The organism is Mediterraneibacter sp. 210702-DFI.3.120, from assembly GCF_020561005.1.
In the GTDB taxonomy this organism is placed as follows: domain Bacteria; phylum Bacillota; class Clostridia; order Lachnospirales; family Lachnospiraceae; genus Mediterraneibacter; species Mediterraneibacter faecis.
Genome location: NZ_JAJCNG010000019.1, coordinates 1 through 57671, shown reverse-complemented (window position 1 = coordinate 57671; position 57671 = coordinate 1). Strand labels below are relative to the sequence as shown.

Sequence of the window (57671 nt, the reverse complement as noted above, 5' to 3'; positions counted from 1 at the left end):
GAGAAGGCAGAAGTGATGTTGTTGTCTGTGATACCATCAATGGTCACGTGGCTATTTTCGAGGCTAAACGTGCAAGGTCGGTAGATGAACTGGAATCCGAGTGTGAGAAAGCATTGCGGCAAATTGATGAAAGAATGTATGCAAGGGATTTTGAGGACGAGTATGACAGTGATCATATTCATTGCTATGGTATTGCATTCTATAAAAAGCGTTGCCTGGTAAAGAAAAAATAATAAGATAAACAAAAAACAGGAGTCGCTGCGTACAACACGGGTAACGCAAACCGACTCCTGTTTCATTTTTTCATTTAATCACCAATATCAGTATGTCCCTGCTCGAACTCCCATTGGAGACCGTATTTGTCAATAAAGTAGAAATACCGCACTTCACTGAGGATTTTAGCTGTCTGCTGTTTCCTTTCATCCATTTCTTTCATATCCTGATCGAAGAAATGAACCTCATCTGGATAGGTCTCGCTGATCTGGAATACCTGATAATCGTCAGTCTCATTGATCAGTCGTGTGTCCGGCATGGATTTAATATGTAAAAATGCTTCGTCGATGTTCGTGATTTTCAGTGCTACATGACGTGCGCCGCTGACATCGTTGGCAGCGAAGAAGACAGGTTCTTTTCGTCCTTCCGGTGAATGGTACTGCATGAGTTCCAGTGTCAGTTTTGTGCCCGGTACATTTACAAAAGCGATAGAGACATCGCCGTCGGCAGCTTCTTTGACAAATCCGCCGGCTTTAAAGAAACCTTCGTTTCTCCAGTGGGACAGGTAATGATCCGGTACAACGCCCAATAGTTTCTGGTAATAGTCAACCGCCTCCATCATATTATCCACGAAAATACATACATGGGATAATCCGGCGAATTTTGGCATAGCAGCCTGTACATTTGAGTTCATCATTTAAATCAGATCCTTTCTTCATAAATTTGGGTCACGATGAGTAACGATCCCAAGAATGTTTTATTATGTGTAAGTATAAAAGAAAAATGCAGAAAAAACGTGTTCCTTTCGTGAAACCATGTTTTTTCTGCGTGAAATAGTGATCTGATTTTCTGCAAAGATCAGCAGTTAAGGATGACGCATGCTGTCAGAATACCGTCTTCCATCTGATAACGGATATTTCCATCGTATTTATCAATAGCCATCAGGATACTTTCTATCCCGGTTCCTTTTGGCTTGATGATATCATTTTCGATCACAAGGTCCGTTTTACAAGGGTTACTGCACACAATCACAAGTTTCTCCTTTTTCATACGGAGATTTACTGTGATCTCATCCCGGGAACCGCATTCGATACATCCGTTTACTGCATTTTCCAGAAGATTTGAAAGGATCGCAACAAAATCCATATCTGCAATTGTTATATGCTCCGGTGTGTCGGCAGTTATAGAGATCGGAATTCCTTCTTTCTGTGCTTGATTATAAAAGTTGTTTAAAATGGCGTTGGCTGTAATATGTGGGCAAAAATCAATCGGACTTGCCGCATCCAGGCTTTGGATAAATTCTTCTATATAATGTATCGCTTCTTGTGGCTTCTGTTGTTTCAGAAGCAGGTCAATATTTTGCATGTGATGTCGAAAATCATGACGCATGGCTTTGGCGGTTGATGCATGTTCTTTGGCCATGGCAAGCTGTCCTTGCAGGTATTGTACATTTTGAGTGATCAGTTCCATCTTCACTTCGGCATTCATGTGTTGGATCGTGCCAAATACAATCCACAGTACTGCACAATAAATCATCATGGTTGTGATAAACAGGCTCATCTGTTCGACGGTATGACCATCACGCATGAGGAAGTTGATAAGCGTTGCAAACACGGTTAAAAACAGAAAGGACACGAGGGAAATAGAGTACCAGGTCCGTTTTCTGTCTCCGGGCACTGTACGCATATAAGGACGCGCAAACCACAGATACAGCAGGATTGCAGGAATATTCAACAGTATTCGTACCAAGCTTCGTATATACATCTGTTTTACAATGGATAAATTCGGAAATAATCCATCACAGATTAAAATAGAAAGGCAAATGATGATGCAGAACAAATTTGCATAAGTAACGATCAAAAATATTTTTTTGCTGAAACTATCAGATGAAGTATATAGGAAAAGTAGAATTGCTGGCAGGATGGTTCCGACAAATGAAAATGGAATCACATACGGAGAGTCTTTGCCAAGCAGGGAATATGCAAGTATGGCCCATATAGTGAAGAATATAGCGTAAAGTCCATAGAGCAGAACCGTTTTTTTGATCGGATATTTTCGTTCTGTCATAGAAGCAAACCAGATGATATGTGCTACAACAGTGAGTATTGAGGTAACAGCCAGATGATTCATTGTATCATTACATCTCCTTCAGAGTGATCGAACTGCTGCTGAGTTCGGAATTGATAATTTGAGTATACCGTATCGTCAAGGGGATGTCCACTTTATTATTTTTCTAAAAATGATTGGAAGAGTCAGATTTATAGTGTATGATAAGAATGCAGGGTTAAGCTGTCAGAATTTACAACAGGAGGTTTACATCATGGAAAAAGCAAGGGTGTATTATACTGATTTCCGGGCGAAGCTTGGCGAAGGTCTTCCAACGAAGCTGAAACGTCTGATGAAGAAAGCAGGAATCAGTGAGATTGACATGGAGAATAAATTTGTGGCGATTAAGATGCATTTTGGAGAGATGGGGAATATCAGTTATCTCCGTCCGAATTATGCCAAGGCGGTTGTTGATGTCGTGAAGGAGCTTGGAGGAAAGCCATTTCTCACAGATTGTAATACACTATATCCGGGCAGTAGAAAGAACGCACTGGAGCATCTTTACTGTGCATGGGAGAATGGATTTACACCGTTGAGTGTCGGATGTCCGGTGATTATCGGAGATGGCCTGAAGGGAACGGATGATATTGAAGTTCCGGTACAGGGAGGAGAGTACATAGAGAAAGCGAAGATCGGACGTGCCGTGATGGATGCGGATGTATTTATCAGTCTGACGCATTTTAAAGGGCATGAGACGACAGGTTTCGGTGGTACGATCAAGAATATCGGAATGGGATGTGGTTCCAGAGCCGGTAAGAAGGATCAGCATTCTGTTGGTAAGCCGACGATCGATCAGGAAGCCTGCAGAGGATGTAAGAGCTGTCTGAGAGAGTGTGCGAATGACGGCCTGATTTATGATGCTGATGCAAGAAAGATGTCGATTGATCTTGAACATTGTGTTGGATGTGGAAGATGTATCGGGGCATGTAACTTTGATGCAATTTCGTTTATGGACAGTGCGGCAACCAAGGTATTGAACTGCAAGATGGCAGAGTATACAAAGGCGGTTGTGGATGGAAGACCGAACTTCCATATTTCACTGATCGTTGATGTATCACCGAACTGTGACTGTCATTCGGAGAATGATGTACCGATCCTTCCGAATATCGGTATGTTTGCCTCTTTTGATCCGCTGGCACTGGATCAGGCATGTGCAGATGTCTGTCTTAGCGCGACACCGTTGCCGCACAGCCAGCTTGCAGATCGTATGGAAGAAGAGAATTTCTGCGATCATCATGATCATTTTGAGAATACAACACCGAATTCAGAGTACAAGACTTGTCTGGCACATGCAGAGAAGATTGGTCTTGGAACAAGAGAGTATGAATTGATCTATATGAAATAAATGTCAGATAAAAGAAGTATTGTAGTAAATGGTTACTGTTCACTCCCGTGTCAATCACTTCGCTGATTGACACGGAGGATGTGTGTTTTGACTTGAATGCATCTCGCCCCATCGCCAAAGGCGATTTAAAATGGCGAGATGCGTTGCTGGTCGCACATCGTGTGAACAGTAACAGCAAATAAGCTTTACAATAAAAATGTTTTAGGAGGAATTGAAGATGAGTGAATTAAGAGTTGAGAGAAAAGAAAACATGGCTGGTGGAAAGGGACACGTTATCATCAAGCACATTCTGGAAGATAAGGAACTGAACGGAAAGTGCAAGATGTATGCAGAAGTCACACTGGAACCGGGATGTTCTCTTGGATATCATGAGCATCACAACGAGAGTGAGACATATTATATTCTTCGTGGGGAAGGAAATTATGATGACAATGGACGTATCCGCCCGGTGAAAGCAGGAAATGTGACATTTACACCGGATGGAATGGGACACGGACTGACGAATACAGGGGATACAGATCTTGTGTTTATGGCACTGATCATTTTGGATTAATGCATCGTATTTTTTGAGACTGGCCCATAAATTTTAAAAGTGCATCCGGCAATGATTTCGTAATTGATTTCATTGCCGGGTGCACTTTTTGTAAAGGGAATATTGTATTCTAATTGGAACTTTTGTATTTTCTGATCAGGCAGGAGATGACTCCGGCTGCACACAGTCCAAACAATACATTGTGGAGGGAACCGTATACATCAAGAGCTCCTTTCACTCCGTAGATCACTTCCGGTGAATCAGGGAGCAGCGGGCTGAAGAGGAATGCGGCATAGGAAATCGCAAATACAAGGATAAAAGACCACAGGCCTCTTCCGGTATCTTCTCTCCAGCTGGAGACTCCGTCACGTACGCGGACGCGTGTCATCGACCAGAGAAGGGAGATGAATTCGAAGAACAGGAAGAGGGCAGCTACACATAAGTAAGCGGCCAGAGTTTGAGAAATCTTCTGTGTCTGGATTGCCTCCTGGATATCTCCGTACGGTGTGCTTGCACGGTAAAAGTTGTAGAGTACAAATGCTGTTGTGGCTAGAATTAACACAATAGAAAGCTGCTGAAGCAATGTGCTTGTGAGCCTTGACAATGCCTTTCCGCCTTTTTTGATCGGTGCGGCAAGTTTTACTCCGCCACCAGAACGTTTCCTGCCGGAGGAGCGTCTGTCGTAGTCACGATCATTATATGGATTATTATATGAATCATTATAAGGATTGTTGCGATTTGATCTTCTGTTGGAAGTGTTATAATCGTCTTCATAATAATCATCCTCATAATCTGCATCATCATCTTCATAATCATCGTCATATTCAGGAAGTACTTCTTCGAACTGGCTGTCATCGGAATCGTTAAAGTTATCTCGGTAATCGTCTGCGTTCATAACGATCGTCTCCGTGTTAGAATCAGGTCTGTTTATTTGTTTTGTATCTTCAGAAGTATGAAAATTGATTTCCGGATCTTCTTCATATGTAACTTCAAAATCATCATCGAAAATGTCTGAGAAATCATTCTTCGGGCTCATATCATTTACCTCACTTTCAATTTGAAACCATGTCATTGCATGTATCTCACTATGTTATAACGTTTTCCGTGTTTTCTCAACCCTTTCAAATATGAATTTAAAAATTTTTAAGATTTTCAGTGTCTGAAATATCTGTTATACTGGAAGGGCGATGTGATTGATAAAAATGCAGAAAAACAGAAAGCAGGGAAAAGAATGAACTTAATTAATATAGAACATATTTCTAAAATATATGGGGAGAAAGTGATTTTTGATGATGCATCGTTTGGTGTTCAGCAGGGGGATAAGATCGGGATTGTTGGGATTAACGGAACCGGAAAGTCAACTCTTTTGAAGGTGGTTGCGGGAGAGGAAATACCGGATGAGGGGCAGGTTGTTCGTCAGAATGGTCTGAAGATTGCTTTTGTTCCGCAGAATCCGACATTTCCGGAGGGGATGGATATCCGTTCCTACGCACTTCAGGATGCAGATGCGGAGAGCTGGCAGGTGGAAAGTAATCTGACGGAGCTTGGGATCACGCAGTGGGATCAGAAGATTGACACTTTATCCGGGGGACAGAGGAGACGCGTAGTTCTTGCGAAGATACTTGCAGGAGACTTTGACGTACTTCTTCTGGACGAGCCGACGAATCATCTGGATCAGGAGATGATTTCCTGGCTGGAAGATTATCTGAGATCTTACCGTGGAACTGTTCTTATGGTAACACATGACCGCTATTTCCTTGATCGTGTGACGAACCGTATCCTGGAGCTGAGTCATGGAAAGATGTATGGATATGATGCGGATTATTCCGGATTCCTTGAATTGAAGGCGCAGAGGGAAGAGATGGAGCTTGCAAGTCAGAGAAAGCGTCAGAGTATTCTTCGGATGGAACTGGAATGGGCGAAGCGTGGATGCCGTGCGAGAACGACAAAGCAGAAGGCAAGACTGGAACGTCTGGAAGCGTTGAAAGCAGGAAAAGCACCTGTGACGGATCAGACGGTGGAGCTTGATTCTGTAGAGACAAGAATGGGCAAGAAGACGATTGAACTTCATCATGTCAGCAAGCGTTTTGGGGAGAAGAAGATTCTGGATGATTTCAGTTATATTGTGCTTCGCAATCAGCGGCTTGGAATTATCGGACCGAACGGCTGTGGGAAATCAACAATTCTTAAGATGATCGCAGGTGTACTCAAGCCGGATGCAGGGGAGATTGAGATCGGCGAGACGATCAAGATCGGATATTTTGCACAGGAAGAACAGCATATGGATGATTCCCAGCGTGTGATCGATTACGTGAAGGATATTGCGGAGTATGTGACGACAAAGGACGGACAGATCAGTGCGAGCCAATTGTTGGAGAGGTTCTTATTTACACCGGATATGCAGTATGCACCGATCGGTAAGCTTTCCGGAGGGGAGAAGAGAAGGCTTTATCTTCTTGGTGTTCTTGCGGAGAATGCGAATGTCCTGTTGTTTGACGAGGCCGGAAATAATCTGGATATCCCGACACTTACGATCCTTGAGGACTATTTGAATTCATTTACAGGAATCGTGATCACCGTATCACATGACAGATATTTTTTGGACAATGTAGTTGATCGTATCTTTGAACTGGATGGAAACGGCGGGATCCGACAGTTTGAGGGAGGATACACGGATTACGTAGAGGCGAAGAAACGCAGATTCGGAGAGGAAAGCAAAGATATCACAGGAAAGTCTGAACTTAAGCCGGCAGAGAAGTCCACAGAAGAGGAGACGCAGAAGAAAGGAAAGAACTGGAAGGACGGACAGCGCCAGAAGGTGAAGTTTTCTTTCAAGGAGCAGCGTGAATATGAGACAATAGATGAGGAGATTGCAAAGCTGGAAGAAAAAATTGCGTCTCTTGATCGTCAGATTGCCGCAAATGCAACGAATTCAGTGAAACTGCGTGAGCTGATGGAAGAGCAGGAGAAAGTAAGAGAGCAGCTCGAAGAGAAGGAAGAGCGTTGGATGTATTTGAATGAACTGGCAGAGGAATTTGGTCTGTAATGAAAAATCTCAAAAAAGAGGGTTGACAAAGCCGGTTCTAGTTGTTAATATTAAGTAAGTAAAAAACAGAACGCACTCTGTTTTATACAAATCATGGAAGGAGCGAACCAGTCATCTTAGTCAGTCATAATATTTTCGCTTCCTGAAGTGAGAAAGAGAGGATACATATGAGAAGTCAGGTATTTTCACTGCTCGTAGATAACAATTCAGGTGTTTTGAGCAGAATTTCAGGACTCTTCAGCCGTCGTGGATACAGCATTGACAGTATTACGGCAGGTATGACAGCAGATCCTAGATTTACAAGGATTACAATTGTTTCATCCGGTGATGAGCAGATCCTATCACAGATTGAGAAGCAACTTCGTAAGTTGGAGGATGTTGTGGATATCAAGGCTTTGAAAGCAGAAGAATCCGTTTGCAGAGAGTTGATCATGGTGAAGCTTCGTGCGAATGCCGCACAGCGTGGGGAGATCATCTCAGTTGCAGATATTTTCAGAGCGAAGATCGTAGATGTGGAAGAAGATTGTCTGATCATTGAATTGACAGGTACACAGAATAAGTTGGAAGCTTTCTTGAATCTTCTGAAGGATTACGAGATACTCGAACTGGCAAGAACCGGAATTACCGGACTTTCCAGAGGCAGCAAGGATGTTGCATTTTTCTGATTCATTAAGAGTCAGAGAACCGCGGAAAAACCGGCGGAACAGATAAAGCTAGTAAAGGACAAGACCTTTCACTATATAGGATACCCCCGCAGAGATCGGGAGCATTCTACTCTATATTTTAAATTCATTTAGGAGGAATGCAAAATGGCAGCAAAAATTTATTATCAGGAAGATTGTAACCTTTCTCTTCTCGAAGGACAGAAGATCGCTATCATTGGATACGGAAGCCAGGGACATGCACATGCATTGAACTTAAGAGAGTCAGGATGTGATGTTATCATCGGTCTGTACGAGGGAAGCCGTTCTTGGAAGAAAGCAGAAGAGCAGGGATTCAAAGTATATACAGCAGCTGAAGCTGCAAAGCAGGCTGACATCATCATGATTTTGATCAACGATGAGAAACAGGCTAAACTTTACAAAGAAGACATCGAGCCAAACCTTGAAGAGGGTAACATGCTTATGTTCGCTCACGGATTCAACATCCATTTCGGAACAATCGTACCGCCGAAGAATGTTGATGTTACAATGATCGCACCTAAGGCACCAGGACATACAGTAAGAAGCGAGTATCAGGCTGGAAAAGGAACACCTTGTCTGGTAGCTGTAGAGCAGGATTACACAGGAAAGGCTCTTGACAGAGCACTTGCTTATGGTCTTGGAATCGGTGGAGCAAGAGCCGGAGTTCTTGAGACAACATTCAGAACAGAGACAGAGACAGACCTCTTCGGAGAGCAGGCTGTACTTTGTGGTGGTGTTTGCGCACTTATGCAGGCTGGATTCGAGACTCTTTGTGAGGCTGGATATGATCCGAGAAATGCATACTTTGAGTGTATCCATGAGATGAAGCTGATCGTTGACCTGATTTACCAGTCAGGATTCGCTGGAATGAGATATTCTATCTCTAACACAGCTGAGTACGGTGATTATATCACAGGACCTAAGATCGTTACAGCTGAGACAAAGAAAGCTATGAAGAAAATTCTTTCTGATATCCAGGATGGTACATTTGCAAAAGACTTCCTGCTTGATATGTCTGATGCAGGTGGACAGGTTCACTTCAAGGCTATGAGAAAACTTGCTGCTGAGCACCAGTCAGAGAAGGTTGGAGCTGAGATCAGAAAGCTTTACAGCTGGAGTGATGAGGACAAACTGATCAACAACTAATCAGTTGTCTGAGATTATAGAATAAGATAATAGAAGACCGGTACTTTCAGGTTAAGACTTGGAAGTGCCGGTCTTTTTGACTGAGGCGTCGTGCAGCAGCCAGGCATCTCTAAAATGCTACGCATTTTATCGATGTGGCGTATCCGCCACATAGTTCTAAGAATACAGAATCTCGCTCATGCGAGCATGGCTCGTATCTGTATCTTTAGAACTGCCTGGCTCTGAACGTATAACAAAAGTCGCATCTGCCATGACGGTAGCAGATGCGACTGAAAATTCTATTCTCTATTTATAATTAAGCGATAGAGTCAACAGCTTTGGAAAGACGAGCGATTTTTCTGGAAACTGTTTTCTTGTGATAAACACCCTTGCTTCCAGCTTTGGAAATCTCAACGATTGCTGTGTGAAGAGCAGCCTTAGCAGCCTCTACATTCTTCTCAGCTACAGCTGTCTCTACTTTCTTTACAGCTGTTTTAACCTTAGATTTGATTGCTTTGTTTCTAGCAGCTTTTGTCTCTGTTACTAAAATTCTTTTCTTTGCAGATTTAATATTAGCCAATGTGTGCACCTCCAAAATATTCTATCATATGATTTTCAAATGTGATTCATGTGTTCAATAGACTCGGACACGGACGTTCTATCGAAACATACTCATTTATTCTAGTCCAACAAACGTGTTCTGTCAATACATATTTTACAAAAAAATGCTAAAAATAGGCTGTAATAAAACGAATCGTGGTTACAGTATACAAGAATCTTTAACCTGACACGGAGAAAAGGGAGGCTATGATGAAAAATTACAGTGTGCGTACGGATCTTGCACTTGAGGAGAAGGAACGTTTTGCATCTGACAATGTAGAAGTGCAGGGAGTTGTTCTGGAGGAAGAGTATGACGAGGAGAATGAGATCCGGCTGACCCGTGTGGTGATCGAGACGGAGAATGGAGCGAAGATCATGGGAAAACCGACAGGCATTTATCTGACACTGGAATCTCCGGATCTGGCATTGGAGGTGGAAGAAAATAGCAGGGTATTACAGGAACGGATCTGTGATTGCATCCGGGAATTGATTTTTCATAAAATTTCCTGTAAAGATGGAAAAGAATTAAAGATTCTTTTTGTCGGGCTCGGTAACAGAGCGGTGACACCGGATGCGCTTGGCCCTTATGTTGCAGATCATCTGGAGGTAAACCGGCATATAGTAAAAGAATACGGAAAATATGCGATGCGCACGGAGCAATTGATTGTTCTTAGTGCAATTGTTCCCGGCGTGATGGGACAGACGGGGATGGAAACGGCGGAGATTGTCCGTGGAATTGTCCATGAGACGAAGCCGGATCTGATCCTTGCAGTGGATGCACTTGCTGCGCGAAACAGCAGACGATTGAACCGGACAATCCAGATTGCCGATACAGGAATTCATCCGGGTTCCGGTGTTGGAAATTACAGGAATGCAATGACGGAAGAATCTCTGGGGATTCCTGTGATTGGAATCGGAGTGCCTACGGTTGTTGATGCGGCAACGATCGTCAATGATACGATGGAAAATTTCATCACTGCACTGGAGCAGTCGCAGGCATTAAGGAGTACAGGAGAGATTTTGCGCTCTTATAGTGCGGCGGAAAAATATGAGTTTGTAAAAGAATTGATCTCCCCACATTTAAATGGAATGTTTGTGACACCAAAGGATGTGGATGAAATGGTCCATCAGATCAGTCATACGATAGCAGCGTCCTTGAATCTTCTTTTTTCTGATATAAATGCAGGAGAAAGTGAATAGAATGATAGAAATGAGCGGAAGGATTCTGCAATGCGTGTGTATAAGAAAAAAACAATCCGACGTATGAAATGGTATGGGGTGCTTCTGGTTCTGTCAGGTATTCCGTTAGGAATTGGTATGGGCCGGTCATTGGAAGAGGGGAGAACATTTTTATTAGAAGAAAGTCAGACTTATGCGCAGAAATTGTACCTTCCGCTTTTTTCTTATCAGAAAGAACAGGGAACAGAAAGGGAAGAGATCTTCTGGCTCCCACTTCATGTGTGGATGCCGTTGGCAGGATATCTGGAAGATCAGACAGAAAAAAGAGGAAAGGAAGAACCGGAGGAAGTATTGGAAGATGAGGAAACGATAGCATGGATTCTTCAGTGTCAGGCAAATGATGAACATGCGGTAGATGAAGAGGGAAAACTGGTCGGAGCAGAGCCGGCAACTCAAGAAAGTGCTGTAGAACAGCCGGTTCCGGGAATGGATCTTTCTATTGAGCGGCTGCGTGATTTTGAATATCTGACAAGCAATCTTTATACAATAGACAGTTCTACAATGATCGGACCGGAGCAGCTTAATGTGGATGATCTTTTAAACCGGAGTATGAAGATAGATCAAAGTACAGGAGGTCCGAAAATTTTGATCTTTCATACGCATTCACAGGAAGAATTTGCCGACTCCATACCGGGTGATCCATCTACAAGCATCGTTGGGATTGGGGAATATCTGACGCAGTTATTAAATGCGGATGGGATTGAGACGCTTCATGACAGCGGAGTGTATGATATTATTAATGGGAAACTTGACCGCAGCAGGGCATATGAGAATGCAGAAAGTGCAGTACGGCCGGTTCTGGAAGCGAATCCGACGATTGAAGTTGCAATCGATCTTCACAGAGACGGTGTAAATGAGGACACACATCTGGTAACGGAAGTGAATGGAAAACCGACTGCGAAGATCATGTATTTTAATGGATTGAGCAGAACACGGACAAATGGCGATATTGCCTATCTGTATAATCCATATATCCAGGATAATCTGGCGTTCTCCTTGCAGATGCAGATTGCATCGGAACAGTATTACCCGGGATTTGCAAGGCATATTTATCTGAAAGCTTACCGTTATAATCTTCATCTGCTGCCAAAGTCTCTGTTGATCGAAGCAGGGGCGCAGACAAATACGGTGGAAGAGATGAAGAATGCAATGGAGGTGCTGGAACGGACATTAAAGCGGGTAGTTACAGAATAAACGGTTGTCGGACAGTTACAGTCCTCTCCTGTCAGAAGAAGGTTGACAGAACATATGAGCGAAAAAGAAGTTGAAAATCAGATGGTTAAATGATATCATACTTGTTGATTGACTGTATAGAACAGTTTGAGTTCGAGAAAGAAGGAGAAAGAGTAATGGCGGGAAATAATACATACGATGCAGGGAGTATCGCGGTATTGGAAGGTCTTGAGGCAGTACGGAAACGCCCAGGAATGTACATAGGAAGTGTTTCTACAAAAGGACTGAATCATCTGATCTATGAGATCGTGGACAATGCAGTAGATGAGCACCTGGCAGGATTCTGCAGTGAGATCCAGGTGACATTGGAAAAAGACGGATCTGCAACCGTTTCAGATAACGGTCGTGGAGTTCCGGTTGATATGCATCAGAAGGGTGTATCTGCGGCTCGTCTGGTTTATACGACACTCCATGCAGGTGGTAAGTTTGATGATTCTGCATATAAGACAAGTGGTGGACTTCACGGAGTAGGTTCCTCTGTTGTAAATGCTCTTTCTACTTATATGGATGTGAAGATCAGCAGGGATGGATTTGTTCATCATGACCGGTACGAGAGAGGAATCCCGGTGATCGAACTGGAAGATGGACTTCTTCCTAAGATCGGAAAGACGAGAAAGACGGGAACAACGGTAAATTTTCTGCCGGATGATACGATCTTTGAGAAGACGAAGTTCAAAGCGGAAGAGGTTAAGAGCCGTCTGCATGAGACTGCGTATCTGAATCCGAATCTGACGATCGTGTTTGATGATAAGAGAGATGGAAGTGTTGAGCACATCGTTTATCATGAACCGGAAGGAATCATTGGATTTATCCAGGATCTGAACCGTAAGAAAGAAGTACTTCATGACCCGGTTTATTTTAAAGGGGAAGCAGACGGGATTGAAGTAGAGGTAACACTGCAGTATGTGAATGAGTTTCATGAGAATGTACTTGGATTCTGTAATAATATTTATAATGCAGAGGGCGGAACACATCTGACAGGATTTAAGACAACCTTTACAACTGTCATGAACCAGTATGCGAGAGAGATAGGAATCCTGAAAGAAAAGGATGCGAATTTTACCGGTGCAGATATCCGTAACGGAATGACTGCAATTGTATCCATTAAGCACCCGGATCCGAGATTTGAGGGGCAGACGAAGACAAAGTTGGATAACCCGGATGCGGCGAAAGCAGTCAGCAAGGTAACAGGAGAAGAGATCGTTCGTTTCTTTGATCGAAATCTGGATACACTTAAGACAGTTCTTTCCAGTGCGGAGAAAGCTGCGAAGATCCGCAAGACAGAAGAGAAGGCAAAGACCAATCTCCTGACAAAGCAGAAATATTCATTTGACAGTAACGGAAAGCTGGCAAACTGTGAGAGCAGAGATCCGAAGAAGTGTGAGATCTTTATCGTCGAGGGAGATTCCGCCGGCGGTTCTGCGAAGACAGCGAGAAACAGAAATTATCAGGCAATCCTTCCAATCCGTGGTAAGATCTTAAATGTTGAGAAAGCAAGTATTGATAAGGTGCTTGCCAATGCAGAGATCAAGACGATGATCAATGCATTTGGCTGCGGATTTTCTGAAGGATACGGAAATGACTTTGATATTACAAAGTTGAGATATGATAAGATCATCATCATGGCCGATGCCGATGTCGATGGTGCACATATTTCTACCTTATTGCTCACCTTATTCTATCGCTTTATGCCGGAGCTTATTTTTGAAGGACATGTGTATATTGCGATGCCGCCACTTTATAAGGCAATGCCAAAGAGTGGAGAAGAAGAGTATCTGTATGATGATAAGGCACTGGAACGTTATAGAAAGACACATACAGGTCCGTTCACACTTCAGCGTTACAAAGGTCTTGGAGAGATGGATGCGGAGCAGCTCTGGGAGACAACACTGGATCCGGAGAGACGTATGTTGAAACGAGTAGAGATTGAGGATGCCCGAATGGCTTCGAGTGTAACGGAGATGCTGATGGGAACTGAAGTACCGCCGCGTCGTAATTTTATCTATGAAAATGCGACAGAGGCAGAACTGGATATCTAAGGAGAAGAAGAATGAGTAATGAATCACAGATCATAAGGACAGAATATTCTGATCTTATGAAGAAATCTTATATTGATTATGCGATGAGTGTTATTATCGCCAGAGCACTTCCGGATGTCCGTGATGGTCTCAAGCCGGTTCAGCGTCGTACACTTTATGATATGTACGAGCTTGGTATCCGTTATGATAAGCCTTATCGTAAGAGTGCACGTATCGTCGGAGATACGATGGGTAAATATCATCCGCATGGAGACAGTTCCATCTACGATTCTCTTGTAGTAATGGCGCAGGACTTCAAGAAGGGACAGGTTCTTGTTGAAGGGCACGGTAACTTTGGATCCATTGAGGGAGACGGAGCTGCTGCGATGCGTTATACAGAGGCGCGCCTTACGAAATTCACGCAGGAAGTATGTCTGGCCGATCTGGATAAGAATGTTATTGATTTTGGTCCAAACTTTGATGAGACAGAGAAGGAACCGCTTGTGCTTCCGATGCGTGTGCCGAACCTTCTGATCAATGGTGCGGAAGGAATTGCAGTCGGTATGGCGACAAGTATCCCGACACATAATCTCTGCGAAGTGGTCGATGCGGTCAAGGCATATATGAAGAATGACAAAATCACTACAAAGCAGCTGATGAAATATATCAAAGGACCGGATTTCCCGACCGGAGGAATTGTGGTCAATAAGGATGATCTTCCGGCAATCTATGAGAGCGGACAGGGGAAGATCAAGCTGCGTGGAAAAGTGGAAGTGGAAGAATTAAAAGGCGGCAAGAAGCAGCTTGTGATCACAGAGATCCCATACACGATGATCGGAGCCGGAATCGGAAAGTTCTTAAACGATGTCTGCAATCTTGTGGAATCCAAGAAGACGACAGATATCGTTGATATTTCAAACCAGTCTTCAAAAGAAGGAATCCGTATCGTGATCGAATTGAAGCGTGGTGCGGATGTTGAGAACCTGAAGAACATGCTTTATAAGAAGACACGTCTGGAAGATACCTTTGGCGTAAATATGCTGGCGGTTGTGAATGGCAGACCGGAGACTTTAAGCCTGAAACAGATCATTGAGCATCATGTGGATTTCCAGTTTGAGCTTGCGACGAGAAAATATACAACTCTGCTTGGCAAAGAGCGGGAGAAGAGTGAAGTTCAGGAAGGTCTGATCAAAGCATGTGATGTGATCGACCTGATCATTGAGATTTTACGAGGAAGTAAATCTGTAAAAGATGCGCGTGCCTGTCTGGTAAACGGTGAGACGGAAAACATTAAGTTCAAGTCTGCGATTTCCAAAAAGATGGCGGCAATGCTCCGTTTTACAGAACGTCAGGCAACGGCAATTCTGGAGATGCGTCTTTATCGTCTGATCGGTCTGGAGATTGAAGCACTTCAGAAAGAACATGAGAAGACATTAGAAAATATTGCCCGTTATGAAGATATTTTAAATAACTATGATTCTATGGCAGGCGTGATCATGGAAGAGCTTGACAGTTATAAAAAAGAATTCGGAAGAAAGCGTCGTACCGTTGTGGAGAATGCAGAAGAAGCTGTTTTTGAAGAGAAGAAGATTGAAGAGCAGCAGGTCGTCTTTCTGATGGATCGCTTTGGTTACGCGAAGACAGTGGATACCGGAGTCTATGAGAGGAATAAAGAAGCTGCAGACAAAGAGAACAAATACATTGTGCATTGTATGAACATTGGAAAACTCTGTCTGTTTACAGATGAAGGCAAGATGCATCAGGTGAAGGTGCTTGATCTTCCACATGGAAAGTTCAGAGACAAAGGGATTCCGATTGATAATGTAAGTAATTATTCAAGCAGTGAAGAACAGATTGTTATGATCTGTGAAGAAGAGCAGATGCGTTATTCAAAATTATTGTTTGCAACAGCACAGGGAATGATCAAGCGTGTGGATGGAAGTGAGTTCCAGGTATCCAAGCGCACGATCGCGGCAACAAAGCTGCAGGAAGAAGACAGGCTTGTCGCAGTGAAGGTTGTGACGGAGTATCAGAATGTTGTCCTTCAGACGAAGAACGGATATTTCCTGAGGTTTTTATCTGCAGATGTTCCTGAGAAGAAAAAAGCAGCTGTCGGTGTCAGAGGAATTAAGCTTCAGAAGAAGGATGAATTAGAAGAAGTTTATCTTTTTGAAGAAGGAACAGAGACGAAGATTACTTATGGAGAAAAGACAGTTTCACTGAACCGCCTGAAACTGGCGAAACGGGATGGAACAGGAACCAAAAGCCGCTAGAAGTCTTGCCGGAAGCGGAGACGGTGAAGAAAGAGAAAGTTAAGGGGATTTCTAAGGTATTGTAAGAAAATGTGCAAAAACCCCTTGATTTCCTCAAAGAAAAGTGCTAGAGTAAATATAGTTACATAAGGAATTGGCAGAAGAGTGGACGAAAGTTCACTCTTCTTTGGTGATATGGAAAATTCTTTATGAATCAGATCACAAACTATATTATAGAAGAAAAGGAGTTTGACGCAGCGTGTCCAGAAGAGAAGATTATGAACAGCAGACAGAAGCACTTCTCGAGCCTATCGTAGAGGAACTCGGGTTTGAGCTGGTAGATGTAGAATATGTGAAAGAAGGAGGTACCTGGTACCTTCGCGCGTATATTGACAAACCAGGCGGAATTGCCGTGGATGACTGTGAGGCAGTCAGCAGGAGATTCTCCGATATCCTTGATGAGAAGGATTATATTGAAGACTCCTATATCTTTGAAGTAAGTTCTCCGGGACTTGGAAGACCACTTAAGAAAGAGAAGGATTTTAAGAGAAATCTTGGAGAAGAAGTAGAGATCCGCACATACCGTGCAATCGACCGACAGAAAGAGTTCGTCGGAATTTTAAAGAGTTATGATGAGAATACAGTGACCATCACATACGAAGATGAGACAGAGCAGACATTTGACAGAAAAGAAATCGCTTTGATCCGTCAGGCTTTGGATTTTTAATTTAGGAGGAAAGAAAAATGAACACAGAATTACTCGAAGCATTGGATATTCTTGAAAAAGAGAAGAACATCAGCAAGGATGTCATGTTGGAGGCCATTGAGAATTCACTTTTAAGTGCATGTAAGAACCACTTCGGAACATCCGATAATATTAAGATCGTTATGGACCGCAAGACATGTGACTACTCTGTATACGCAGAGAGAGAAGTTGTTGAAGAAGTATTTGATCCTGCAATCGAGATCAGTCTTGAGGATGCAGAGAAGATCAATCCGGCACTTCATATCGGAGATATCGCACAGGTTGAGCTTCATTCCAAGGAATTCGGACGTATTGCAACACAGAATGCAAAGAACCTGATTCTTCAGAAGATCAGAGAAGAAGAGCGCAAGGCAGTATTTGATCAGTATTTCGAGAAAGAGAAGGATATCGTAACAGGTATCGTACAGCGTTATATTGGCAAGAATATCAGTGTGAATCTTGGAAAAGCAGATGCAATCCTTACAGAGAACGAACAGGTGAAAGGAGAGCATTTCGAGCCGACAGAGCGTATTAAGCTTTATATCGTAGAAGTTAAGAACACACCAAAGGGACCAAAGATCCTTGTATCCCGTACACATCCGGAACTTGTAAAACGTCTGTTTGAATCAGAGGTTGCAGAGGTAAAGGACGGAACAGTTGAGATCAAGAGCATTGCCCGTGAGGCTGGTTCCCGTACAAAGATGGCTGTATGGTCTAACGATCCGAATGTTGATCCGGTCGGAGCTTGTGTTGGTATGAACGGTGCAAGAGTAAATGCAGTCGTAAAAGAGCTTCGTGGTGAGAAGATTGATATCATTAACTGGGATGAGAATCCGGCACTTCTGATTGAGAATGCACTCAGCCCTGCGAAGGTTATTTCTGTTATGGCTGATCCGGATGAGAAGATTGCAGGAGTTATTGTTCCTGATTATCAGCTTTCGCTTGCAATCGGTAAAGAAGGCCAGAATGCAAGACTTGCAGCCCGTCTGACAGGATACAAGATCGATATCAAGAGTGAGACACAGGCAATTGAGTGTGGAGATCTTCCGGAGAATTACATGGAGCAGATGGGTATGGTCGGAGAAGAAGGCTATACAGTCGGAGAAGAGGAAGAAGAGTACGATGATGTTCCGGCAGATGCAGCTGATGAAGACGGAGCAGATGAGATTGAATTCGTTGAGACAGACGAAGAGTAAGATCTGAGGGAGTGAATTGTTTGGCAGTAAAGAAGAAAGTACCTATGCGTAAATGTGTAGGCTGCGGCGAGATGAAACCAAAGAAGGAACTGATTCGGATCCTCAGAACAGAGGAAGAAGAATTTGTCATTGACACAACCGGAAAGAAAAACGGACGTGGAGCGTATCTCTGTCCGCAGAAGGCATGTTTTGAGCAGGCTGTGAAGAACAGAGGACTGGAGCGTTCCTTTAAGCAGGCAATACCGCAGGAAGTATATGAACGGCTGGAAAAGGAGATGGATGAGATTGGCTAGAGATAAAGTACTGTCTCTGATCAGTCTGGCAACGAAAGCGGGGCGCTGCGCAAGCGGTGAATTTATGACAGAAGGACAGACGAAGTCCGGAAGAGCAAGCCTTGTAGTTGTTGCAGAAGACGCTTCAGATAATACAAAGAAAAAATTCCGTGACATGTGTAAATTTTATAAAGTTCCAATGATAGTTTACGGAGATAAAGATACCTTGGGGCATGCGATGGGAAAACAATTCCGTGCATCTCTGGCGATATTAGACGAAGGATTTGCAAAAGGAATATTAAAAGAACTGAAATCCCGTACCTGATGAATGGGAGTAGAAGACAAAGGTTCCCCGTTGATTGCTTGAAGGAGGTAGATTTATATGGCAGATGAGAAGATGCAGAATGAAAATAAAAAGAGTTTAAACACCAGGGAGGATAACGTGGCAGAAGATATTAGAAGAGAAGCAGCTGGCAAAGATGCTGAGATGGCTGCAGATAAAACAACAGAAAAAGAGGGTGCTCCAAAGAAGAAAAATCTTGCATTTGTAGTTCGCCCACAGAATTCAAAGAACAGCAGCAGACTGCAGGGAAAACGTCCGGGACAGGGACGTCAGGGACAGAACCAGGGTCGTCCAAACGGTGATGGAAAACGCCCGGCAGCAGGACAGAGCCGTTCGAATGGTGAAGGAAAACCGGCTCGTACAGAGAAACCGGCAGCAAAAAGCGAAAGACCGGTTCGTGCAGCAGAGGACAGACCGGCACGTCCGGCACAGAACGGAGCACGTTCTGAGAGACCGCAGGGATCAAGAACAGAAAGAACAGGACGTTCGAGTGGTGAGGGAAGACAGGTACGCTCTGACAGACAGGGACAGAAACCATTTGGAGACAGACGTTCTAATGGCGAGAACAGAGGCGAAAACAGAGGACCACGTCAGGACAGAGACGGACGCGGACAGCGTTCTGACAGAGGAGGACGTGACGGATTCCAGGGACGCGACAACCGTGATGGAAGAGAGAACCGTGACGGAAGAGACGGACGCGGACAGGGACAGCGCTCTGACAGAAGAAATGACAATCGCAGAAACGACAGAAGTGACGCTACACCGATCGTAGAACAGCAGAAGACACAGAGAAACAAAGCGAAAGACAAAGAAAGAGATAATAAGAAGAAAGAATACAGAGATGAAGCTTTCGAAGGAAAAGGAAGAAAAGGCAAGAAGCAGAAACCGGCAGTGGAAGTGAAGAAGCCACAGGTGAAGGAAGAGAAGCAGGAAGAGCAGATCAAACAGATCGTGATTCCAGAAGTCCTTACAATTAAAGAGCTTGCTGATAAGATGAAGATCGTTCCTTCTGTTATTGTTAAGAAGCTTTTCATGCAGGGCAAGATCGTAACTGTAAATCAGGAAGTTGATTATGAGACAGCAGAAGAGATCGCGATGGAATTCGATGTTCTCTGTGAGAAAGAAGAAGTTGTAGATGTGATCGAAGAACTTCTGAAAGAGGATGAAGAAGACGAAAGCCTTATGGTAAAACGCCCACCGGTTGTATGTGTTATGGGTCATGTTGACCATGGTAAGACATCTCTTCTGGATGCAATCCGTAACAGTAATGTAACAGGTCGTGAGGCCGGTGGTATCACACAGCACATCGGTGCATCTGTTGTTGAGATTAACGGAGAAAAGATCACATTCCTCGACACACCGGGACATGAGGCATTTACTGCAATGCGTATGCGTGGAGCAAACTCTACAGATATCGCAATCCTTGTAGTTGCTGCGGATGACGGTGTTATGCCACAGACAATTGAGGCGATCAACCATGCGAAAGCAGCAGGAATTGAGATTATTGTTGCGATCAACAAGATCGATAAGCCAAGTGCGAATGTTGAACGTGTAAAACAGGAACTGACAGAATACGAACTGATTCCGGAAGACTGGGGCGGAAGCACAATCTTTGTTCCGGTATCAGCGCATACACATGAAGGAATCCAGGATCTTCTTGAGATGATCCTTCTGACAGCAGAGGTTATGGAACTGAAAGCGAACCCGAACCGTGCCGCACGTGGTCTTGTGATCGAGGCTGAGCTTGATAAAGGTAAGGGATCTGTTGCAACTGTTCTTGTACAGAAAGGTACACTCCACGTAGGAGATGCGATCGCAGCAGGAAGCGCTCATGGTCGTGTAAGAGCGATGATGGATGACAAGGGAAGACGTGTGAAAGAAGCAGGTCCGTCCCAGCCGGTTGAGATCCTTGGTCTGAATGATGTTCCGAATGCGGGAGAAGTATTCGTAGGATGTGAGTCTGATAAAGAAGCAAGAGCGTTTGCAGAGACATTTATTTCCCAGAACAAGGTAAAACTTCTGGAAGAGACAAAGTCCAAGATGTCTCTGGATGATCTGTTCAACCAGATCCAGGAAGGTAACCTCAAAGAACTTGATATTGTTGTTAAGGCTGATGTTCAGGGATCTGTAGAGGCAATCAAGCAGAGTCTTCTGAAGCTGAGTAACGATGAAGTTGTTGTTAAGATCATCCATGGCGGTGTTGGTGCGATCAATGAATCTGACGTTATCCTTGCATCTGCATCAAATGCGATCATCATTGGATTTAACGTTCGTCCGGATGCAACAGCGAAAGATATCGCTGAGCGCGAGGGTGTTGACTTAAGACTTTACAGAGTTATCTACAATGCCATCGAAGATGTAGAGGCAGCCATGAAGGGTATGCTTGATCCTGTCTTTGAGGAGAAGGTTCTCGGTCATGCGGAAGTACGTCAGACATTCAAGGCATCAGGAGTTGGAACAATTGCCGGTGCGTATGTGCTTGACGGTATCTTCGAGAGAAACTGTTCTGTTCGTCTGATCCGTGACGGAATCGTTGTATTCGACGGACCGCTGGCATCTCTGAAGCGTTTCAAAGATGACGTGAAGGAAGTCAGAACAGGATATGAGTGTGGTCTCGTATTCGAGAACTACAATGACATTAAAGAAGGCGATCAGGTTGAAGCCTACAAGATGGTAGAGACAGAACGCAAGTAAGAATAAAAGATGCCGACATTTGCAGAGTGTTGTAATTGTCAGCAGGTGACAGAATTGTTACTCGTGCATGGGTCATACATTGCAGGAGTAACTTTTCTGTATAAAAAAGGAGTTATAACATGAGAAAGAACAGTATTAAGAATACAAGAGTCAATGCAGAAGTACAGCGTGAGCTGAGTAATATCCTGCGTGGCGGGATCAAAGATCCACGTGTTGCACCGCTGACATCTGTTGTTGCTGTTGAAGTAGCACCGGATCTTAAGACATGCAAGGCATATATCAGTGTTCTCGGAGACAAGAAAGCACAGGAAGATACGATCAAAGGTCTTCAGAGTGCAGAGGGATATATCCGCAGAGAACTTGCACGTACAGTGAATATGCGCAACACACCACAGATTACATTTATCGTAGACCAGTCCATTGAATATGGAGTAAATATCAGCAAGAAAATTGACGAAGTGACAAGAGATTTGAAGGATGGAGCTGAGGAATAGATGATCGTATTAAACGATGTATTAAAAGGGAAACACAGTGTAGCCATTGGCGGACACATTCGTCCGGATGGGGACTGCGTTGGTTCTACACTTGGATTATATCTTTATCTGACCACTTATTATCCGGAGATTGAGACAGATCTGTATCTGGAGGAGATTCCGGAAGCATTTCAGATGATGGGACACAGAGATGTGCCGAAGCATGAGATTGTAGAAGGCAAAGTTTATGACCTTTTCATCAGTCTGGATTGCGGGGACGAAAGACGTCTTGGTTTTTCCGAGCCGGTGTTCCAAAAGGCAAAGGAAACTTTATGTGTGGATCACCACATCAGTAACGAGTCTTTTGCAGACACGAATTATATCGTGCCGGATGCAAGTTCTACTTCGGAACTTGTTTTCCGTCTGCTGGATGAGGAGAAGATTACGGAAGAAATTGCATCTTTCCTTTATATGGGGATTGTGCATGATACCGGAGTGTTCCAGTATTCCTGTACTTCACCGGAGACAATGGAAGTCGGTGCTGCACTTTTAAGAAAAGGGATCAATGGAAGCGCGATCATTGACGGAACATATTTTGAAAAATCCTATGTTCAGAATCAGATGCTTGGGAAGGCACTTCTTGAGAGTATGATGATCCTGAATAAGAAAGCGGTTGTCTCAGTGATACGTTTGAAAGAAATGGAGTTCTTCCAGGCAAAACCGTCTGATCTGGATGGAATTGTCAGCGTATTGCGTCAGACAAGAGGTGTGGAGGTTGCAATCCTTCTTTACGAGCTCGAACCGCAGACATTTAAAGTAAGTCTTAGATCAAAAGAAATCGTTGATGTAAGTGCAGTTGCGAAATATTATGGTGGTGGCGGTCATGTGAGAGCAGCCGGTGTTACAATGAAAGGTTCCCCGTATGATGTGATCAACAATCTGACACTTTTAATTGAAAGACAGCTTAGAGCGGCAGAAGAGAAAAACGAGGAAAAATGATAAACGGAATAGTTAATATTTACAAAGAAAAAGGATACACTTCCCATGATGTGGTTGCGGTTCTTCGAAAAGTTGTCGGACAGAAGAAGATCGGTCATACAGGTACGCTTGATCCGGATGCAACGGGAGTCCTTCCGGTGTGTCTTGGAAGAGCAACAAAGGTTTGTGAGCTTCTGACAGATCATGATAAGACATATGAGGCTCTGCTGCTTTTAGGAAAGATGACAGATACGCAGGACATTTCCGGAGAGGTTCTGGAGGAGAGGGATCCGGGCGATCTGACGGAAGAGGAAGTACGTTCCTGTATCGAATCATTTATCGGAGAATATGATCAGATTCCGCCAATGTACTCTGCGTTGAAAGTGAATGGGAAGAAGCTTTATGAGCTTGCCCGTGAAGGAAAGACCGTGGAGCGTAAGAGCAGAAAAGTCCAGATCCATGGAATTCGCATTCTGGAGATGAATCTTCCGCATGTGCGTATGGAGGTGGACTGTTCTAAAGGAACATATATCCGTACTTTGTGCCATGACATTGGAGAGAAGCTTCAGGTGGGCGGCTGTATGGAAGAACTTGAGCGTACGAAAGTCGGCCGTTTCCTGAAAGAAGATGCGGTAACACTGGATGAAGTGCGACAGAAGATGGAACAGGGAGAAGGTGCAGAACTTTTCACTCCGCTGGATCAGATCTTCGCGGAACTGCCGGCCGTTACTGTGACGGATGCGAAGGCATGGATGTCTTATAACGGAAATGATCTTCCGGAGCGTTTTCTGTTAGAAAAAGAAGCGTGGACAGATGGACAGGAAGTCAGAGTATATGATTCCAGAAAGAATTTTATCGGTCTTTATCAGTATCGTGCACCGAAGAAGCTGTTCCATATTAAGAAAATGTTTCTGGATCCTGAAGCAGAGAAAATTGAGAAATAAAGGACGAATAAGACAGACATGCAATATATAAAAGGATTAGATGCCTTTGACGGAAGAAATCACACAGCGGTAACGCTTGGAAAGTTTGATGGATTGCACAGAGGACATCAGAAGCTGCTCAACAGAATAATGAAATATGCGCAGAAGGAAGATTGCGACAGTGTCGTTTGTGCCTTTGATATGGACAGAGACTGTCTGATGACAAATGAAGAGCGAAGAGCATTTCTTGAGGACAAGGTAGATTATCTGATCGAGATTCCATTTACGAGAGAAATGATGGAGATGGAAGCAGAGAAATTTATCGATGAAATCCTGCATAAGAAGCTGCACGCATCACACATTGTTGTCGGAACGGACTTTAACTTTGGTCATGAAAAAAGAGGAAATCACCAGATGCTGGAGAAATATGCAGCGAAATATGGCTATACAGTTGATGTGGTCGAGAAAGCATATTACAAAGACCGGGAGATCAGCAGCACTTATATCAGGGAACTTCTCCTCGATGGAAATGTTCCTCTTGCAAATAAGCTTCTGGGGTATCCGTATGAGATCACCAGTGTTGTGGAACATGGACAGCAGCTTGGAAGAACACTTGGATTTCCGACAATGAATCTTGCACCGCAGGAAAAGAAAATCTTGCCAAAGTACGGTGTCTATGCCTGTCGCGTCCTTGTGGATGGTGTATGGTATGGCGGTGTGGGAAATGCCGGGGTGAAACCGACCGTTGCGCAAGAGAAAAGACGGTTGTTCGAAGTTTATGTTTACGGATATGAAGGCGATGCTTATGGGAAGACTGCCACAGTGCAGATCCTGGAGTTCGAACGTCCGGAAACGAAATTTCATTCGGTTGAAGAACTCAAAGACCGCGTGATGAAAGATATGCGGTACGGAGAGGAATATCTGAAAAATCATCCATTCGATGAAAGATAAAAGATTTTAAATTTGTGCTTTACAAGCAGATATCTCTGTGCTATACTATCCGAGGTATCAAATCAGCCGGTGTTCGGTAATCGGATCACTCCGACCATTGCTTAATGCCAGGCGGTTTAACTAAGAATTTTAAGGAGGATATTACAATGATCGCAAAAGAGAAGAAACAGGCTATCATCAAAGAATTTGGAAGAACAGAGGGAGATACAGGATCACCGGAAGTACAGGTTGCTATCCTTACAGCAAGAATCAACGAGCTGACAGATCACTTCAAAGCTAACCCGAAGGATCACCACTCAAGAAGAGGACTTCTTAAGATGGTTGGACAGAGAAGAGGACTTCTTGCATACCTCAAGAAAGTAGATATCGAGAGATACCGTGCTCTGATCGAGAAACTTGGTCTGAGAAAATAATAAGATTTTCCAAAAAAGAAGATCAATTGACAGATCAGAAACTGCATCTGATGATGTGGTTTCTGGTCTGTTTCTTTTTGTCTGAATTTTTGGTACTTTTTGTTCTTTTTTGGGAAAACTATTTACTTCTTATTATGGAATATGATATAATTTAAAAGCTTGTGGGCAGAGAAGAACCGAGACCACTGAAAAGTGTATTATCAATCGATTACAGTGGGCTTCAATTGCTATGGAATAGTACATTTTTCAGTAGTTTCGGAGCGAATTGTTCTGCTCATATAAAACGAAGATAAGATAAAAAGGAGAAAACCATGTATAAAAAGTTTGAAATGGAACTGGCCGGCAGAACACTGCGCGTGGATGTTGACCGTGTGGCAAAACAGGCGAATGGTGCAGTGCTGATGCATTATGGTGACACAACTGTACTGTGTACAGCAACAGCATCTGACAAGCCGAGAGAAGGAATTGATTTCTTCCCACTCAGCGTAGAGTATAATGAGAGAATGTACGCTGTAGGAAAGATCCCGGGAGGATTTAATAAGAGAGAGGGTAAAGCATCTGAGAATGCAATCCTGACAGACCGTGTCATCGACCGTCCGATGCGTCCTCTGTTCCCGAAAGATTATAGAAATGACGTAACACTTGAGAATCTTGTTCTTTCTGTAGATCAGGACTGCAGCCCGGAACTTACAGCTATGCTTGGTGCTGCACTTGCGACAAGTATTTCTGATATTCCGTTTGACGGACCAATCTCTACAACACAGGTTGGACTTGTTGACGGAGAATTCGTATTCAACCCGACAGCAGCACAGAAGGAAGTATCTGATCTTGCATTGACAGTTGCTTCTACAAAGGAAAAGGTTATCATGATCGAGGCCGGTGCGAAGGAAGTTCCGGAAGCGAAGATGATTGAAGCAATCTTTGCGGCACATGATCTGAACCAGAAAGTGATCGCTTTCTTTGACACGATCGTTGCAGAGTGTGGAAAGCCGAAACATGAGTATCAGAGCTTTGCTGTTCCGCAGGAACTCTTTGATGCGATCCAGGAGATCGTTCCGGCTGCTGAGATGGAAGAGGCTGTATTTACAGATGACAAGCAGACAAGAGAAGAGAATATCCGTGTGATCACAGAGAGACTCGAGGAAGCATTTGCAGACAACGAAGAGTATCTTGCGAAGCTTGGTGAGGCTGTTTACCAGTATCAGAAGAAGACAGTAAGAAAGATGATCCTCAAAGATCATAAGCGTCCGGATGGTCGTGCGATCGATCAGATCAGACCGCTTGCAGCAGAAGTAGACCTGATCCCGAGAGTTCATGGTTCTGCTATGTTCACAAGAGGACAGACACAGATCTGCACAATGACAACACTTGCTCCACTTTCTGAAGCACAGAAGCTCGACGGTCTTGATGAAGCAGAGAAGACAAAGAGATATATGCATCACTACAACTTCCCGTCCTACTCTGTAGGAGAGACAAGACCTTCCAGAGGACCGGGACGTCGTGAGATCGGACATGGAGCACTGGCTGAGAGAGCACTTCTTCCGGTACTTCCAAGCGAGTCTGAGTTCCCATATGCGATCCGTACAGTATCTGAGACATTTGAGTCTAATGGATCTACATCACAGGCAAGTGTCTGCGCATCCAGTATGTCACTGATGGCAGCAGGTGTGCCGATCAAGTCTGCTGTAGCAGGTATCTCTGCAGGACTTGTAACAGGTGAGACAGATGATGATTACCTTGTACTGACAGATATCCAGGGACTCGAGGACTTCTTCGGAGACATGGACTTCAAGGTAGCAGGTACTCACGAAGGTATCACAGCAATCCAGATGGATATCAAGATCCACGGATTGACAAGACCGATCATCGAAGAAGCAATCGCTGCTACAAAGAAAGCAAGAACTTACATCATGGATGAAGTTATGAGTAAAGCAATCGCTGAGCCTAGAAAAGAAGTTGGAGAGTTTGCACCGAAGATTATTCAGATGCAGATCGATCCACAGAAGATCGGTGATGTTGTCGGACAGCGTGGTAAGACAATCAATGCAATCATCGACGAGACAGGTGTTAAGATCGACATCGATGATGAAGGAAATGTATCTATCTGTGGTACAGAGAAAGAGAACATGGAGAAAGCTGCGAAGTACATCCAGACAATCGTTACAGATTACGAAGCAGGACAGCTTTTTGAAGGAAAGGTTATCAGCATCAAAGAATTCGGAGCATTCGTTGAGTTTGCACCGGGTAAAGAAGGAATGGTACACATTTCCAAGCTTTCTAAGCAGAGAGTTGACAAGGTAGAAGACGTTGTAAGCATCGGTGATGTTGTGAAGGTTGTATGCCTTGGTAAAGATAAGATGGGAAGATTCAGCTTCAGCATGAAAGATGTTGCAGAATAAGAATCAGAAAGAATAAGAAAAGAGGAACAGAATTCAGGAAACTGGGTTTTGTTCCTCTTTTCTTGTATGCGCAAGGAATACTTTAAGAATCTTATCCATATATTGTGTAGAGAGGAGGGGTACGGACAACAACTGGAGAGGTGGACAAGATGGAAATGGAAAGACAGAACAAGAAGATGCAGGTCTGGAATCTGCTGGCAGAAAAAATCCGTAAGCTTGTAGAAGAATCCGTCAGTAATCCGGAGGAACTGCAGGAGATCAGGATACGTACAGGTCAGCCGCTGCTGATTCAGATGAAAGGGCAGGAACGGGTTCTTCCGGACCCGGTACACCCGTATCTGGTTACGAAAGAAGATATTGGTGAGACAATGGGATATATTTGTCATTATTCGCTCTATGCATATGAAAATGAGTTGAAACAGGGATTTATTACAGTGGAAGGAGGTCACAGGGTCGGGGTGGCAGGAAAAGTAATTATAGAAAATGAAAAAGTAAAAAATATACAGTATATTTCTTCGCTAAATGTAAGAATTTCTCACGAAGTACTTGGGTGTGCTGACGCATTGATTCCATATATTACGGAAAATAAACAGATTTGCCATACATTGATCATTTCTCCGCCGTGTTGCGGAAAGACTACTTTGATCCGTGATCTGATCCGTCAGATATCGGATGGAAATGAATACATAAAAGGGTGTTCTGTCGGTGTGGTAGATGAAAGATCGGAGCTTGGTGGGTGTTATCTTGGAATCGCGCAGAATCATCTGGGTACAAGGACTGATATTTTAGACTGTTGTCCGAAAGCGGAGGGGATGATCATGTTGATCCGTTCTATGGCGCCGCGCGTAATCGCAGTGGATGAAATCGGCACAAGTGAGGATATCCATGCCATTGAATATGCCATGCAGTGCGGCTGCCGGCTGATCGCGAGTGTACACAGCCTTGATATGGATGAGGCTTCTAAAAAGCCGATCCTGGGTGACCTGATCCGCAGAAGAATGTTTCAGCGTTATGTTGTGCTTGGACAGGATCACGGCCCTGGCAAGATCCGGGAAATCTATGATGAGCGGGGGCGTGTGCTGTGCAGAAATTAGTCGGATGTTTTCTGATCCTGCTGGCGACGACCGGAGCAGGATGGATGTATGGAAAAGAACTTCGGAATTATCTGGAAGAATTGAGTCATTTTCGCAGAATTATAGAACAAATAAAAGGCGAATTACTGTATGCAGGACTTCCGCTTTCGGAAATTTTTTATAATATTGCATCAAGAGAGAAGGAACCTTATGAAAACTGGCTGATGGATCTGGCATTTCAATGTCAGGGCACACAGGAAAAGCGGTTTGCTGACTTGTGGACAGATACGATAGGAAAAGATCTTCCGGAACTGAAATGGAGAGGGAAAATGAATCCTCTGATCTGCGAACCTGGGGAATTGCTTGAAATAGGAGACAGAGAAGGTGTAGTTCGTCTGCTGGAGTATCATTTGAAAAGGCTGGATATGGAAATTGAAAAGAGAACTGCGGAAACGTCTGAGAAGAAAAAGCTCGGTAGCTGGCTGGGGGCAGCAGGAGGGATTTTTCTTGTGATCCTTCTGCTTTAAAAGGGCGGGAACAAAAGGGAGAGGAGGGAGAGTATGAGTATCAATCTGATATTTAAAATTGCGGCAGTGGGAATTCTTGTATCTATTCTGAGTCAGGTTTTGAAGCATAGCGGCAGAGAGGAACAGGCATTCCTGACAAGTCTTGCAGGGCTGATTCTTGTATTATCCTGGGTTCTCCCGGCGATTTATGACTTATTTTCTTCGATCCGGCAATTGTTTTCTCTTTAAGGAGGGCGGAACAGAATTGAACAGTATACAAATCGCACTTTTGGGTGTCGTGGGAACATTACTTGCTTTGCAGTTTAAAAGTGGGAAAAGTGAATATGGCATTTATGTAAGTCTTGCAGTCAGCTTGTTTTTATTTCTTTGTATGCTTTCACGACTTGAAATCTTTGTACGGACAGTAAAGAAAATTGCAGATTATATAAAACTGGATGCCGGACAGATGAGTATTCTGTTGAAAATGGCCGGTGTGACTTATGTGGCTGAATTTGCATCCGGAATCTGTAAAGATGCAGGGTATCAGAATATTGCTGTACAGATTGAGATTTTTACAAAGTTGACGATCCTTGCGATAGGAATGCCGGTACTTCTTGCGCTGTTGGAACTAATCGGAGATTTTCTGATATGAAAAGGGAAAAACATTTTTGGAAAAAGCTCTTCTGTTTTGTGTTTTTATTTACGGTTGTGACAGGATATGGCAGCGTGTATGCAGCAGAGCATGGTACAGCGGAGGAAAAGGAAACAGAAGATCGTTCCGGGATGTTGGAGGATGAGCTGGAACAAATGGAAGAAAGTCTGCTGGATGAATTTGATTTCAGGCAGATCGATCAGTTATCAGGAGAGACAGAACTGGGAGAAAAAGTTCGGTTTCGTGATCTTACAGAGATGCTGATCAGCGGAAATACGAAGGAATTGGGAGAAAGATTTCTTGAGTTTTTTTCAGGACAGGTGTTCTCTGTTTTTCAGAAAGGAAGGAAGAATCTGGCGCGCCTGCTGCTGATTACAGTGGCGGCTGCATTTTTCTCGAATTTTACAAGTATCTTTCAAAACAGACAGACAGCGGAAGCGGGTTTTTATATTTTGTATCTTGTTGTGATCGCAATCTGTCTGGAAGCATATCAATCGATGAATTTATATGCCGAAGAAAAAACAGGAGAGCTTGTCCAATTGATGCAGGTGTTTTGCCCAAGTTTCTTTCTGGCGGTTGCATTTACCGGAAAGAGCAGTTCGGCGTTGATGTTTTATAATACAATACTGTTCTTGATCTATCTGGTGGAACTGCTTGTACTTCACTTTCTTTTACCGGCGGTGAAGATCTACGGGATGGTGAGGGTCTTATCCTGCCTGACCGGAGAAGATCTTTTCTCAGAATTTGCAGAACTTCTGGAAAAATGTATCCAATGGAGTCTGAAAAGTATGATTGCCGCTGTGAGTGGGATCAGTCTGATCCGGGGATTTTTGAATCCGGCAATTGATTCTTTGAAAATGACTGCTGCGGGACGAACACTGGAGGCGGTTCCGTGGATCGGAGATGTTGCCGGAGGTACAATGGATGTTGCATTAGGAGTTGCAGTACTTCTTAAGAATGGAATCGGTGTAGCAGGAATGATTTTTATAGCTGTCCTGGCACTTATTCCACTGGTGGAATTTCTGATATTGGCATTTTTGTACCAACTTGTGGCGGCATTAGTCCAACCGGTTTCTGACCGGAGAATTACAACATGCATATCTGGAGTTAGTTCCGGTTATCAGCTTATGGTGAAGGTAATAGCATCCACAACACTGTTGTTTGTCTTAAGCATTGCACTTGTGGTGGCTGTAACATCTTAAGGTTTCAGAGGAGAGAGGAGGAATCTGCCGGATGCTTACACAATGGATACAAAAAATCATTTCAATGCTTCTCGTTATGAGTGCAGTTCTGCAGGTGATTCCGGGAAAGGATTATGAAAAATATATTCGTTTTTTCTGTGGACTTGTCCTGATCCTGCTTGCACTATCCCCTATTGCGGCGTTGAAAGGACTGAAAGCAGAGCAATTTTATCAGAAGGAAGTGTATCAGCAATATGAGAAAGAAATAGAGCGGATGTCGGATTCTATAAAACGGGAGGAAATCGGAATTGGACAATAATTGGCAGGAGTGGAAAGAAAGGATCGTGGGATACACAAGGAAGATAAAACAGGCGGATCGTGGTCAGAAAAGAACAAGATTAGTCATTTTATTCCTGTGTGGACTGCTGCTTCTTGTAGTTGCGGTTCCGGTTCCGAAGACAGGGGAGGTGGATAAGGATACAAAGATTGACGGGGAATCCGGGAAAGGAGAGAAGTATGAGACAGATTCCATGGCAGACTATGAAAAATATCTGGAACAGAAGACAGCGCAGACACTTGGTGTCGTAGATGGGGCGGGAAAGGTGACGGTGATGATCACATTAAAGTCTACAGGACAGAAGGTGGTTGAAAAAGATCAGCAAAGCACACATCAGACGACGAAGGAAGCAGACAGCCAGGGAGAGACAAGAGAAAGTGAAGAGAAATCTCTGGATAAAACGACCGTGTACAGTCAGGGGACAGACGGAACGCAGATCCCATATGTAAGTAAAGAAAATGCACCGGAAGTGGAAGGCATTCTTGTAATAGCAGATGGAGGCGGGAATGCAGTTGTCGCGAAGAATCTGACAGAAGCGGTGCAGGCATTATTTGGTGTAGAAGCGCATAAGATAAAAATAATGAAACGTGCGCCTACATAAAAGGAGGTTTATCTTAATGAAAGGGAAAGTGAAGAAAAACCAGTTGATCATTGTGGCACTTGCGGTTATGATCGCGGCAGCAGGATATCTGAACTACACGGGACGTCTGTTTGGCGAGAATGCGAAAGGAACAAAAGAAGCTAATGCAGATCTTACAAATCAGGAACTTTTGGATATTTCACAGGAAGATACAGAAGCAGGAAGCGAAGAAATTGAAAGTAATGATTCTGAAACAGAAGGAACACCTGGAGAGGCGGTTCTAACAAATGGTTCAGCCCAGACTACGGTAGCCCAGGCAAAAGTTACAAGAGAACAGGTGCGTGCCCAGAATAAAGAAACACTGCAGTCGATCATAGACAATACAGAGCTCAGTGAAGAGGAAAAGTCAGATGCAGTTGCACAGATGGTGGAGCTTACAAAACAATCAGAGACGGAGATGGAAATTGAGACATTGATGGCAACAAAAGGATTTTCAGAGGCAGTAGTAAGTCTGGGGGAAGATAGTGCAGATGTTGTTGTAAATGCAGAGGAGCTTACGGATGCAAACCGTGCCCAGATTGAGGATATTGTGACAAGAAAGTCAGATGTAAAGCCGGAGAAGATTGTAATTACACCAATTCATGAATAGAAAGTATATTTTTGGAAAAACTTTTTATAAAAGATTTGCTGTCAGAGAGGACTTGTGATACACTATTTACTGGTTTATTATGTAACTGTCTACGGGATGCCTGCGGACAGTTATCTATTGCGTGAAAATGATAGGAGATTAGAAATGTCAGAAATTACGAATGAGATAAAGAAAAGAAGAACATTTGCCATTATATCCCATCCGGATGCCGGTAAGACAACATTGACAGAGAAATTCCTTCTGTACGGAGGAGCCATCAACCAGGCAGGATCTGTTAAGGGAAAAGCAACTGCGAAGCATGCGGTTTCCGACTGGATGGAGATTGAGAAGGAGAGAGGTATTTCTGTAACTTCTTCTGTACTTCAGTTCAATTATGGTGGATACTGTATTAATATTCTGGATACACCGGGACATCAGGACTTCTCAGAGGATACATACCGTACTTTGATGGCAGCGGATTCCGCAGTTATGGTTATCGATGCATCCAAGGGTGTTGAGGCGCAGACAAGAAAGCTGTTTAAAGTCTGTGTGATGCGTCACATCCCGATCTTTACATTTATCAATAAGCTCGACCGTGAAGCGAAGGATACATTTGAATTGTTAGATGATATAGAGAAAGAGCTTGGAATCGCAACTTGTCCAATCAACTGGCCAATCGGTTCCGGTAAGGAATTCAAGGGAGTTTACGACAGAGCAAAACGTGAAGTTGAGCTGTTCTCAGATACGAAAAAGGGTACTGCGATGGGTGAAGTGAAGATGATACCGATCGACGCACCGGAGACAGAAGAACTGATCGGAGCAGATGCAAAAGACATTCTTGCAGATGAGATTGAACTTCTGGATGGAGCAGCAGCTGAGTTTGATCAGGAACTGGTTGATAAGGGACAGCTTTCACCGGTATTTTTCGGATCCGCTCTTACCAACTTTGGTGTAGAGACTTTCCTGAAGCATTTCCTGAAGATGACAACCTCTCCGCTTCCAAGAAAATCAGATCATGGCGAGATTGATCCAATGACAGAGAAAGATTTCTCAGCATTTGTATTTAAGATCCAGGCGAATATGAACAAAGCCCACAGAGACAGAATCGCATTCATGAGAATCTGTTCCGGAGAATTCGAGGCCGGTATGAGTGTTTATCATGTGCAGGGAGGAAAGGATGTGCGTCTTTCCCAGCCGCAGCAGATGATGGCAAGTGAGAGAAAGATGATCGATAAGGCTTACGGCGGAGATATCATCGGGGTATTTGACCCAGGTATCTTCTCGATCGGAGATACATTGACAACATCAAAAGAGAAATTTGCTTACGAAGGAATCCCGACCTTTGCACCGGAGCACTTTGCACGTGTCCGTCAGGTTGATACGATGAAGAGAAAGCAGTTTGTAAAGGGAATCAATCAGATTGCACAGGAAGGTGCGATCCAGATCTTCCAGGAATTCAACACGGGTATGGAAGAGATTATCGTAGGTGTTGTAGGTGTACTTCAGTTTGATGTATTGAAGTATCGTCTCCAGAATGAATATAATGTAGAGATTCGTCTGGAGAATCTGCCATATGAGTACATCCGTTGGATCGAGAATGAAGAGATCGATATGGATCGCTTGAGCGGAACATCTGATATGAAGAAGATCATGGATCTGAAGGGACGTCCGCTTCTTCTCTTTGCGCATGAGTGGAGTATCCGTATGACAGAAGAGAGAAATGAAGGACTTATTTTGTCAGAATTCGGACGTTCATAAAAATCTTTTCAAATAGAAAGATTTTTGATATAATGTAGAAAGAATCAGACAAAACAGGAGGTTTTGATTATGGCAAAGGACGAAAGAAATATTTATACAATACAGAACGACGCAAGCAAAGGTGAGATTAAGATTGCAGATGAAGTTGTAGCGATCATTGCAGCGCTTGCTGCCACAGAAGTGGAAGGTGTTGCTTCTATGGCCGGAAACATCACGAATGAACTGATTGGAAAGCTCGGAATGAAGAATCTTTCCAAAGGTGTGAAGGTTGATGTACTGGAAGGTATTGTGACTGTATCCTTGGCATTGAACCTGAAGTACAATTACAGCATCGTTGAGGTGTCTGCAAGAGTGCAGGAGAAAGTTAAGAATGCAATTGAGAATATGACAGGACTTGAAGTGGCTGATGTGAACATTAAGGTTGCAGGAGTCGAGATGGAGAGTCAGGAATAAAAGCGAACAGGAAAGGAATCAGCCAACATGGTTAGAAAAGAACTTCGCGAGCACATTTTCAAGATGTTGTTTCAGATAGAATTTAATGATCCGCAGGAGATGCCGGAGCAGATTGAATACTATTTTTCTACACTGGAAGATGCAGCGGATAAGGATAAAGAATATATTAAGAGAAAATATGCGGCAGTACTTGAGAAGACAGAAGAGATTGATGAACTGATCAATGCCAATGCAAAGGGATGGAAGACGACAAGAATGAACAAAGTAGATCTGTCCATTCTGAGACTTGCGGTATATGAGATGAAGTGGGATGACGAGGTACCGGTAGGAGTTGCGATTAACGAGGCAGTAGAACTGGCAAAGATGTTCAGTTCAGATGAGGCTCCGTCATTTATTAACGGAGTACTTGGCAAGATTGCGCGTTCACTGGAAGAGACGAAAGAATGAAAAATGTCTATACGGTGAAGCAGGTTAATTCTTATATTAAGAATATGTTCACCCAGGACTTCATGCTGAACCGAATCTATGTAAAGGGTGAGGTGTCTAATTTAAAGTACCACACATCAGGGCATATATATTTTTCATTGAAAGACGAGTCCGGCACGATAGCCTGCGTGATGTTCGCAGGCTCAAGGTCTGGGCTTTCTTTTCATATGGAGGAAGGACAGCAGGTAGTAGTGCTGGGGGCGGTCAGTGTCTATGAGCGGGATGGAAAGTATCAGCTGTACGCAAGAGAGATCATTCTGGACGGTGCGGGACTTTTGTATGAAAGATTCGAGGCACTGAAGAAAGAACTCGAAGAGATGGGAATGTTTGCAGCAGAGTACAAACAGCCGGTTCCACGCTATGCACGTACGATCGGGGTTGTGACCGCACCGACAGGAGCAGCGATCAGAGATATCATCAATGTGGCAAAGAGAAGGAATCCATTTGTCCAGATCCTGCTTTATCCTGCACTGGTACAGGGTGATGGCGCCGTGAGCAGCATCGTGAAAGGAATCCGTATGCTGGAAGAGAAGCAGGTGGATGTCATGATCGTCGGAAGAGGCGGAGGAAGCATTGAAGATCTGTGGGCATTCAATGAGGAGGCTGTTGCGCGTGCAATTTTTGACTGTCGCGTTCCGGTGATCTCTGCAGTCGGACATGAGACAGATACAACGATTGCCGATTATGTGGCAGATCTGAGAGCACCGACACCATCTGCAGCGGCAGAGCTTGCAGTGTATGAATATTCTGAAGTGAAAGAACAGATTCTTAATTGTGAGAGTTTACTTCGAAGAGCAATAAATCAGAAGCTGCTAAACGAGCGTATGCATCTGGAACACAGCAGATTGAAACTTCAGACACTTCATCCAAGACAGAAACTCAATGAGAAGAGACAAAGAACGGTTGACGCTGAGAATACACTGCGCTCGCTTATGGAGCGGCATCTGACAAAAGAAAAGCACAGACTCGCACTTTGTGCAGAACGGATGAAGGGATTGTCTCCACTTGAGAAATTAAGTCAGGGATATTCTTATGTCTGCAATGCACAAGGACAGAATATAAAGAAAACAGATCAGGTAAGAGAAGGAGATTTGTTGCAGATTTATGTAACGGATGGACAGATTGAGACTTACGTTACAGACACTGTAAAACTAGAAGGGGAAAGAGGACAAAGTTCCCATAAACAGTAACCGGGAGGAAATGATGAAAGACACGAAGAAGATAGAACAGGCTGCAAGTCTTGAGGAGTTATTTGAGAGACTGGATCGCGTCATTGGCGGACTGGAAGGAGAGGAGCTTTCTCTTGAAGATTCTTTTAATTTATATCAGGAAGGCATGGAACTTGTGAAGTGTTGTAATCGTACAATTAACGATGTGGAAAAGAAAGTTCTCGCCTTGGATGAGAATGGAGAGAGTCATGAATTTTAAAGAAGAACAGAAAGAAAAAGTAGAAGAAATTGAAGCGATACTCAGAGAATATCTTCCGGAAGCAAACGGATATCAGAGTGTGATCATGGAAGCAATGGAATACAGTCTGATGGCAGGAGGTAAGCGCCTTCGCCCAATGCTGATGATGGAAACATACCGTCTGTTTGGTGGAGAGACAGAAGTGATTTATCCGTTTATGGCAGCAATGGAGATGATCCATACCTATTCACTGGTTCATGATGATCTCCCGGCAATGGATAATGATGAGTACCGTAGAGGAAGAAAGACGACACATATCGTTTATGGAGAGGATATGGGAATCCTTGCGGGTGATGCACTTTTAAACTATGCATTTGAGACAGCATGCAAGGCATTTGAGCAATTTCCGGAGGAAAGCCTTAGAATCGGACAAGCGATGAGAGTTCTGGCAAGAAAGGCCGGAATCTATGGTATGATCGGTGGACAGGTTGTAGATGTGAAAGAATCCGGACATCAGATTGATGAGGAAGTTCTTGATTTTATTTTCAGACTGAAGACAGGTGCACTGATCGAGTCTGCTATGATGATTGGAGCAATCCTTGCGGGAGCATCAAAAGAAGATGTAAAGAGTATGCAGAAAATCGCAGGAAAGATCGGAATGGCATTCCAGATCCAGGACGATATTCTGGATGTGACAAGCACGACAGAGCAGCTGGGCAAGCCGGTACATAGTGATGAGAAGAATGAAAAGACAACATATGTAACACTTAAAGGAATCGAACAGGCTCATAAAGATGTGGAACGTATGACAGAAGAAGCAATCGATGAACTGAAAAAGTTCCCTGCCGGGGATAATTTCCTTGAGCAGCTTTTGAAATCTCTTGTATATAGAGAAAAATAAGATTGTCGGTGAGGAGGAACTTATGGCACTTGAAAAGATTCAAAAGGCCAACGATATAAAAGAACTGACAGAGGAAGAGCTGAAAGAATTATCGGATGAGATCCGGCGGTTTCTGATCGAAAAGATCAGTGTGACCGGAGGACATCTGGCATCCAATCTCGGAGTTGTTGAGCTTACGATGGCATTGCATAAAGTACTTCATTTCCCGGAGGATAAACTGATCTGGGATGTGGGACATCAGTCTTATACACACAAGCTTCTGACAGGAAGAAAAGAAGGATTTGATGATCTTAGAAAATACGGAGGAATGAGTGGATTCCCTAAGAGAAAAGAAAGCAAATGTGATGCGTTTGATACAGGACACAGTTCAACTTCAATCTCAGCAGGGCTTGGTTATGTGGCCGCAAGAGAGCTTCAACAGGAGCATTATAACGTTGTATCTGTGATCGGAGATGGTTCTATGACCGGCGGTATGGCATATGAAGCATTGAATAACGCTTCCAGATTGAAAAGTAATTTTATCATTGTACTCAATGATAACACGATGTCCATTTCCAAGAATGTTGGTGGTATGTCAAATTACCTGAATGGGCTTCGGACGACACAGGTATACTCAGACCTGAAGAGAGGTGTCGAAGATACGATCAAGAGGATTCCCGGCAGGGGAGAACGGATCGTCCATCAGGTGAAGAAGACGAAGAGCGGGATCAAACAATTATTTGTTCCGGGAATGTTTTTTGAGGATATGGGAATCACATATCTGGGTCCTGTAGACGGACATGATCTGAAGACATTAATAAAGACATTGAATGAAGCAAAACGGGTAAATCATGCAGTTCTTGTACATGTTGTGACGAAGAAGGGAAAAGGTTATCTTCCGGCAGAGACGAATCCGTCAAAATTCCATGGAACGGGACCTTTTGATGTGACAACAGGAGAAACGATCGGAGGGTCGGGGAAGGATTCTTATACAGATATTTTTTCCAAAGTGCTTGCAGATATCGGAAAGAAGGACAAGAAGGTTGTAGCTATTACTGCAGCGATGGCAGACGGAACCGGACTTTCCAGATTCGCAAAGCTATTTCCGGAAAGATTCTTTGATGTAGGAATTGCAGAAGAGCATGCGATGACATTTGCAGCAGGACTTGCTGCTGGGGGAATGAAGCCTGTTTTTGCGGTGTATTCATCTTTCTTACAGAGAGCGTTTGACCAGACGATTCATGATGTCTGTCTTCAGAATCTGCCGGTTGTGATCGCAGTAGACCGCGCAGGTCTTGTTGGAAGTGACGGAGAGACACATCAGGGAGTCTTTGATTTATCATTTTTATCATTGATCCCGAATCTTTCAATCCTGTCACCAAAGAACCGTTGGGAGATGGCGGATATGGTGCGCTTTGCAGTAGGTTTCCAGTATCCGATTGCACTTCGTTATCCAAGAGGAGAAGCATATGAAGGACTGAAGGAATTCCGTGCTCCGATCGAATATGGAAAGAGCGAACTTCTATATGAAGAGAGTGAGATCGCGGTAATGTTTGTCGGACATATGTCTTTCCTTGCAGAACAGGTGCGTGAGGATCTTAAGGCAGCAGGGTATCAGTGTAGTCTGATCAATGCAAGATTTGTGAAACCTCTGGATACAGAGAGGATCCGGAAGATTTCAGGAAATCACAGGATCCTTGTGACAATTGAGGAAAATGTGCTTACAGGTGGATTTGGTGAGCAGGTAGAAGATTTTGTGATGCGCGAGGGTATCCCATTGAAAGTTTGCACAATCGGTATTTCAGATGATTATGTTGAACATGGAAATGTAGATGTCTTAAGAAAAGAAGTTGGTCTCGACAGAGAGAGTATTGTAAAAAAGGTCATTGCAGATGATCAGAGAATAAAGGAAGAAAAGTAACATGAAAGAACGTTTGGATGTATTGCTTGTAAAGAGAAATCTGGCGGATTCCAGAGAAAAAGCAAAAGCAATTATTATGTCAGGAAATGTATTTGTAGAAGGTCAGAGAGAAGATAAGGCCGGAACAACATTTCCAGAGGAGGTAAATATTGAGGTACGCGGACATGTTCTCCCCTATGTGAGCCGTGGAGGTCTTAAGCTTGAGAAAGCAATGAAAGAATTCCATGTGACAGTAGATGGAAAGGTCTGTACAGATGTTGGATCTTCCACTGGCGGATTCACAGACTGTATGCTTCAGAATGGAGCAAAGAAAGTATTTGCCATCGATGTGGGAAGAGGACAGCTGGATTGGAAGCTGCGTCAGGATCCGAGAGTGGTATGTATGGAGAAGACGAATATCCGTTATGTGACTCCGGAAGATCTTGGAGAACCTGTTGATTTTTCGTCGATTGATGTTTCGTTTATCTCTCTCACAAAAGTGCTTGGTGCAATCAGAGCGTATCTGACAGATGATGGAGAGATCGTAGCATTGATCAAACCACAGTTTGAAGCAGGACGTGAGAAGGTTGGAAAGAAAGGTGTTGTGCGAGAAAAGAGTACACATCATGAAGTAATCGAGAAAGTGACAGAATTTGCGGTATCAATCGGATTTTCTGTACTTGAGATCACATTCTCTCCAATCAAGGGACCAGAAGGAAATATCGAATACCTTGTACATTTGAAGAAATGTCCGGAAGAGGAAGCAAAGATTGAGACAAAGGAACTGGATCAGGTAGTGGATGAAGCATTCGCTGCTCTGGCAAAGTAAAAAGGTGATGGTATGGAATCTTTTTATATCATAACAAATCAATTAAAAGACAGAGATTATTCTGTTACGATTGAGATAAAAGATTATATTGAGAGAAAAGGCAAACGTGTTATTCTTGCGCAAAAGGACGAGGAAGGATTTATTGTTCCGGGAACGATTCCAGAGAACGTTGATTGCGGACTGGTTTTAGGTGGGGATGGAACTCTGATCCGTGCAATACGTGACCTTGAAGGAAATAAACTTCCGCTTCTTGGAATCAATATCGGAACGTTGGGGTATTTGGCAGATGTAGAATTGAAAGATTATAAATCTGCGATTGACAGACTTTGCGAGGAAGAGCCTAAAGTTGAGAAACGTATGATGTTGGAGGGGACAATGTCATCCGGTGAAAAAGATCTGGCGGTAAATGATATCGTCCTGACAAGAGAAGGGAATCTTCGTATTGTTCAGTTTAATGTATATGTGAATGGGACATTGTTGAACACATATCAGGCAGACGGTGTGATCATCTGTACACCGACGGGAAGTACAGGATATAATCTTTCCGCAGGTGGGCCGGTGGTAGAGCCAACAGCAAGTCTGATAGTTATCACTCCAATCTGTTCCCATGCACTTAACACGAGCAGTGTGGTGCTTTCAGCAGAGGATGATGTTGAAGTTGAGATTTGCGAGGGCCGTTATGGAAGGCAGGAGAAAGTAGCTTTATGTTATGACGGTGCTGTACAGAGACAATTGGTTAGCGGAGACAGAGTGAAGATCAGAAAATCAGATGCCAAAGCGCATCTTGTAAAATTAAGTGAAGAAAGTTTTATGATAACAATGCGCGAGAAGATGAAAGGAAATTGATACTATGAAAGTGAGCCGACATGCAAAGATAATTGAATTGATCAGTCAGTATGACATAGAGACGCAGGAGGAACTGGCAGAATATCTGAATAATGCCGGCTTCAAGGTCACACAGGCAACTGTCTCCAGAGATATCAGAGATCTGAAGCTGACAAAGTTGTCTGTAAACGGTGGGCGTCAGAAGTATATTGTCCATAGACAGGAAGATGACGGAATGAACGAAAAATATATCCGTGTGCTTCGTGACGGATTTGTTTCCATGGATATGGCACAGAATATCCTTGTGATCAAAACAGTTGCCGGAATGGCAATGGCGGTTGCTGCTGCAGTAGATGCAATGAAATGGAATGAAGTGGTCGGATGTATTGCGGGAGATGACACGATCATGTGCGCAATTCGTACAGTTGAAGATACAGCTGTAGTAATGGAGAATATAAGGAAATTGGTTTCAAGGAAAGCATAGGTGATATATGTTACAGAATCTGTATGTGAAAAATCTTGCTTTGATTGATGAAACAGAAGTAGAGTTTGGGGAAGGATTGAATATTCTGACCGGTGAAACCGGAGCAGGAAAGTCAATCCTTCTTGGCTCTGTTACGCTTGCACTGGGTGGAAAATACAATGCACAGATGCTTCGAAACGGGGCAAAAAGTGGATTGGTAGAACTTACTTTTCACATCAAAGAAGAAAAGATTTTAAAGAAGCTGGAGGCCTTGGACATTTATCCGGAAGACGGATATCTGACATTGAGCCGCCGCCTTTTAGAAGGCCGAAGTGTCAGTAAGATTAATGGTGAGACAGTGAACATGAGCGTCCTTAAAGATGTAGCCAGTCTTTTGATCGATATTCATGGACAGCATGATAATCAGACATTGCTTCATCGAAAGAATCATTTAACACTGCTTGATCTTTATGGGAAGGAACAGACGGATCCGTTAAAAGAAAAAATGGCTTCCTGCTATCAGGAATGGAAGAAAGTATGTAAGAAGGTGGAACAATCTTCGCTGGATGAAGAGAGCCGAAGAAGAGAACTTTCTCTTGCTGAATTTGAAGTGAATGAGATTGAAGAAGCAGCTCTTAAAGAAGGTGAAGATGAACTTTTAGAAGAACAGTATCGCAAGATGACAGATAGCAGAAAACTCACAGAAGGAGTTGCAGAAGCGTATCAGTATACTGCAGAGGACGAACGTGGAAATGCAAGTGATTACTTAAGCCGTGCAATCCGAAGCCTTCAGGAAGCAGCATCTTTTGATGAAAAGGGAAGCCAGCTTTATGATCAGATCGTGGAGATCGATAGTCTGCTGAATGATTTCAACCGGGATCTGGCAGAATATGCAAAGAGTTTTGAATATTCGGAAGAAGAGTTTTCAGAAGTTGAGTCCCGCCTGAATGAAGTGAATCATTTAAAGGCAAAATATGGAAACACTGTCAGTGATATCCTTGCATATTGTAAGGAAAAAAGACAGAGACTATCGGAACTGGAAGATTACGATTCTTTTATGCAGGAACTTTTGGAGAAACAGAAAAAAGCAGAAAAGCAGATGGAAAAGGCTGCGATGGAACTGCATGAAGTGCGTGAACAAAACGCAGTTAAATTTGCCGAGGAAATTGTTCATCAGATGTCGGAACTGAATTTCCTGGATGCACGTTTTGAAATTCGTTTGACAGAAGCAAAAAGTTATTCTGCACAAGGAAAAGATGATGCAGAGTTTTATCTGTCGGTTAATCCGGGAGAACCTGTGCGTCCACTGGGGGATGTAGCATCCGGAGGAGAGCTATCCCGTATTATGCTTGCAATCAAGACCGTACTTGCAGATGAAGAAGATACACCGACTTTGATATTTGATGAGATTGATAGTGGAATATCAGGAATCACAGCAGGTCGTGTCGGAGAGAGACTGCAGTTGATCGGAAAGAGCCGTCAGGTAATTTGTATTACACATCTTTCACAGATCGCAGCAGCAGCAGATGTTCATTTTTGTATTCATAAAGAGGCAGAAGATAATTCTGTGAGAACACAGATCGAGAGACTTGATCAGGAAGACTCTGTTGCAGAGCTTGCAAGGCTACTTGGTGGAGCAAATGTAACAGATGGAATCATAGACAGTGCCAGAGAAATGAAGGAACTGGCAAAAAGAGAAAAATAATACCAGTGTGAAAAGAAGAAGATCCACACATACTAAGAGCAGATGCAAACAGCATCTGCTTTTAATATTTGCAAGAGAGGAGTGTGGATCATGAAAGAACGCAGGAAAAGGAATATGAGCAGGACAGGTCTGTTGTTTATGTTCTGCTTATTGATGTTATGTGGCTGTGCACAGATTACAGGATTTATGGAAAATACGGAAGTCAGTGGTCGGGAAGTGGAAAGTCTGGCTGCGGAAAAGGAAGACGATACGGTTCTGCTTGGAGGAATGCCGGTTGGAATTTATATGGAAACGGATGGTGTACTGGTTTTAGACACGGAGAAAATGACGGGGATGGATAGGAAGGAATATACACCTGCACAGGGTGTAGTGAGTTCCGGTGATTATATTACGGAAGTGAATCACCAGAAGATTGAGGGGAAAAAACAGTTGATGGATCTGGTGGAACATCTGGATGGAGAGAAGGTCCTTCTGACAGTCAGACGTGAAAATACGATATTAGAAAAGAAATTGACTCCTGTGCAGATTTCAAAAGGAAATTATCGCCTTGGAATCTGGGTAAGAGATAATGTACAGGGACTTGGGACGATCACATTTTTGACAAAAAATAACAGGTTCGCAGCACTGGGACATGGTATTCATGATATTGATACAAGTACACTTCTTACGATCAAAAGAGGAACGCTTTATAGAACCAGTATTCAGAAAGTGCAAAAGGGAAGCAAAGGGAATCCCGGAACAATGGAAGGGATTATTGTTTATAATCGGTTTCATCAGCTTGGAGTGATTGAGAAAAATACGGATGCGGGTATTTATGGAGAATTAAATTCAGACAGAAGCTGGATAGGAGAGGAAGTTCCGATACAGGTAGCAAAAAAAGAGGAAATAAAGACAGGAGAGGCAAGGATTCGCTGCTACATTGATGGTGAGGTGAAAGAATACACAATCTGTATAACACAAATTGACAAAGAATCCGACCAGGTAAACAAAGGAATGGTAATTCAGGTGACAGATACGGAATTGCTGGAAAAGACAGGGGGCATTATTCAGGGAATGAGCGGGAGTCCCATCATTCAGAATGGAAAACTGATCGGAGCTGTGACACATGTGTTTGTACAGGATTCGACAAAAGGATACGGTATTTTTATTGAAAATATGTTGAAAGAGGAAGAATCGTGAAAAGGGTCGAAAAGGATGTCGAAATACTACTGCAAGATTTTCTTGAATACGACAAAAAAGCTGGAATATAATACACGAGTGGTGTAACAAGACAAACGTTCTCAGAAAAAGGAGAGAAGAAGATGGAACATTTGAAAATAGCCATTGCTGATGATAACCAGAAAATTTTGGATCTTTTGGATCGTGTGATCGGGATGGAAAAAGACATGAATCTGGTCGGAAAGGCGAAAAATGGTGAAGAGATGTGTCAGATCATCAAAGATAAACAGCCGGATGTTGTTCTTCTCGACCTGATTATGCCGAAAATGGATGGATTGACGGTCATGGATCGGATCAATCATGACAAAACTGTCAGCAAGCATCCGTATTTTATCGTAATCACAGCAGTTGGGCAAGAAAAGATTACAGAAGATGCTTTTAATAAAGGTGCAAATTACTATATGATGAAACCGTTTCAAAATGAGATGTTGTTAGAACGAATCCGAAGTGCGGGGCGGATGTCACACGGTATGGAAACAAGAAGCTCTGAGGCGGCATCTGATAACAGAGGAGAAAGTCTGGAGACACGAGTGACAAATATGCTGCATGAGATCGGAATACCGGCTCATATTAAGGGGTATCATTATCTGAGAGATGCGATTATGATGGCGGTAGATGATATGGATGTGCTCAATGCAATCACAAAGATCCTGTATCCAACCGTTGCAAAGAAGTATCAGACAACATCAAGCAGAGTAGAACGTGCGATCCGACATGCGATTGAAGTGGCATGGAGCAGAGGAAAGCTGGACACTCTGGATGAACTTTTTGGGTATACAGTAAGCAATGGAAAAGGGAAACCGACAAATTCTGAATTTATTGCTTTGATCGCAGATACAATACAATTGGAATACAGGCATGGAAAATAAGAAGTAAAATACAATGAGAAATCCTTTGCATTATGATAAAAATGCGGTATAATATTTTATAAGTAATTGCCGAAAGAGGGCAAGTGAAAGTGGAGGATCTAAGTATGAAAAACATTTTGTTCGCTTCATCAGAATGTGTACCATTTATAAAGACCGGGGGTCTTGCTGACGTTGTAGGTTCACTTCCAAAAGATTTTGATAAAGAGAAATATGACTGCCGTGTAGTTTTACCTAAGTACATGTGTATGAAACAGGAGTGGGTAGAGCGCTTGGAGTATATCACAAACTTCTACATGGATTTTGCAGGAGAGAATCGCTATGTCGGAATCTTTAAGACAGAATTAAATGGAGTTACATTTTATTTCATTGATAATGAATTTTATTTTTCAGGATTTGCTCCATATGATGGAGATCCGAAGTGGAATATTGAAAAATTCTCTTTCTTCTGTAAGGCAGTTTTAAGTATTCTTCCGGTCATTGGGTTCCGTCCGGATCTGATTCACTGTCATGACTGGCAGACAGGTCTGATTCCGGTATATCTGGATAATTTCCGCTTCTTTGGAGAATATTACAGAGGAATCAAGACAGTTATGACAATACATAACCTGAAGTTCCAGGGGGTATGGGATACAAAGACTGTACAGGGAATTACAGGACTTCCGGATTATTATTTCGTTCCGGATAAGCTTGAGGCATACAAAGATGCTAATATGCTCAAAGGCGGTATTGTTTATGCAGATAAGGTGACAACAGTAAGCCACAGCTATGCAGAAGAGATCAAGACACCGTTCTATGGAGAAGGTCTTGACGGACTGATGGCAGCAAGATCAAATGATCTTTGCGGTATTGTGAATGGTCTGGATTACAATGACTGGAATCCGGATACAGATCATAGAATCGCAAAGACATTTAATGTTGAGAATTTCCGGAAAAACAAACCGGTGAATAAGGCCGCTCTTCAGGAAGAACTTGGACTGGATAAAGACAATCATGTAATGTTGATCGGAATCGTTTCCCGTCTGACAGACCAGAAAGGATTTGATCTGATCGATTATATGATGGATGAGATGTGTCAGGATGCAGTGCAGATTGCAGTACTTGGAACAGGAGATCCGAAATATGAGAATATGTTCCGTCACTTTGCATGGAAGTATGCAGGAAAGGTTTCAGCGAATATTTTCTATTCCGATGATCTTTCTCACAGACTTTATGCCGGATGTGATGCATTCCTTATGCCATCCTTATTCGAGCCATGCGGACTCAGCCAGCTGATGAGTCTGAGATACGGAACACTTCCGATCGTTCGTGAGACAGGAGGATTGAAAGATACTGTAGAACCGTACAATGAGTTTGAGAAGACAGGTACAGGATTCAGTTTCTCTAATTATAATGCACATGAGATGTTGAACACTGTACGTTATGCAGAAAGAATCTATTATGATAAGAAACGTGACTGGAACAAGATGATCGAGCGCGCGATGACTCAGGATTTCTCATGGATGAATTCTGCAAGACAGTATGAAGATCTGTACAGAAGTCTGATCGGAGAATAAGAATTATAAGAAGTAACAAAGAAGTAATACAAGAGTAACACAAGAGCAAGGAGTAACAGACCCGATGAAAATTATTGACAAACTGAACCAGAAAGGCATCCACATTTCTTTTGAGGTGTTTCCGCCGAAGACAGATGCAGGATTTGACAAAGTATTATCAGCAACAGATGAGATTGCCAAACTGAACCCATCTTATATCAGCGTAACCTATGGAGCCGGTGGCGGAACAAGCAAGAACACAGCGAAGATCGCATCCCATATTAAGGACGATCTTGGAGTGATGAGTCTTGCACATCTGACATGTGCTTCATCCACAAAAGAAGAAGTTGGAGAGGTGATTGAAAACCTGAAGGCTCATGGAATCGAGAATATTCTCGCTTTACGAGGAGATATTCCGGAAGGCATGACATTCCCTGATGGAGATCGATTCCATTATGCTTATGAACTGGTACAGGAAATCAAGAAACATGGGGATTTCTGTATTGGTGCAGCATGTTATCCGGAAGGACATGTGGAGCAGGAACATAAAGAGGATGATATCCGTTATCTGAAACAGAAGGTAGACAGTGGAGTTGATTTCCTTACAACACAGATGTTCTTTGATAATGATATCCATTATAATTTCCTGTACAGAATCAGAGAAGCAGGAATCACAGTTCCGGTTCTGCCGGGAATCATGCCGATTACCAGTGCTGCTCAGATGAAGCGAAGCCAGGAACTTTCCGGAACAGTATTTCCGAGAAGATTTCTTGCAATATTAGATCGCTTCGGAAGTTCTCCGGAGGCGATGAAGCAGGCGGGAATTGCTTATGCGACAGATCAGATTATTGACCTTCTTGCGAACGGTGTGAATAATATTCATATTTATTCTATGAATAAGCCAGAGATCGCAATTGCGATTATGAATAATCTTTCCGAGATTATCAAGTGTTAAGAAAGTGAATGACCAGATGATAGAGACAGAGAAGAGAGTACGTGAAGCAGTTCGTTATCTGGGATTTGGAAAAAATGAGGCAGATGAACGAACCTTGGAACTGATCCAACAGTCTTTCAAAGACCTGGAACAGGAAGCAGGGCCTAAGTCCATCTGCCAAATTTTTGATCTGAATCATACAGATGACGGAAGACTGGTTATTGGACAGATGGAGATTCGAAGTAAGAGCCTGAGTAGAAATCTGAAAGGATGCCGTCAGGTTGTTCTTTTTGGAGCAACACTTGGCGCCGGAGTTGACCGGCTGATGCGCAGGATTTCTTTGACAGATATGGCAAGAGCAGTTATTTTGCAGTCTTGTGCAGCAGCAATGTTAGAAGAATATTGTGATGAGTGTCAGAAGAAGATTGCGGCAGAGCTTGAAGAAGAACATTTGTATTTAAGACCGAGATTCAGTCCCGGATATGGAGATTTTGATATCTGTTATCAGGAACCAGTCGTACGAATGTTGAATTGTGCAAAGACAATCGGGTTGACTTTGACAGACAGCTTTATGATGACACCAACAAAGTCGGTAACAGCAGTAATTGGAATCAGTACACAGAAGGACAGATGTCCAATCTCAGGATGTGAGGTCTGTACAAAAAAAGATTGTGAATACCGACGATAAGCAAGAGATAAGAGAGGAAGGATTGATACAAGAAGATGATACGAGAACGCCTGGGAAAAGAGTTATTATATTTTGACGGCGGAATGGGAACCTTGCTTCAGGCAAAGGGACTTCAGCCGGGAGAGTTACCGGAGACGTGGAACGTTACACATGCGGATGAGATCAAAAACATTCACAAACAATATATTTCAGCAGGAAGTGATATTGTACTTGCAAACACATTTGGAGCGAATGCATTGAAATTCCATTGCGATGATTTTCCATTGGAAGAAATTATCCGTCTTGCGATCAGGCATGTGAAGGATGCGGCTGAAGAGGCAAGTGGTGGAAGAAGAATCTACACAGCACTGGATGTCGGACCGACAGGAAAGCTTTTAAAACCGATGGGTGATCTGGACTTCGAGACAGCATATGAGACATTCAAAGAAGTTATGATCCTCGGAGAGAAAGCCGGTGCGGATCTGATCCATATTGAGACCATGAGTGACACTTATGAACTGAAGGCAGCAGTACTTGCGGCGAAAGAGAATACATCTCTTCCGGTTTTCGCTACGACGATTTTTGACGAGCGTGGAAAGCTTCTGACCGGAGCAGATGTTCCGTCTGTTGTGGCAATGCTTGAAGGATTAAGGATTGATGCTCTTGGAATCAACTGTGGAATGGGACCGGAGCAGATGCTGCCGATCCTGGAGCAGATCATGAAGTACTCCTCTGTGCCTGTGATCGTCAAACCGAATGCAGGTCTTCCTAAGCAGAAAGACGGAGAAACTTATTACGATGTTTCTCCGGAAGAATTTGCTTCTGTTATGCGTCATGTTGTTGATCTTGGGGCAGTTGTGATCGGGGGATGCTGCGGAACAACTCCTGCACATATTGCAGAGATGGTGAAGCAGTGTAAAGACATTCCGGTGAAGCCGATTGAGAAGAAAAGTTATACTGTAGTATCTTCTTATGGACAGAGTGTGTTCCTTGGAACCGGATCAAAGATTATTGGTGAGCGTATTAATCCAACCGGAAAGAAACGCTTTAAACAGGCGCTTAAGGAACATGATCTTGATTATATTTTAAAAGAAGGAATTGCACAGCAGGATAACGGTGCACATATTCTGGATGTTAACGTAGGACTTCCGGATATTGACGAGCCGACATTGATGAAGGAAGTTGTTCAGGAACTTCAGAGTGTGACGAATCTTCCGCTTCAGATTGATACGGTTGATACGGTTGCGATGGAGAATGCACTTCGCATTTACAATGGTAAGGCGATGGTCAATTCAGTCAGTGGAAAGCAGGAGTCAATGGATGCAGTATTCCCACTGATCCGGAAGTATGGCGGTGTTGTGATCGGCCTGGCACTTGATGAAGACGGAATCCCGGCAACAGCCGAGGGACGTGTACAGATTGCGAAGAAGATTATCGCAGAGGCAGCAAAATACGGTATCGAGAAGAAAGATATTGTAATTGATGCCCTGGCAATGACGATCAGTTCAGAACCGGAAGGAGCAAAGGTGACACTTGAGACACTTCGCAGACTTCGTGACGAAGTTGGTGTGTGTACTGTGCTTGGTGTATCAAATATTTCTTTCGGTCTCCCAAGCAGACCGATTGTAAACTCCATCTTTTATACGATGGCAATGCAGAATGGTTTGAGCGTTGGAATTATCAATCCGAACTCGGAGGATATGATGAAGGCATGGTATGCATACCATGCGTTAATGAATCTGGACAGCAACTGTGAGAATTATATTAATAAATATGCACAGCAGCCGGGAACAGCTCCGGTTTCCGCAACAGGTTCAGCTCACAAGATGACACTGAAAAGTGCAATTGAAAGAGGGCTTCGTGAAGAGGCGAACAGCATTACATCTGAGATGATTCAGGAGAAAGATGGTCTGGAGATCATTAACGAAGAGCTGATCCCGGCACTGAATACGGTAGGTGAAGGATTTGAGAAGGGAACAGTCTTTTTGCCTCAGCTACTGATGAGTGCTGAAGCGGCCAAGACAGCATTTGCGGTGCTTAAAGAGAAAATGGATAGCAGCGGAGAAGTTCAGGAGAAGAAAGGAAAGATCATTCTTGCTACAGTAAAAGGGGATATCCATGATATCGGTAAAAATATCGTGAAGGTTCTGCTTGAAAACTATAGCTTTGATGTGATCGATCTTGGAAAGGATGTTCCGCCGGAGACAATTGTTGACACAGTACTTGAACAAGATATTCATCTGGTAGGATTAAGTGCTTTGATGACAACAACTGTCGTAAGTATGGAAGAGACGATCAGACAGCTTAGAGAGAAAGCTCCGCATTGTCTTGTGATGGTAGGAGGCGCTGTACTGAATCAGGACTACGCAGATATGATAGGAGCTGATTTCTATGGCAAAGATGCCATGCAGTCGGTTCATTATGCACAGAGAGTTTTTGGAACTGAAGAATAGGAGGAGATCAAAAATGAGAGGATTACAGACACCGGTTCGTGCAATTCGAAGACAGGTATTTACAGAAGTTGCCAAGCTTGGATTTAAAGCAAATGCAGAGACATTGGTAGCAGATATGGAAGCAATTCCATATGAAATCGTAGGAGAAGATTCAGAAGTAAAATACCGTGAGAGCATTTATCGTGCAAGAGCAGTCGTAAGAGAAAGACTCCGTCTTGCGATGGGACTTTCCCTTCGTCCGGAGAATAAGCCGGTCCATTTGACAGCGGGAGTTGAGGCCAGTAATATTTCTGAAAAATATTATGAGCCGCCGCTGATGCAGGTGATTCCGTCAGGCTGCGAGAGCTGTGAGGAGAATAAATACGAGGTCAGCAATGTATGTAAGGGCTGCCTTGCACATCCTTGTCAGGAAGTCTGTCCGAGGGGCGCTATTTCCATGGTGAATGGAAAATCCTTTATCGATCAGGATAAATGTATCAAGTGTGGAAAGTGCAAGTCTGTCTGTCCATACGATGCGATTGCCAAGAAGGAGCGTCCTTGCAAGAAAGCTTGTGGAGTGAATGCAATTACATCGGATAAATTAGGACGTGCTTATATTGATGCTGACAAATGTGTTTCCTGCGGAATGTGTATGGTAAGCTGCCCGTTTGGTGCGATCTCTGACAAGTCTCAGATCTTCCAGCTGGCTCGTGCACTTTCAGAAGGAGAAGAGATTGTGGCTGAGGTAGCACCGGCATTTGTTGGTCAGTTTGGACCGAATATTAATGTAAGAAACTTCAAAGCAGCTCTTGAAGAACTCGGATTTTCAGAGACATATGAGGTTGCTCTTGGAGCGGATATCGGAGCAATTGCGGAAGCACATCATTATGTGAATAAAGTGACAACCGGAGAACTTCCATTTCTTCTGACATCCTGTTGTCCATCTTGGGCAATGCTTGCGAAGAAGTTCTTCCCGGATCTGATCGATCAGATCTCACAGGAACTGACTCCGATGGTTGCAACAGCACGAACAATCAAACAGGAACATCCGAATGCAAAGGTTGTATTTATCGGACCTTGTGCAGCAAAGAAGCTGGAAGCTTCCAGACGTACTGTGAGAAGTGATGTGGATTTCGTTGTTACATTTGAAGAATTGCAGGCAATGTTTGATGCGAAGGGAATTGATCTGACAGCTTATGAGGCAGAGTCTTCTTTCCATGATGCGACAGGAGCCGGACGTGGATACGCCTGTGCAGGAGGAGTTGCAAAGGCAATCGAAGAATGTATTAACGAGTATTACCCTGGAACGCAGGTTAATATTGAGCATGCGGAAGGTCTGGCAGAATGTAAGAAGATCCTGACACTTGCCAAAGCCGGAAGAATGAATGGATGTCTGATCGAGGGTATGGGATGTCCTGGCGGATGTATTGCAGGAGCTGGAACGAATATTCCAATCCCGACTGCGAAGAAGGATGTCGCAGCTTATGTCAAAAACTCAAGCAGAGCACTTCCACCGAAAGAACTGGAAGAAATTGAACTGAAATAAGTAAATATAAGGATAATAACCGGCCTCCGCTTTACAAACGGAGGCTGTTGTGGTATATTACAGAATAGGCTTTTTATGAGCGAAAGAGGAGGATGGATGTATGCAGCCATACGGAGTAAACCAATTAAGAAAAATGTTTTTGGAGTTCTTTGAGAGCAAGGGACATCTTGCAATGAAGAGCTTTTCTTTAGTACCACATAATGATAAGAGTCTTCTCCTGATCAATTCAGGAATGGCTCCGCTGAAACCATATTTCACAGGACAGGAGATCCCGCCGAGAAGAAGAGTGACAACATGTCAGAAATGTATTCGTACAGGAGATATCGAGAATGTCGGTAAGACAGCACGTCACGGTACATTCTTTGAGATGCTTGGAAACTTCTCTTTTGGAGATTATTTCAAGAATGAAGCAATCGAGTGGTCCTGGGAGTTCCTTACAGAAGTTGTGGGACTTGATCCGAACAGATTATATCCTTCAGTATACGAAGATGATGATGAAGCGTTCGAAATCTGGAATAAGAAGATGGGAATTCCGGCAGAACGTATCTTCCGTTTTGGTAAGGAAGATAACTTCTGGGAGCACGGTTCAGGTCCATGTGGTCCGTGTTCTGAGATTTACTATGACCGTGGAGAAAAATACGGATGTGGAAAACCGGGATGTACAGTAGGATGTGAGTGCGACCGTTACATGGAGATCTGGAATAACGTATTCAGCCAGTTCAACAATGACGGACACGGCAACTATACAGACCTGATCCAGAAGAACATTGATACAGGTATGGGACTTGAGCGTCTTGCCTGTATCGTACAGGATGTAGATTCCATGTTTGATATTGATACAATGAAAGCACTGAGAGATCATGTATGTAACCTCTCCGGCAAGCAGTACGGAATAGATCATGAGACAGATGTTTCTCTGCGTGTTGTTACAGACCATATTCGTTCCGTAACATTTATGGTTTCTGATGGTATCTTACCTTCTAACAGCGGTCGTGGATATGTTCTCCGCCGTCTGTTAAGACGTGCATGCCGTCACGGAAAGCTGCTCGGAATTGACGGAGCATTCCTTGTAAAGCTTGCAACGACTGTAATTGAAGGTTCCAAGGATGGATATCCGGAGCTGGAAGAGAAGAAAGAGTTTATCTTTAATGTAATTGCGAAAGAAGAAGCGAACTTCAATAAGACAATCGATCAGGGACTTGCAATCCTTGCAGATATGGAAGCTGAGATGGAGAAGAATGGAGAGAAAGTTCTTTCCGGAGAGAATGCATTTAAGCTTTATGATACTTATGGATTCCCAATCGACCTGACAAGTGAGATCCTGGAAGAAAAGGGGCTGACTTATGACGAGGAAGGATTCAAGAAAGCACAGGAAGAACAGCGTGCGAAATCAGAAGGAACATTCGGAACTCATTCTTATACAGGAAAAGAAGTTTCTGTATACGATCAGCTGGATGCAGCACTTGAGACAGAATTTGTCGGATATGACAATCTGACATTTGATTCTAAGGTTACAGCTCTTACAACAGAGACAGAAGTTGTTGATGCACTTTCTGATGGAGAAAAGGGAACAATCATCGTTGAGCAGACTCCATTCTATGCAACAATGGGTGGACAGGAAGCTGATAAAGGTGTGATTCGTACAGCCGATGGAGAGTTTGTTGTAGAAGATTGTATTCACCTTGCAGGAACAAAGGTTGGACATGTAGGACATGTTGTAAAAGGAATGATCAAGATTGGTGATGCGGTAACTCTTGAAGTTGACGCAAAGAACCGTGCACTTACAGAAAGAAACCACAGTGCAACACATCTGCTTCAGAAAGCACTTCGTACAGTACTTGGAAGCCATGTAGAGCAGGCAGGATCTTTTGTAAATGCAGACAGACTTCGTTTCGACTTTACACATTTCTCAGCAGTAACACCTGAGGAACTGAAGAAGGTTGAAGAAATTGTGAATGAGCAGATCACAAATGCCCTCGCAGTTGTGACAAAGAACCTTCCAATCGAGGAAGCAAGAAAGACAGGAGCACAGGCTCTGTTTGGTGAGAAATACGGTGATGTTGTACGTGTCGTAGATATGAGTGGATTCTCCGTTGAATTCTGTGGTGGTACACATGTTAAGAATACATCAGAGATTACAGCACTGAAGATTATTTCTGAGAGTGGTGTAGCAGCAGGTGTTCGTCGTATTGAAGCCCTGACATCTGAAGGACTTATGAACTACTATGCTGAGATGGAGCGTCTTCTCAAAGAAGCAGCACAGCTTGTAAAAGCAACTCCGGAGAATCTTGCAGAGAAGATCACACATCTTCAGGCAGAGAACAAGTCTCTGAAGGGAGAAGTTGAGAGTCTTAAGAGCAAGATGGCTCAGAGCGCAGCAGGAGACATCCTTGACCAGGTGAAAGAAGTAAAAGGTGTGAAGCTTCTTGCAGCACAGCTTGACGGTGTTGATATGAATGGACTTCGTGACCTTGGAGACCAGCTCAAAGAGAAGCTTGGCGAAGGTGTGGTTGTACTTGCATCAGGAAATGACGGAAAAGTAAGCCTGATGGCTACAGCAACAGACGGAGCAATGAAGCAGGGAGCACATGCCGGAAATCTTGTGAAAGCAATCGCAGGTCTTGTTGGCGGAGGCGGCGGTGGTCGTCCGAACATGGCTCAGGCAGGTGGAAAGAACCCAGCAGGAATCCCGGATGCACTTGCAAAAGCAGAAGAAGCACTGGCTGATCAGATTAAATAAAGCTATTAAATAAAGTCATTGTAAAGAGAATCTGTCTGTGGCAGATTCTCTTTTTGGTAGAAGCGAGAAAAAAGTATAAAAAATCATAAAAAGCAGTTGACGTTTTGAAAAAATATGTTATAATAATATCCAGTGCAATAAATATACCCGAACAGTCGTATGATGCACAATACAAGGCTGGAGGGGAGGTTAGGTGTGAGACTATGTCAAATGTAATCGTTAAAGAAAACGAAACGTTAGATAGCGCCTTACGCAGATTCAAGAGAAACTGTGCAAAGGCTGGTATTCAGCAGGAGATTCGTAAGAGAGAGCACTACGAGAAACCAAGCGTTAGACGTAAAAAGAAATCTGAAGCTGCTAGAAAACGTAAATATAACTAATATGTGCAAATGGACAGAGTACTGGAAACAGTACTCTGTTTTTTATATGTTAGGAAAGTTCTTTCCTAACATATAAAAACCACCATTTTCCGATCTGTTTACTCGACATATAACCTTAAATATGCTGAAAATTGCAATTTGATACATTAGTTCATGCAGTTTTATCAACTTAAAGTGATAAAACTTTAAAATAATGCAATTAATGATTGACAATCTTTCATTTAGCTTATAAAATAAACGAGTAGACAACGGTGTCTGAGGTAACAGATTGCTTGTCAGTCTGTTTTTTCTTTTAGAAAAGACATCCGTTGACGAAAGATACAATAGTATCAGGGAGATAGGAATCCCAATCTATTTATTCTAGGAGGTAATTAAGATGTCATACGTTGATGAAGTGATTGATTTAGTTGTAAAGAAGAATCCTGCAGAGCCGGAATTCCATCAGGCAGTAAAAGAGGTACTGGAGTCTCTTCGCGTTGTGATTGAAGCAAATGAAGAAAAATTCCGTAAAGATGCTCTTCTTGAGAGACTGGTAGAGCCTGAGAGACAGTTTAAGTTCCGTGTACCGTGGGTAGATGACAAGGGTCAGGTACAGGTTAACACAGGATACCGTGTACAGTTCAACAGTGCAATTGGACCGTACAAGGGAGGTCTTCGTCTTCATCCATCTGTAAACCTTGGTATTATCAAATTCCTCGGTTTCGAGCAGATTTTCAAAAACTCCCTTACAGGACTTCCAATCGGTGGAGGTAAAGGGGGATCTGATTTCGATCCTAAGGGAAAATCTGACAGAGAAGTTATGGCATTCTGCCAGAGCTTTATGACAGAGCTTTGCAAATATATTGGTGCTGATACTGATGTTCCAGCAGGAGATATCGGTACAGGCGCAAGAGAGATCGGATATATGTTCGGACAGTACAAGAGAATCCGTGGATTATATGAAGGAGTTCTTACAGGAAAAGGACTTTCCTATGGTGGATCTCTTGCTCGTACAGAAGCTACAGGATATGGACTTCTGTATCTGACAGATGAGCTTCTGAAACTCAATGGTATCGAACTTGCAGGTAAGACAGTTGCTGTTTCCGGTGCTGGTAACGTTGCAATCTACGCAATCCAGAAAGCACAGCAGCTTGGTGCTAAGGTTGTTACAGCAAGTGATTCTACAGGATGGGTATATGATCCGGACGGAATCGATGTAGCAGCTCTTAAAGAGATCAAAGAAGTAAAACGTGCAAGACTGACAGAGTACAAGAACTACCGTCCGAATTCAGAGTATCACGAAGGAAGAGGAGTATGGAATGTTAAAGTTGACATCGCTCTTCCATGTGCTACACAGAATGAGCTTCACCTTGAAGATGCAAAGGCACTTGTTGCAAACGGATGTATTGCAGTATGTGAAGGTGCTAACATGCCTACAACTCTCGAAGCTACAGAGTATCTGCAGGAGAATGGTGTTATCTTTGCACCTGGTAAAGCAGCTAACGCCGGTGGAGTTGCAACATCTGCACTTGAGATGTCCCAGAACAGCGAGCGTCTGAGCTGGACATTCGAAGAAGTTGATGCAAAACTGAAAAACATCATGGTTAACATCTGCCACAACATGGTTGATGCAGCTGAGAGATACGGATTCAAGGGCAACTACGTTGTAGGTGCTAACATTGCCGGATTTGAGAAGGTTGTAGATGCTATGACAGCTCAGGGTATTTGCTAATTAAGAAATTCTAAGATAAGATAAGATAAGATAAGATATGATATGGTTAAGTCCTGTAAACTCAATGTTTATGGGACTTTTCTTTATGCATTGAAATGAAAAAAATGAGGAATCTTTTAATCATTTTAAGTGCATAACCCGTTAATATATATATACAGATATTCAATGGAAAGGAGTCTGATGCGTGTTGAGTGATGACG

At 43.3% G+C, this 57671-nt stretch carries 54 protein-coding genes (1 of these 54 running past the window's edge); 50 read left to right on the top strand and 4 right to left on the bottom strand.

Translation table 11 applies throughout. The features are described 5' to 3' along the window. On the top strand, positions 1–233 hold the 3' end of the coding sequence (locus LI162_RS10830) for an AAA family ATPase (RefSeq protein WP_020436241.1). The gene continues 1444 nt to the left of window position 1, outside the view; only the last 233 of its 1677 coding nucleotides appear in the window; its start codon lies off the left edge, out of view; it ends in the stop codon at positions 231–233. Positions 234–307: 74 nt separating this feature from the next. On the opposite strand, the gene LI162_RS10825 is transcribed toward LI162_RS10830, so the two are convergent. Both LI162_RS10825 and LI162_RS10820 read right to left on the bottom strand, forming a co-directional pair. After that, positions 308–910, bottom strand: a complete 603-nt coding sequence (locus tag LI162_RS10825) for a VOC family protein (protein ID WP_020436242.1) — start codon at positions 908–910, stop codon at positions 308–310. 161 nt (positions 911–1071) lie between these two features. Next, the gene (locus tag LI162_RS10820) at positions 1072–2343 is read right to left on the bottom strand and encodes a sensor histidine kinase (protein ID WP_226901250.1); all 1272 of its coding nucleotides are present in this window, start codon (positions 2341–2343) and stop codon (positions 1072–1074) included. Between the two features lie 190 nt (positions 2344–2533). On the opposite strand from LI162_RS10820, the gene LI162_RS10815 reads away from it, so the two are divergent. Together LI162_RS10815 and LI162_RS10810 are read left to right on the top strand one after the other, a co-directional pair. Continuing rightward, a complete protein-coding gene (locus LI162_RS10815; RefSeq protein WP_227156589.1) occupies positions 2534–3664 on the top strand; it encodes a DUF362 domain-containing protein in 1131 nt (376 codons plus the stop codon). 217 nt (positions 3665–3881) lie between these two features. After that, positions 3882–4217: a cupin domain-containing protein gene (locus tag LI162_RS10810; protein WP_020436245.1), complete on the top strand. Its 336-nt coding sequence runs from the start codon at positions 3882–3884 to the stop codon at positions 4215–4217. A gap of 109 nt (positions 4218–4326) precedes the next feature. Here the strand turns inward: LI162_RS10810 and LI162_RS10805 are convergent, their stop codons facing one another. Next, on the bottom strand, positions 4327–5232 hold the full coding sequence (locus tag LI162_RS10805) for a hypothetical protein (RefSeq protein WP_226875823.1): 906 nt from the start codon (positions 5230–5232) through the stop codon (positions 4327–4329). A 195-nt stretch (positions 5233–5427) separates the two neighbouring features. Between LI162_RS10805 and LI162_RS10800 the strand changes: the two genes are divergently transcribed. From LI162_RS10800 to ilvC, 3 genes are all read left to right on the top strand, one after another. After that, entirely contained in the window at positions 5428–7242 is a 1815-nt protein-coding gene (locus tag LI162_RS10800) for an ABC-F family ATP-binding cassette domain-containing protein (protein ID WP_055157675.1), read from the top strand. A gap of 167 nt (positions 7243–7409) precedes the next feature. Beyond that, positions 7410–7907 carry an acetolactate synthase small subunit gene (ilvN, locus tag LI162_RS10795; RefSeq protein ID WP_015529074.1) on the top strand — a complete coding sequence of 166 codons (498 nt, stop codon included), beginning with the start codon at positions 7410–7412 and terminating at the stop codon, positions 7905–7907. A 144-nt stretch (positions 7908–8051) separates the two neighbouring features. Continuing rightward, positions 8052–9071 carry a ketol-acid reductoisomerase gene (gene ilvC / locus LI162_RS10790; RefSeq protein ID WP_015529076.1) on the top strand — a complete coding sequence of 340 codons (1020 nt, stop codon included), beginning with the start codon at positions 8052–8054 and terminating at the stop codon, positions 9069–9071. Between the two features lie 295 nt (positions 9072–9366). Here ilvC and rpsT read toward each other — a convergent pair whose 3' ends face one another. Continuing rightward, on the bottom strand, positions 9367–9630 hold the full coding sequence (gene rpsT / locus LI162_RS10785; protein ID WP_020436247.1) for a 30S ribosomal protein S20: 264 nt from the start codon (positions 9628–9630) through the stop codon (positions 9367–9369). 227 nt (positions 9631–9857) lie between these two features. Here rpsT and gpr point away from each other — a divergent pair, with 227 nt between their 5' ends. From gpr to gdhA, 44 genes are all read left to right on the top strand, one after another. After that, positions 9858–10850: a GPR endopeptidase gene (gpr, locus tag LI162_RS10780; protein WP_227156586.1), complete on the top strand. Its 993-nt coding sequence runs from the start codon at positions 9858–9860 to the stop codon at positions 10848–10850. A 30-nt stretch (positions 10851–10880) separates the two neighbouring features. After that, on the top strand, positions 10881–12083 hold the full coding sequence (locus LI162_RS10775) for a stage II sporulation protein P (protein ID WP_227156579.1): 1203 nt from the start codon (positions 10881–10883) through the stop codon (positions 12081–12083). A 155-nt stretch (positions 12084–12238) separates the two neighbouring features. Further along, positions 12239–14161 carry a DNA gyrase/topoisomerase IV subunit B gene (locus LI162_RS10770; protein WP_117824927.1) on the top strand — a complete coding sequence of 641 codons (1923 nt, stop codon included), beginning with the start codon at positions 12239–12241 and terminating at the stop codon, positions 14159–14161. Between the two features lie 11 nt (positions 14162–14172). Further along, positions 14173–16413 (top strand): DNA gyrase/topoisomerase IV subunit A, encoded by a 2241-nt coding sequence (locus tag LI162_RS10765; RefSeq protein ID WP_227156577.1) that lies wholly within the window; start codon positions 14173–14175, stop codon positions 16411–16413. A 238-nt stretch (positions 16414–16651) separates the two neighbouring features. Beyond that, a complete protein-coding gene (rimP, locus tag LI162_RS10760) occupies positions 16652–17119 on the top strand; it encodes a ribosome maturation factor RimP (RefSeq protein ID WP_020436252.1) in 468 nt (155 codons plus the stop codon). Between the two features lie 17 nt (positions 17120–17136). Further along, positions 17137–18333, top strand: a complete 1197-nt coding sequence (gene nusA, locus LI162_RS10755) for a transcription termination factor NusA (RefSeq protein WP_055172696.1) — start codon at positions 17137–17139, stop codon at positions 18331–18333. A gap of 20 nt (positions 18334–18353) precedes the next feature. Continuing rightward, the gene (gene rnpM / locus LI162_RS10750; protein WP_020436254.1) at positions 18354–18626 is read left to right on the top strand and encodes an RNase P modulator RnpM; all 273 of its coding nucleotides are present in this window, start codon (positions 18354–18356) and stop codon (positions 18624–18626) included. Continuing rightward, on the top strand, positions 18613–18930 hold the full coding sequence (locus LI162_RS10745) for a L7Ae/L30e/S12e/Gadd45 family ribosomal protein (RefSeq protein ID WP_081016834.1): 318 nt from the start codon (positions 18613–18615) through the stop codon (positions 18928–18930). The genes rnpM and LI162_RS10745 overlap by 14 nt, the downstream gene beginning before the upstream one ends. Positions 18931–18987: 57 nt before the next feature. After that, positions 18988–21642, top strand: a complete 2655-nt coding sequence (gene infB, locus LI162_RS10740) for a translation initiation factor IF-2 (RefSeq protein WP_227156575.1) — start codon at positions 18988–18990, stop codon at positions 21640–21642. 119 nt (positions 21643–21761) lie between these two features. Further along, positions 21762–22136 carry a 30S ribosome-binding factor RbfA gene (gene rbfA, locus LI162_RS10735; protein WP_015529083.1) on the top strand — a complete coding sequence of 125 codons (375 nt, stop codon included), beginning with the start codon at positions 21762–21764 and terminating at the stop codon, positions 22134–22136. Further along, positions 22137–23114: a DHH family phosphoesterase gene (locus tag LI162_RS10730; protein WP_055172695.1), complete on the top strand. Its 978-nt coding sequence runs from the start codon at positions 22137–22139 to the stop codon at positions 23112–23114. It begins immediately after the preceding gene. Beyond that, positions 23111–24037 carry a tRNA pseudouridine(55) synthase TruB gene (gene truB / locus LI162_RS10725; protein WP_227156573.1) on the top strand — a complete coding sequence of 309 codons (927 nt, stop codon included), beginning with the start codon at positions 23111–23113 and terminating at the stop codon, positions 24035–24037. Before LI162_RS10730 ends, truB begins: the two co-directional genes overlap by 4 nt. Positions 24038–24055: 18 nt before the next feature. Continuing rightward, positions 24056–24967: a bifunctional riboflavin kinase/FAD synthetase gene (locus tag LI162_RS10720; protein ID WP_055165699.1), complete on the top strand. Its 912-nt coding sequence runs from the start codon at positions 24056–24058 to the stop codon at positions 24965–24967. A gap of 146 nt (positions 24968–25113) precedes the next feature. Further along, positions 25114–25380, top strand: coding sequence for a 30S ribosomal protein S15 (gene rpsO / locus LI162_RS10715; protein ID WP_015529087.1), 267 nt, complete (start codon positions 25114–25116; stop codon positions 25378–25380). A gap of 311 nt (positions 25381–25691) precedes the next feature. After that, positions 25692–27779, top strand: a complete 2088-nt coding sequence (locus LI162_RS10710) for a polyribonucleotide nucleotidyltransferase (protein WP_020436259.1) — start codon at positions 25692–25694, stop codon at positions 27777–27779. Positions 27780–27934: 155 nt separating this feature from the next. Further along, a complete protein-coding gene (gene spoIIIAA, locus LI162_RS10705; protein WP_055157672.1) occupies positions 27935–28873 on the top strand; it encodes a stage III sporulation protein AA in 939 nt (312 codons plus the stop codon). Continuing rightward, positions 28861–29379: a stage III sporulation protein AB gene (locus LI162_RS10700; RefSeq protein ID WP_055172690.1), complete on the top strand. Its 519-nt coding sequence runs from the start codon at positions 28861–28863 to the stop codon at positions 29377–29379. The genes spoIIIAA and LI162_RS10700 overlap by 13 nt, the downstream gene beginning before the upstream one ends. A gap of 33 nt (positions 29380–29412) precedes the next feature. Next, positions 29413–29607: a stage III sporulation protein AC gene (gene spoIIIAC, locus LI162_RS10695; RefSeq protein WP_015529090.1), complete on the top strand. Its 195-nt coding sequence runs from the start codon at positions 29413–29415 to the stop codon at positions 29605–29607. Positions 29608–29623: 16 nt separating this feature from the next. Further along, a complete protein-coding gene (locus LI162_RS10690; RefSeq protein WP_020436261.1) occupies positions 29624–30010 on the top strand; it encodes a SpoIIIAC/SpoIIIAD family protein in 387 nt (128 codons plus the stop codon). Further along, positions 30007–31212: a stage III sporulation protein AE gene (locus tag LI162_RS10685; RefSeq protein ID WP_227156571.1), complete on the top strand. Its 1206-nt coding sequence runs from the start codon at positions 30007–30009 to the stop codon at positions 31210–31212. The genes LI162_RS10690 and LI162_RS10685 overlap by 4 nt, the downstream gene beginning before the upstream one ends. A 31-nt stretch (positions 31213–31243) precedes the next feature. Beyond that, positions 31244–31510 carry a stage III sporulation protein AF gene (locus LI162_RS10680; RefSeq protein ID WP_020436263.1) on the top strand — a complete coding sequence of 89 codons (267 nt, stop codon included), beginning with the start codon at positions 31244–31246 and terminating at the stop codon, positions 31508–31510. Then, entirely contained in the window at positions 31500–32129 is a 630-nt protein-coding gene (locus LI162_RS10675; RefSeq protein ID WP_227156569.1) for a stage III sporulation protein AG, read from the top strand. The genes LI162_RS10680 and LI162_RS10675 overlap by 11 nt, the downstream gene beginning before the upstream one ends. 16 nt (positions 32130–32145) lie before the next feature. After that, positions 32146–32757 carry a SpoIIIAH-like family protein gene (locus tag LI162_RS10670; protein ID WP_015529093.1) on the top strand — a complete coding sequence of 204 codons (612 nt, stop codon included), beginning with the start codon at positions 32146–32148 and terminating at the stop codon, positions 32755–32757. A 144-nt stretch (positions 32758–32901) separates the two neighbouring features. Further along, the gene (locus LI162_RS10665; RefSeq protein ID WP_020436265.1) at positions 32902–34494 is read left to right on the top strand and encodes a peptide chain release factor 3; all 1593 of its coding nucleotides are present in this window, start codon (positions 32902–32904) and stop codon (positions 34492–34494) included. Positions 34495–34563: 69 nt separating this feature from the next. After that, positions 34564–34947 (top strand): Asp23/Gls24 family envelope stress response protein, encoded by a 384-nt coding sequence (locus LI162_RS10660; protein WP_015529095.1) that lies wholly within the window; start codon positions 34564–34566, stop codon positions 34945–34947. Between the two features lie 27 nt (positions 34948–34974). After that, entirely contained in the window at positions 34975–35394 is a 420-nt protein-coding gene (gene nusB, locus LI162_RS10655) for a transcription antitermination factor NusB (protein WP_020436266.1), read from the top strand. Beyond that, entirely contained in the window at positions 35391–36623 is a 1233-nt protein-coding gene (xseA, locus tag LI162_RS10650) for an exodeoxyribonuclease VII large subunit (protein WP_020436267.1), read from the top strand. The genes nusB and xseA overlap by 4 nt, the downstream gene beginning before the upstream one ends. Positions 36624–36636: 13 nt before the next feature. Beyond that, positions 36637–36861, top strand: coding sequence for an exodeoxyribonuclease VII small subunit (xseB, locus tag LI162_RS10645; RefSeq protein WP_015529098.1), 225 nt, complete (start codon positions 36637–36639; stop codon positions 36859–36861). Further along, positions 36851–37741: a polyprenyl synthetase family protein gene (locus LI162_RS10640; protein WP_227156567.1), complete on the top strand. Its 891-nt coding sequence runs from the start codon at positions 36851–36853 to the stop codon at positions 37739–37741. Before xseB ends, LI162_RS10640 begins: the two co-directional genes overlap by 11 nt. Before the next feature lie 22 nt (positions 37742–37763). Next, the gene (dxs, locus tag LI162_RS10635; protein WP_020436268.1) at positions 37764–39641 is read left to right on the top strand and encodes a 1-deoxy-D-xylulose-5-phosphate synthase; all 1878 of its coding nucleotides are present in this window, start codon (positions 37764–37766) and stop codon (positions 39639–39641) included. Between the two features lies 1 nt (position 39642). After that, positions 39643–40449 (top strand): TlyA family RNA methyltransferase, encoded by an 807-nt coding sequence (locus LI162_RS10630; RefSeq protein ID WP_015529102.1) that lies wholly within the window; start codon positions 39643–39645, stop codon positions 40447–40449. A gap of 12 nt (positions 40450–40461) precedes the next feature. After that, complete coding sequence (locus tag LI162_RS10625; RefSeq protein ID WP_020436269.1) at positions 40462–41295, top strand: NAD(+)/NADH kinase; 834 nt, start codon at positions 40462–40464, stop codon at positions 41293–41295. A gap of 4 nt (positions 41296–41299) precedes the next feature. Further along, positions 41300–41758 (top strand): arginine repressor, encoded by a 459-nt coding sequence (gene argR / locus LI162_RS10620; protein WP_015529104.1) that lies wholly within the window; start codon positions 41300–41302, stop codon positions 41756–41758. A gap of 7 nt (positions 41759–41765) precedes the next feature. Beyond that, positions 41766–43442 (top strand): DNA repair protein RecN, encoded by a 1677-nt coding sequence (gene recN, locus LI162_RS10615; RefSeq protein WP_020436270.1) that lies wholly within the window; start codon positions 41766–41768, stop codon positions 43440–43442. A 90-nt stretch (positions 43443–43532) separates the two neighbouring features. Further along, positions 43533–44621, top strand: coding sequence for a SpoIVB peptidase (spoIVB, locus tag LI162_RS10610; RefSeq protein ID WP_020436271.1), 1089 nt, complete (start codon positions 43533–43535; stop codon positions 44619–44621). A 122-nt stretch (positions 44622–44743) separates the two neighbouring features. Further along, positions 44744–45529 (top strand): sporulation transcription factor Spo0A, encoded by a 786-nt coding sequence (gene spo0A / locus LI162_RS10605; protein WP_020436272.1) that lies wholly within the window; start codon positions 44744–44746, stop codon positions 45527–45529. A 104-nt stretch (positions 45530–45633) separates the two neighbouring features. After that, positions 45634–47082 carry a glycogen synthase GlgA gene (glgA, locus tag LI162_RS10600; RefSeq protein ID WP_020436273.1) on the top strand — a complete coding sequence of 483 codons (1449 nt, stop codon included), beginning with the start codon at positions 45634–45636 and terminating at the stop codon, positions 47080–47082. A 64-nt stretch (positions 47083–47146) separates the two neighbouring features. Beyond that, positions 47147–48016 (top strand): methylenetetrahydrofolate reductase [NAD(P)H], encoded by an 870-nt coding sequence (metF, locus tag LI162_RS10595; RefSeq protein WP_015529109.1) that lies wholly within the window; start codon positions 47147–47149, stop codon positions 48014–48016. Between the two features lie 16 nt (positions 48017–48032). Beyond that, positions 48033–48683, top strand: coding sequence for a vitamin B12 dependent-methionine synthase activation domain-containing protein (locus tag LI162_RS10590; RefSeq protein WP_015529110.1), 651 nt, complete (start codon positions 48033–48035; stop codon positions 48681–48683). A 35-nt stretch (positions 48684–48718) separates the two neighbouring features. After that, a complete protein-coding gene (locus tag LI162_RS10585) occupies positions 48719–51115 on the top strand; it encodes a homocysteine S-methyltransferase family protein (RefSeq protein ID WP_015529111.1) in 2397 nt (798 codons plus the stop codon). A 13-nt stretch (positions 51116–51128) separates the two neighbouring features. After that, complete coding sequence (locus LI162_RS10580) at positions 51129–52640, top strand: 4Fe-4S dicluster domain-containing protein (RefSeq protein WP_055145635.1); 1512 nt, start codon at positions 51129–51131, stop codon at positions 52638–52640. A 100-nt stretch (positions 52641–52740) separates the two neighbouring features. Continuing rightward, complete coding sequence (gene alaS / locus LI162_RS10575) at positions 52741–55380, top strand: alanine--tRNA ligase (RefSeq protein WP_020436275.1); 2640 nt, start codon at positions 52741–52743, stop codon at positions 55378–55380. 203 nt (positions 55381–55583) lie between these two features. Beyond that, entirely contained in the window at positions 55584–55760 is a 177-nt protein-coding gene (gene rpsU / locus LI162_RS10570; RefSeq protein ID WP_004054229.1) for a 30S ribosomal protein S21, read from the top strand. A gap of 376 nt (positions 55761–56136) precedes the next feature. Further along, complete coding sequence (gene gdhA, locus LI162_RS10565) at positions 56137–57471, top strand: NADP-specific glutamate dehydrogenase (RefSeq protein ID WP_227156565.1); 1335 nt, start codon at positions 56137–56139, stop codon at positions 57469–57471. Positions 57472–57671: the final 200 nt, after the last annotated feature.

Coding starts and splice junctions, on each gene's coding strand:
- LI162_RS10825 (WP_020436242.1), bottom strand. CDS start 910: ATGATGAACTCAAATGTACAGGCTGCTATGCCAAAATTCGCCGGATTA.
- LI162_RS10820 (WP_226901250.1), bottom strand. CDS start 2,343: ATGAATCATCTGGCTGTTACCTCAATACTCACTGTTGTAGCACATATC.
- LI162_RS10815 (WP_227156589.1), top strand. CDS start 2,534: ATGGAAAAAGCAAGGGTGTATTATACTGATTTCCGGGCGAAGCTTGGC.
- LI162_RS10810 (WP_020436245.1), top strand. CDS start 3,882: ATGAGTGAATTAAGAGTTGAGAGAAAAGAAAACATGGCTGGTGGAAAG.
- LI162_RS10805 (WP_226875823.1), bottom strand. CDS start 5,232: ATGAGCCCGAAGAATGATTTCTCAGACATTTTCGATGATGATTTTGAA.
- LI162_RS10800 (WP_055157675.1), top strand. CDS start 5,428: ATGAACTTAATTAATATAGAACATATTTCTAAAATATATGGGGAGAAA.
- ilvN (WP_015529074.1), top strand. CDS start 7,410: ATGAGAAGTCAGGTATTTTCACTGCTCGTAGATAACAATTCAGGTGTT.
- ilvC (WP_015529076.1), top strand. CDS start 8,052: ATGGCAGCAAAAATTTATTATCAGGAAGATTGTAACCTTTCTCTTCTC.
- gpr (WP_227156586.1), top strand. CDS start 9,858: ATGATGAAAAATTACAGTGTGCGTACGGATCTTGCACTTGAGGAGAAG.
- LI162_RS10775 (WP_227156579.1), top strand. CDS start 10,881: ATGCGTGTGTATAAGAAAAAAACAATCCGACGTATGAAATGGTATGGG.
- LI162_RS10770 (WP_117824927.1), top strand. CDS start 12,239: ATGGCGGGAAATAATACATACGATGCAGGGAGTATCGCGGTATTGGAA.
- LI162_RS10765 (WP_227156577.1), top strand. CDS start 14,173: ATGAGTAATGAATCACAGATCATAAGGACAGAATATTCTGATCTTATG.
- nusA (WP_055172696.1), top strand. CDS start 17,137: ATGAACACAGAATTACTCGAAGCATTGGATATTCTTGAAAAAGAGAAG.
- LI162_RS10745 (WP_081016834.1), top strand. CDS start 18,613: ATGAGATTGGCTAGAGATAAAGTACTGTCTCTGATCAGTCTGGCAACG.
- infB (WP_227156575.1), top strand. CDS start 18,988: ATGGCAGATGAGAAGATGCAGAATGAAAATAAAAAGAGTTTAAACACC.
- rbfA (WP_015529083.1), top strand. CDS start 21,762: ATGAGAAAGAACAGTATTAAGAATACAAGAGTCAATGCAGAAGTACAG.
- LI162_RS10730 (WP_055172695.1), top strand. CDS start 22,137: ATGATCGTATTAAACGATGTATTAAAAGGGAAACACAGTGTAGCCATT.
- truB (WP_227156573.1), top strand. CDS start 23,111: ATGATAAACGGAATAGTTAATATTTACAAAGAAAAAGGATACACTTCC.
- LI162_RS10720 (WP_055165699.1), top strand. CDS start 24,056: ATGCAATATATAAAAGGATTAGATGCCTTTGACGGAAGAAATCACACA.
- rpsO (WP_015529087.1), top strand. CDS start 25,114: ATGATCGCAAAAGAGAAGAAACAGGCTATCATCAAAGAATTTGGAAGA.
- LI162_RS10710 (WP_020436259.1), top strand. CDS start 25,692: ATGTATAAAAAGTTTGAAATGGAACTGGCCGGCAGAACACTGCGCGTG.
- spoIIIAA (WP_055157672.1), top strand. CDS start 27,935: ATGGAAAGACAGAACAAGAAGATGCAGGTCTGGAATCTGCTGGCAGAA.
- spoIIIAC (WP_015529090.1), top strand. CDS start 29,413: ATGAGTATCAATCTGATATTTAAAATTGCGGCAGTGGGAATTCTTGTA.
- LI162_RS10685 (WP_227156571.1), top strand. CDS start 30,007: ATGAAAAGGGAAAAACATTTTTGGAAAAAGCTCTTCTGTTTTGTGTTT.
- LI162_RS10680 (WP_020436263.1), top strand. CDS start 31,244: ATGCTTACACAATGGATACAAAAAATCATTTCAATGCTTCTCGTTATG.
- LI162_RS10670 (WP_015529093.1), top strand. CDS start 32,146: ATGAAAGGGAAAGTGAAGAAAAACCAGTTGATCATTGTGGCACTTGCG.
- LI162_RS10665 (WP_020436265.1), top strand. CDS start 32,902: ATGTCAGAAATTACGAATGAGATAAAGAAAAGAAGAACATTTGCCATT.
- LI162_RS10660 (WP_015529095.1), top strand. CDS start 34,564: ATGGCAAAGGACGAAAGAAATATTTATACAATACAGAACGACGCAAGC.
- nusB (WP_020436266.1), top strand. CDS start 34,975: ATGGTTAGAAAAGAACTTCGCGAGCACATTTTCAAGATGTTGTTTCAG.
- xseA (WP_020436267.1), top strand. CDS start 35,391: ATGAAAAATGTCTATACGGTGAAGCAGGTTAATTCTTATATTAAGAAT.
- xseB (WP_015529098.1), top strand. CDS start 36,637: ATGAAAGACACGAAGAAGATAGAACAGGCTGCAAGTCTTGAGGAGTTA.
- LI162_RS10640 (WP_227156567.1), top strand. CDS start 36,851: ATGAATTTTAAAGAAGAACAGAAAGAAAAAGTAGAAGAAATTGAAGCG.
- dxs (WP_020436268.1), top strand. CDS start 37,764: ATGGCACTTGAAAAGATTCAAAAGGCCAACGATATAAAAGAACTGACA.
- LI162_RS10630 (WP_015529102.1), top strand. CDS start 39,643: ATGAAAGAACGTTTGGATGTATTGCTTGTAAAGAGAAATCTGGCGGAT.
- LI162_RS10625 (WP_020436269.1), top strand. CDS start 40,462: ATGGAATCTTTTTATATCATAACAAATCAATTAAAAGACAGAGATTAT.
- argR (WP_015529104.1), top strand. CDS start 41,300: ATGAAAGTGAGCCGACATGCAAAGATAATTGAATTGATCAGTCAGTAT.
- recN (WP_020436270.1), top strand. CDS start 41,766: ATGTTACAGAATCTGTATGTGAAAAATCTTGCTTTGATTGATGAAACA.
- spoIVB (WP_020436271.1), top strand. CDS start 43,533: ATGAAAGAACGCAGGAAAAGGAATATGAGCAGGACAGGTCTGTTGTTT.
- spo0A (WP_020436272.1), top strand. CDS start 44,744: ATGGAACATTTGAAAATAGCCATTGCTGATGATAACCAGAAAATTTTG.
- glgA (WP_020436273.1), top strand. CDS start 45,634: ATGAAAAACATTTTGTTCGCTTCATCAGAATGTGTACCATTTATAAAG.
- metF (WP_015529109.1), top strand. CDS start 47,147: ATGAAAATTATTGACAAACTGAACCAGAAAGGCATCCACATTTCTTTT.
- LI162_RS10590 (WP_015529110.1), top strand. CDS start 48,033: ATGATAGAGACAGAGAAGAGAGTACGTGAAGCAGTTCGTTATCTGGGA.
- LI162_RS10585 (WP_015529111.1), top strand. CDS start 48,719: ATGATACGAGAACGCCTGGGAAAAGAGTTATTATATTTTGACGGCGGA.
- LI162_RS10580 (WP_055145635.1), top strand. CDS start 51,129: ATGAGAGGATTACAGACACCGGTTCGTGCAATTCGAAGACAGGTATTT.
- alaS (WP_020436275.1), top strand. CDS start 52,741: ATGCAGCCATACGGAGTAAACCAATTAAGAAAAATGTTTTTGGAGTTC.
- rpsU (WP_004054229.1), top strand. CDS start 55,584: ATGTCAAATGTAATCGTTAAAGAAAACGAAACGTTAGATAGCGCCTTA.
- gdhA (WP_227156565.1), top strand. CDS start 56,137: ATGTCATACGTTGATGAAGTGATTGATTTAGTTGTAAAGAAGAATCCT.